This window comes from Pseudomonas sp. 21LCFQ010 (assembly GCF_024129905.1).
Lineage (GTDB): Bacteria > Pseudomonadota > Gammaproteobacteria > Pseudomonadales > Pseudomonadaceae > Aquipseudomonas.
This window is the reverse complement of record NZ_JAMYDZ010000002.1, coordinates 115344-172764: the sequence shown is the minus strand read 5'-3', so window position 1 is coordinate 172764 and position 57421 is coordinate 115344. Positions and strand designations below refer to the sequence as shown.

General features: G+C 61.3%; 53 protein-coding genes (2 of these 53 only partly in view). 24 read left to right on the top strand and 29 right to left on the bottom strand.

The features are described from left to right. Nucleotides 1-610, top strand: the 3' portion of a protein-coding gene (locus NJC38_RS03600; protein ID WP_253111661.1) for a LysR substrate-binding domain-containing protein. Its footprint begins 344 nt before the window's first position; 610 of the gene's 954 nt are visible here — the last part of the coding sequence; its start codon lies beyond the left edge, outside the window; it ends in the stop codon at nucleotides 608-610. A 21-nt stretch (nucleotides 611-631) separates the two neighbouring features. On the opposite strand, the gene NJC38_RS03595 is transcribed toward NJC38_RS03600, so the two are convergent. Then, the gene (locus NJC38_RS03595) at nucleotides 632-1447 is read right to left on the bottom strand and encodes a protein phosphatase 2C domain-containing protein (RefSeq protein ID WP_253111660.1); all 816 of its coding nucleotides are present in this window, start codon (nucleotides 1445-1447) and stop codon (nucleotides 632-634) included. Between the two features lie 66 nt (nucleotides 1448-1513). Beyond that, nucleotides 1514-2338: an isocitrate lyase/phosphoenolpyruvate mutase family protein gene (locus tag NJC38_RS03590; protein ID WP_253111655.1), complete on the bottom strand. Its 825-nt coding sequence runs from the start codon at nucleotides 2336-2338 to the stop codon at nucleotides 1514-1516. 297 nt (nucleotides 2339-2635) lie between these two features. Here NJC38_RS03590 and NJC38_RS03585 point away from each other — a divergent pair, with 297 nt between their 5' ends. From NJC38_RS03585 to NJC38_RS03575, 3 genes are all read left to right on the top strand, one after another. Then, nucleotides 2636-3331 carry a hypothetical protein gene (locus NJC38_RS03585; protein WP_253111653.1) on the top strand — a complete coding sequence of 232 codons (696 nt, stop codon included), beginning with the start codon at nucleotides 2636-2638 and terminating at the stop codon, nucleotides 3329-3331. Between the two features lie 203 nt (nucleotides 3332-3534). After that, entirely contained in the window at nucleotides 3535-3963 is a 429-nt protein-coding gene (locus tag NJC38_RS03580; protein ID WP_045492549.1) for a DUF2231 domain-containing protein, read from the top strand. Next, nucleotides 3960-5252, top strand: coding sequence for a sorbosone dehydrogenase family protein (locus tag NJC38_RS03575; RefSeq protein ID WP_253111651.1), 1293 nt, complete (start codon nucleotides 3960-3962; stop codon nucleotides 5250-5252). Before NJC38_RS03580 ends, NJC38_RS03575 begins: the two co-directional genes overlap by 4 nt. Nucleotides 5253-5620: 368 nt before the next feature. Here NJC38_RS03575 and NJC38_RS03570 read toward each other — a convergent pair whose 3' ends face one another. The 6 genes from NJC38_RS03570 to NJC38_RS03545 form a co-directional block, all read right to left on the bottom strand. Next, nucleotides 5621-6370 carry a CerR family C-terminal domain-containing protein gene (locus NJC38_RS03570; protein WP_253111649.1) on the bottom strand — a complete coding sequence of 250 codons (750 nt, stop codon included), beginning with the start codon at nucleotides 6368-6370 and terminating at the stop codon, nucleotides 5621-5623. Nucleotides 6371-6657: 287 nt separating this feature from the next. After that, nucleotides 6658-8496 carry a hypothetical protein gene (locus NJC38_RS03565; protein WP_253111647.1) on the bottom strand — a complete coding sequence of 613 codons (1839 nt, stop codon included), beginning with the start codon at nucleotides 8494-8496 and terminating at the stop codon, nucleotides 6658-6660. A gap of 118 nt (nucleotides 8497-8614) precedes the next feature. Continuing rightward, a complete protein-coding gene (lhpI, locus tag NJC38_RS03560) occupies nucleotides 8615-9565 on the bottom strand; it encodes a bifunctional Delta(1)-pyrroline-2-carboxylate/Delta(1)-piperideine-2-carboxylate reductase (protein ID WP_253111645.1) in 951 nt (316 codons plus the stop codon). 51 nt (nucleotides 9566-9616) lie between these two features. Further along, nucleotides 9617-10177: a pyridoxamine 5'-phosphate oxidase family protein gene (locus tag NJC38_RS03555; protein WP_052483541.1), complete on the bottom strand. Its 561-nt coding sequence runs from the start codon at nucleotides 10175-10177 to the stop codon at nucleotides 9617-9619. A gap of 46 nt (nucleotides 10178-10223) precedes the next feature. Continuing rightward, nucleotides 10224-10928: an SDR family oxidoreductase gene (locus NJC38_RS03550; protein ID WP_045492563.1), complete on the bottom strand. Its 705-nt coding sequence runs from the start codon at nucleotides 10926-10928 to the stop codon at nucleotides 10224-10226. Nucleotides 10929-11027: 99 nt separating this feature from the next. After that, entirely contained in the window at nucleotides 11028-11927 is a 900-nt protein-coding gene (locus NJC38_RS03545) for a LysR substrate-binding domain-containing protein (protein ID WP_253111636.1), read from the bottom strand. Here NJC38_RS03545 and NJC38_RS03540 point away from each other — a divergent pair. The 6 genes from NJC38_RS03540 to NJC38_RS03515 all read left to right on the top strand — a co-directional run bounded on the left by NJC38_RS03540 (nucleotide 11926) and on the right by NJC38_RS03515 (nucleotide 18400). Next, a complete protein-coding gene (locus NJC38_RS03540) occupies nucleotides 11926-12303 on the top strand; it encodes a hypothetical protein (RefSeq protein ID WP_253111634.1) in 378 nt (125 codons plus the stop codon). The genes NJC38_RS03545 and NJC38_RS03540 overlap by 2 nt on opposite strands. 70 nt (nucleotides 12304-12373) lie before the next feature. Further along, nucleotides 12374-12991 carry a glutathione S-transferase family protein gene (locus NJC38_RS03535; RefSeq protein ID WP_253111633.1) on the top strand — a complete coding sequence of 206 codons (618 nt, stop codon included), beginning with the start codon at nucleotides 12374-12376 and terminating at the stop codon, nucleotides 12989-12991. A 32-nt stretch (nucleotides 12992-13023) separates the two neighbouring features. Then, nucleotides 13024-15075 (top strand): pyridoxamine 5'-phosphate oxidase family protein, encoded by a 2052-nt coding sequence (locus tag NJC38_RS03530; RefSeq protein WP_253111631.1) that lies wholly within the window; start codon nucleotides 13024-13026, stop codon nucleotides 15073-15075. Between the two features lie 28 nt (nucleotides 15076-15103). Next, nucleotides 15104-15568 (top strand): DUF1348 family protein, encoded by a 465-nt coding sequence (locus NJC38_RS03525; protein WP_253111629.1) that lies wholly within the window; start codon nucleotides 15104-15106, stop codon nucleotides 15566-15568. Nucleotides 15569-15605: 37 nt separating this feature from the next. Beyond that, complete coding sequence (locus tag NJC38_RS03520; protein WP_045492580.1) at nucleotides 15606-16496, top strand: LysR family transcriptional regulator; 891 nt, start codon at nucleotides 15606-15608, stop codon at nucleotides 16494-16496. 602 nt (nucleotides 16497-17098) lie between these two features. Continuing rightward, nucleotides 17099-18400 carry a hypothetical protein gene (locus NJC38_RS03515; protein WP_253111627.1) on the top strand — a complete coding sequence of 434 codons (1302 nt, stop codon included), beginning with the start codon at nucleotides 17099-17101 and terminating at the stop codon, nucleotides 18398-18400. Between the two features lie 114 nt (nucleotides 18401-18514). Here the strand turns inward: NJC38_RS03515 and NJC38_RS03510 are convergent, their stop codons facing one another. The 4 genes from NJC38_RS03510 to folE2 all read right to left on the bottom strand — a co-directional run bounded on the left by NJC38_RS03510 (nucleotide 18515) and on the right by folE2 (nucleotide 21676). Further along, nucleotides 18515-19675 (bottom strand): DUF1624 domain-containing protein, encoded by a 1161-nt coding sequence (locus NJC38_RS03510; protein ID WP_253111620.1) that lies wholly within the window; start codon nucleotides 19673-19675, stop codon nucleotides 18515-18517. A gap of 97 nt (nucleotides 19676-19772) precedes the next feature. Further along, a complete protein-coding gene (gene dksA, locus NJC38_RS03505) occupies nucleotides 19773-20180 on the bottom strand; it encodes an RNA polymerase-binding protein DksA (protein WP_045492589.1) in 408 nt (135 codons plus the stop codon). Nucleotides 20181-20199: 19 nt separating this feature from the next. Beyond that, nucleotides 20200-20760, bottom strand: a complete 561-nt coding sequence (locus tag NJC38_RS03500; protein ID WP_253111617.1) for a carbonate dehydratase — start codon at nucleotides 20758-20760, stop codon at nucleotides 20200-20202. Nucleotides 20761-20770: 10 nt separating this feature from the next. After that, the gene (gene folE2 / locus NJC38_RS03495) at nucleotides 20771-21676 is read right to left on the bottom strand and encodes a GTP cyclohydrolase FolE2 (RefSeq protein ID WP_253111615.1); all 906 of its coding nucleotides are present in this window, start codon (nucleotides 21674-21676) and stop codon (nucleotides 20771-20773) included. 224 nt (nucleotides 21677-21900) lie between these two features. Here folE2 and NJC38_RS03490 point away from each other — a divergent pair, with 224 nt between their 5' ends. After that, nucleotides 21901-22800 (top strand): AEC family transporter, encoded by a 900-nt coding sequence (locus NJC38_RS03490; protein ID WP_253111613.1) that lies wholly within the window; start codon nucleotides 21901-21903, stop codon nucleotides 22798-22800. 213 nt (nucleotides 22801-23013) lie between these two features. After that, on the top strand, nucleotides 23014-23676 hold the full coding sequence (locus NJC38_RS03485) for a hypothetical protein (protein ID WP_253111611.1): 663 nt from the start codon (nucleotides 23014-23016) through the stop codon (nucleotides 23674-23676). Here NJC38_RS03485 and phnN read toward each other — a convergent pair. From phnN to NJC38_RS03470, 3 genes are all read right to left on the bottom strand, one after another. Next, nucleotides 23670-24233, bottom strand: coding sequence for a phosphonate metabolism protein/1,5-bisphosphokinase (PRPP-forming) PhnN (gene phnN, locus NJC38_RS03480; RefSeq protein WP_253111609.1), 564 nt, complete (start codon nucleotides 24231-24233; stop codon nucleotides 23670-23672). The genes NJC38_RS03485 and phnN overlap by 7 nt on opposite strands. 83 nt (nucleotides 24234-24316) lie before the next feature. Then, a complete protein-coding gene (gene phnD, locus NJC38_RS03475) occupies nucleotides 24317-25309 on the bottom strand; it encodes a phosphonate ABC transporter substrate-binding protein (RefSeq protein ID WP_253111607.1) in 993 nt (330 codons plus the stop codon). Nucleotides 25310-25474: 165 nt separating this feature from the next. Further along, nucleotides 25475-27364 (bottom strand): methyl-accepting chemotaxis protein, encoded by a 1890-nt coding sequence (locus NJC38_RS03470; RefSeq protein ID WP_290447132.1) that lies wholly within the window; start codon nucleotides 27362-27364, stop codon nucleotides 25475-25477. A 346-nt stretch (nucleotides 27365-27710) separates the two neighbouring features. Here NJC38_RS03470 and NJC38_RS03465 point away from each other — a divergent pair, with 346 nt between their 5' ends. The 3 genes from NJC38_RS03465 to NJC38_RS03455 all read left to right on the top strand — a co-directional run bounded on the left by NJC38_RS03465 (nucleotide 27711) and on the right by NJC38_RS03455 (nucleotide 30975). After that, nucleotides 27711-28535 carry an HDOD domain-containing protein gene (locus NJC38_RS03465; protein ID WP_253111603.1) on the top strand — a complete coding sequence of 275 codons (825 nt, stop codon included), beginning with the start codon at nucleotides 27711-27713 and terminating at the stop codon, nucleotides 28533-28535. Between the two features lie 175 nt (nucleotides 28536-28710). Beyond that, nucleotides 28711-29643, top strand: a complete 933-nt coding sequence (locus tag NJC38_RS03460) for an aldo/keto reductase (RefSeq protein WP_045492610.1) — start codon at nucleotides 28711-28713, stop codon at nucleotides 29641-29643. Nucleotides 29644-29646: 3 nt separating this feature from the next. Beyond that, a complete protein-coding gene (locus NJC38_RS03455; RefSeq protein ID WP_253111601.1) occupies nucleotides 29647-30975 on the top strand; it encodes an MFS transporter in 1329 nt (442 codons plus the stop codon). Here the strand turns inward: NJC38_RS03455 and NJC38_RS03450 are convergent. Beyond that, nucleotides 30926-32083 carry an HPP family protein gene (locus tag NJC38_RS03450; protein ID WP_084710143.1) on the bottom strand — a complete coding sequence of 386 codons (1158 nt, stop codon included), beginning with the start codon at nucleotides 32081-32083 and terminating at the stop codon, nucleotides 30926-30928. The two genes, NJC38_RS03455 and NJC38_RS03450, sit on opposite strands and share 50 nt — an antisense overlap. Nucleotides 32084-32270: 187 nt before the next feature. Then, nucleotides 32271-33275: an alpha/beta hydrolase gene (locus NJC38_RS03445; protein WP_253111599.1), complete on the bottom strand. Its 1005-nt coding sequence runs from the start codon at nucleotides 33273-33275 to the stop codon at nucleotides 32271-32273. Between the two features lie 242 nt (nucleotides 33276-33517). Between NJC38_RS03445 and NJC38_RS03440 the strand changes: the two genes are divergently transcribed. Next, on the top strand, nucleotides 33518-34426 hold the full coding sequence (locus NJC38_RS03440; RefSeq protein ID WP_253111597.1) for a LysR substrate-binding domain-containing protein: 909 nt from the start codon (nucleotides 33518-33520) through the stop codon (nucleotides 34424-34426). 105 nt (nucleotides 34427-34531) lie between these two features. Here the strand turns inward: NJC38_RS03440 and pstB are convergent, their stop codons facing one another. The 4 genes from pstB to pstS form a co-directional block, all read right to left on the bottom strand. Continuing rightward, the gene (pstB, locus tag NJC38_RS03435) at nucleotides 34532-35311 is read right to left on the bottom strand and encodes a phosphate ABC transporter ATP-binding protein PstB (protein WP_045492623.1); all 780 of its coding nucleotides are present in this window, start codon (nucleotides 35309-35311) and stop codon (nucleotides 34532-34534) included. After that, a complete protein-coding gene (gene pstA / locus NJC38_RS03430) occupies nucleotides 35311-36192 on the bottom strand; it encodes a phosphate ABC transporter permease PstA (protein WP_045492626.1) in 882 nt (293 codons plus the stop codon). Before pstA ends, pstB begins: the two co-directional genes overlap by 1 nt. Then, nucleotides 36189-37184 carry a phosphate ABC transporter permease subunit PstC gene (pstC, locus tag NJC38_RS03425; protein ID WP_045492629.1) on the bottom strand — a complete coding sequence of 332 codons (996 nt, stop codon included), beginning with the start codon at nucleotides 37182-37184 and terminating at the stop codon, nucleotides 36189-36191. Before pstC ends, pstA begins: the two co-directional genes overlap by 4 nt. Nucleotides 37185-37265: 81 nt before the next feature. Then, on the bottom strand, nucleotides 37266-38282 hold the full coding sequence (gene pstS / locus NJC38_RS03420; protein ID WP_045492632.1) for a phosphate ABC transporter substrate-binding protein PstS: 1017 nt from the start codon (nucleotides 38280-38282) through the stop codon (nucleotides 37266-37268). A 453-nt stretch (nucleotides 38283-38735) separates the two neighbouring features. Here pstS and NJC38_RS03415 point away from each other — a divergent pair, with 453 nt between their 5' ends. Next, on the top strand, nucleotides 38736-39050 hold the full coding sequence (locus NJC38_RS03415; RefSeq protein WP_253111595.1) for a hypothetical protein: 315 nt from the start codon (nucleotides 38736-38738) through the stop codon (nucleotides 39048-39050). Nucleotides 39051-39151: 101 nt separating this feature from the next. Here the strand turns inward: NJC38_RS03415 and NJC38_RS03410 are convergent, their stop codons facing one another. Further along, entirely contained in the window at nucleotides 39152-40870 is a 1719-nt protein-coding gene (locus tag NJC38_RS03410) for a VRR-NUC domain-containing protein (RefSeq protein ID WP_253111587.1), read from the bottom strand. Between the two features lie 146 nt (nucleotides 40871-41016). On the opposite strand from NJC38_RS03410, the gene NJC38_RS03405 reads away from it, so the two are divergent. Then, complete coding sequence (locus NJC38_RS03405) at nucleotides 41017-41526, top strand: nucleoside 2-deoxyribosyltransferase (RefSeq protein ID WP_253111584.1); 510 nt, start codon at nucleotides 41017-41019, stop codon at nucleotides 41524-41526. On the opposite strand, the gene NJC38_RS03400 is transcribed toward NJC38_RS03405, so the two are convergent. Together NJC38_RS03400 and NJC38_RS03395 are read right to left on the bottom strand one after the other, a co-directional pair. Continuing rightward, on the bottom strand, nucleotides 41519-41749 hold the full coding sequence (locus NJC38_RS03400) for a hypothetical protein (protein WP_253111582.1): 231 nt from the start codon (nucleotides 41747-41749) through the stop codon (nucleotides 41519-41521). The two genes, NJC38_RS03405 and NJC38_RS03400, sit on opposite strands and share 8 nt — an antisense overlap. 115 nt (nucleotides 41750-41864) lie before the next feature. Beyond that, nucleotides 41865-42767 carry a LysR substrate-binding domain-containing protein gene (locus NJC38_RS03395; protein WP_045492644.1) on the bottom strand — a complete coding sequence of 301 codons (903 nt, stop codon included), beginning with the start codon at nucleotides 42765-42767 and terminating at the stop codon, nucleotides 41865-41867. A 120-nt stretch (nucleotides 42768-42887) separates the two neighbouring features. Between NJC38_RS03395 and NJC38_RS03390 the strand changes: the two genes are divergently transcribed. Beyond that, nucleotides 42888-43964 (top strand): AbrB family transcriptional regulator, encoded by a 1077-nt coding sequence (locus tag NJC38_RS03390; protein WP_253111580.1) that lies wholly within the window; start codon nucleotides 42888-42890, stop codon nucleotides 43962-43964. 104 nt (nucleotides 43965-44068) lie between these two features. Here the strand turns inward: NJC38_RS03390 and NJC38_RS03385 are convergent, their stop codons facing one another. The 4 genes from NJC38_RS03385 to NJC38_RS03370 form a co-directional block, all read right to left on the bottom strand. Further along, nucleotides 44069-45325: an AGE family epimerase/isomerase gene (locus NJC38_RS03385; protein WP_253111854.1), complete on the bottom strand. Its 1257-nt coding sequence runs from the start codon at nucleotides 45323-45325 to the stop codon at nucleotides 44069-44071. Nucleotides 45326-45426: 101 nt separating this feature from the next. Further along, a complete protein-coding gene (locus NJC38_RS03380) occupies nucleotides 45427-47052 on the bottom strand; it encodes a methyl-accepting chemotaxis protein (protein ID WP_253111578.1) in 1626 nt (541 codons plus the stop codon). 280 nt (nucleotides 47053-47332) lie between these two features. Further along, on the bottom strand, nucleotides 47333-48469 hold the full coding sequence (locus tag NJC38_RS03375; RefSeq protein WP_253111576.1) for a glycerate kinase: 1137 nt from the start codon (nucleotides 48467-48469) through the stop codon (nucleotides 47333-47335). Nucleotides 48470-48559: 90 nt separating this feature from the next. Further along, on the bottom strand, nucleotides 48560-49639 hold the full coding sequence (locus tag NJC38_RS03370) for a sugar diacid recognition domain-containing protein (protein ID WP_253111561.1): 1080 nt from the start codon (nucleotides 49637-49639) through the stop codon (nucleotides 48560-48562). Between the two features lie 156 nt (nucleotides 49640-49795). Between NJC38_RS03370 and NJC38_RS03365 the strand changes: the two genes are divergently transcribed. Beyond that, nucleotides 49796-50938, top strand: coding sequence for an alpha/beta fold hydrolase (locus NJC38_RS03365; protein WP_253111559.1), 1143 nt, complete (start codon nucleotides 49796-49798; stop codon nucleotides 50936-50938). 5 nt (nucleotides 50939-50943) lie between these two features. On the opposite strand, the gene NJC38_RS03360 is transcribed toward NJC38_RS03365, so the two are convergent. Further along, nucleotides 50944-51657: a FadR/GntR family transcriptional regulator gene (locus NJC38_RS03360; RefSeq protein ID WP_045492662.1), complete on the bottom strand. Its 714-nt coding sequence runs from the start codon at nucleotides 51655-51657 to the stop codon at nucleotides 50944-50946. Between the two features lie 435 nt (nucleotides 51658-52092). Here NJC38_RS03360 and NJC38_RS03355 point away from each other — a divergent pair, with 435 nt between their 5' ends. From NJC38_RS03355 to NJC38_RS03340, 4 genes are all read left to right on the top strand, one after another. Beyond that, entirely contained in the window at nucleotides 52093-53439 is a 1347-nt protein-coding gene (locus tag NJC38_RS03355; RefSeq protein WP_253111550.1) for an MFS transporter, read from the top strand. A 47-nt stretch (nucleotides 53440-53486) separates the two neighbouring features. Next, the gene (gene gudD, locus NJC38_RS03350; RefSeq protein WP_045492666.1) at nucleotides 53487-54830 is read left to right on the top strand and encodes a glucarate dehydratase; all 1344 of its coding nucleotides are present in this window, start codon (nucleotides 53487-53489) and stop codon (nucleotides 54828-54830) included. Between the two features lie 468 nt (nucleotides 54831-55298). Next, nucleotides 55299-56270: a DUF1852 domain-containing protein gene (locus NJC38_RS03345; RefSeq protein ID WP_253111549.1), complete on the top strand. Its 972-nt coding sequence runs from the start codon at nucleotides 55299-55301 to the stop codon at nucleotides 56268-56270. 192 nt (nucleotides 56271-56462) lie between these two features. Further along, nucleotides 56463-57421, top strand: partial view of a methionine synthase gene (locus NJC38_RS03340; RefSeq protein WP_253111547.1) — the 5' portion only. 76 nt of this gene lie beyond the right edge of the window; 959 of the gene's 1035 nt are visible here — the first part of the coding sequence; its start codon is at nucleotides 56463-56465; the stop codon falls past the right edge of the window.

Genomic DNA, 57421 nt, shown 5'->3' with positions numbered 1-57421 from the left:
ATCGATGTTTTTGGCACACCGGCTCACGGATTTCCTCGCCAGCAATAACGACGTCGGCCTGAACGTCATCACCACCGAACGCTTCCAGGATATCGAGCCTGGGATCGAACCCGATGTTTTCGTCACCCAGGCGCTGGATGAGCGGCCGGGCTATCTGCGCGTGCCGCTGTTTCATGTCGTCGTTTACCCGGTCTGCAGCCCGGCCTACCTTGAAGCTCAACCGCAATTACCGACCTTGCAAGGCATGCGTGACAGTGCGTTGCTGGACCTTGACCCTTATGGCCGTTCGCAGCTGACCGAGCAGTTCGACTGGAACGCCTGGTTTGCCTGGTTCGCGCAGGACCTGGCGGGTGCTGCGACGCCTCGGCCAGCGGCGTTCAGCAGCAATGACTACAACCTGCTGATCCAGATGGCCCTGAACGGCCACGGGATTGCGCTGGGCTGGGATCACCTGGTCAAACCGCTGATTGCCCAAGGCCGCCTGGTCCGTCCGGTGAGCGAGCAAGTGGTGTTGCGCGATGAAGTCCACTATCTGGTGATCAACGAAAACAAAGCCCAGGTGCCAGCCTGTCAGCGGCTGACTGAGTGGTTGCTCGAGCAATTCAAATGAGCGCGGTCATCCTCACCGGTTTCAGCCCACTCGTAACCATAGCCCGGTAGCGTCATCGCTGGCCTTGAAACGCGGATAGCGCAGGCAAGCCGCGTCTTGGCGTTCAATGTCGCGCAGTTGCCGGGCCAGAGGCGCCAGCCCGTGCTGCAGAACCTGAGCGACGAAGCCGGCAGGGTCATAAGCCTGGTAGGTATCGAACAATGCCGCGAAGCCGTCGCTGAGCAGCAGCAGGTCGTCGCCCTGCGCCACCGGCACCCGTACATATTCAGTGTTGATCCGGGCATGCCCGGCATCGATACCCAGCACCGCCTTGGGCCGCTCGCGGGCCGCACGGCGGTCGGCCAGGACTTCGGGACTGCGCACCGCTGCGGCTCCGGTGCCCGGCCCCAGTGCTGCGGCCTCGGCGCGCTCGCGCTCGCGGTCGGGTTGCGGGGTCAGAAAGGCGATACCCGCAGCGCTGCGGTGCAGCACGATGCAGTCGGCCATGAAGCCACACACCAGCGAGTCGCCCTCGATGGCCACGGCGGCAAACGCTGCACGCGGCAGTTCCCAGCCGGCCAGCGGCTCGCGCCGCCGCTCACCTTCATAGGCGCCCGCCACGGTGTCGAACACCTGGGCGCAGATGTCGGTTAACGAGCCATTCGCCGCTGCGAACGCCCGATGCGCAGTATCCGCCAGCCAGGCGGCCCCGCCGCGCGCGCCCAGCAACCCGGCAGGACCAAGGTCGGTGGCACCGTCGATGACCCAGGCATGGCGCTCGGCGCTGCCGGCGCGGTCATCATTGGCGACGTTCAGCCTGCCAGCCAGGCTGATGGATTCGATCAGGTCCAGATGCATCGGGATGGGTCTCCGGAAAAACAAGGCGCGAGTCTAGACCACGCGATGGCCGGGATGTTCGAGGCGCTAGCCCTTCATCAAGTCATTCATGGCCTTGAACGCGATCGCGTCGCGGGCGAAGTTGAAGGTGCCTTGCTCTCTGACTTCTTGGGCCGCACGCAGCAGGCCGCCCAGCGCGGCTCTGGCAAAGGAGCTGCCCAGACTGATGCGGCGTACCCCCACCTCGGCCAACTGCGCCACGCTGTAGGCGGCGCCAGACAGGCCCATCACGACATTGACCGGTTTATTGACTGACTCGCAGAGGGTTTTGATCGATTGCAGATCAGGCAGGCACGGTGCATACAGCACATCGGCGCCGGCCTTTTCGAAGGCCTGTAGCCGGCGAATGGTGTCGTCCAGGTCCTGGATGCCGAAGCTGTAGTTCTCGGCGCGGGCCACCAGGGTGAACGGGAATGCCAATGCCCTGGCGGCTTCGGCGGCGGCGCTGATGCGCTCTACCGCGTGGTTGAAGTCGTACACGGTTTGGCCCTTGCGCCCTGCGCCGTCTTCGATCGAGCCGCCCACCAGTCCGGCCTCGGCCGCCAGGCCGATGGTGCGCGCGACCGCGTCGGGCGAGTCAGCGAAGCCGTTTTCAAGGTCGGCGCTGACCGGCAGTTCAGTGGCCTGCACAATGGCCTTGGCGTTTTCCAGAATCTGCTCGCGCGACAACAAGCCCTCGGTATCGCGCACGCCCAGGCTGAAGGCAAGACCGGCGCTGCTGGTCGCCAGCGCCTCAAAGCCCAGCGAGGCCAGCAACCGTGCGCTGCCGGCGTCCCAGGGGTTGGCCAGAATCAGCGGCTCATTACGCTCGTGCAACCCCTTGAACACCTGGGCTTTGGTTGATTGACACATGTTTGCCTCCTCCACTGATGAGCCGTCCCAGGGCGCAGGATAGCGCAGTGCCCAGCCGCGCTGGCTGACACTACGGCACTGATCGCCTTGGCGGTGGTCGAAACCGGGTTATTTGTTCCTGATCTGCCAACAGATCGGCCAGGCACCCCGGAGAATTTCGTGTCCAAACAGTCCAAAACACTCCTGTCCTTGTTGCTCGCCGTCAGCGTTCTGAGTGGCTGCGCACACTCTTCTAACGCGCCAAACGCCAGCGCGTTGCCAAGCAGCGATAAACATGCGCTTGTCGGAATCTGGGCCATGCAGCCGTTGAACAACGGCATCGCCAACGTCACCGAATTCCGGGCTGACGGCAAAGCGCTGCTGTATCCGTTCAACTGCAGTGACAGGCAGGCGCAGCAGCCCGAGGTGTCCACTTACACGGTGGCGGACAACGGCCAGTCGATTCATATCGCATCTGCGCAAGAAAGCTTTGACCTTAAAGTTCTGGCCTTCGCCCCCAAAGCCATGCAGCTCGCCATGCAGGTTGCCGATCAGCAGTTGACGTTCGATTACGTCAAGGTCGACAAGGTCGCGCCACTGTGCGCGCTGCCGTCCGGGGCCGCCGCCGAACAGGCACGCCAGTCGCCCTACCAGGCCAGCGACTTTGTCGCCGCGCCGCAGTTGCCGGCGCACCCACGCATGCAGCGCTACCTGGGCACGTGGGCAATCGGCGATGTCGTGGAGCTGGAGATCCGCCGCGACCCGCAAGGCAAGGCTTATCTGTATCACGCCAGCAACCCCAACTGGCACTACCTGTACAACGATGTGCGCTGGATCGGCGATGCCCTGCATTTTCAGAGCTACAGCTACTCGGACAAACCCGAGCTGTTCAGCCACCCCAGCCACAAGTCACCGACCCAGGTGATTCTGCAGCCAACGCCTGACGGCAAGCTGCGTTACCTGTTGACGATCGAAGGGCGGGTGTTCGAAGAGACGCTGACCCGGGCCAAGTGAGCAACCGATGAGCCGACCGGCCATGCCATGCTGGCGGGCATGGCCGGCCACACGATCCACAGCCGGCAGCTGGCTAAACTGGCTGTTACCGAATGTGTAATAGCGCCCATTGGGCTGAACTAAAGCAGCGCCCCGACGATCCATTCCCATGCCCGACGCTATCGAGCCCCGCCCTGGAATGTGAACGATAAGGAGCGCCACCCGTGACCGTACCCGACCATCCCCCGTACCACGCAACCCCCGGCCCGCTTCACGGCATCCTGCTGGGCGGCAGCGTTGCGCTGTTTCTCGGCGCCTTGCTCAACGATATCGCCTATTACAACACCACGCAGATCCAGTGGAGCAATTTCGCCGCCTGGCTGATTGCCGGTGGCTTGCTGTTTGCAGGTCTTGCCGGCCTGTTTGCCATTACCAACCTGCTACGCGCCCCGCACAAGGGCGGCCGCCCGCTGGCGTACCTGCTGGTGCTGCTGGCCACTTGGCTGCTGGGCCTGCTCAATGCCTTCGAACACGCCAAGGATGCCTGGGCGGTCATGCCGACCGGGCTGGTACTGTCCGTGATTGTCACCCTGCTGGCCGTGGTATCGGCCTGGATTGCCTTCAGTAACCTGCGCACGGAGGTGGCACGATGAAACCGATGCCTGTCCTGACTATTCTCGGCATGACCGTGCTGCTCAGTGCCTGTGGCGGCGAAGCTGACAGCACCCAGGCCCGCGGCCCGGACCCGAAGCTGCCGGAGCCGCAGCGCGGCCTGCTGCCGAGCATGAAAATCGCCGAGCCAGCCGAATGGGGCAGCGAGAAGCCCACGGTGCCGGAAGGCTTCAGCATCACCGCGATTGCCACGGACCTGAAGATTCCGCGCCAGACGCTGGTACTGCCCAACGGCGATATCCTGATCGCCGAGGGCCGTGGCGGCAACGCCGCCAAACTCAAGCCCAAAGACGTGATCGCCGGCTACATCAAGGCCCAGGGCAATACCAAGGTCAAAGGCGGCAACCGGTTGACCCTGCTGCGCGATGCCGACGGTGACGGCCAGTTTGAGGTGCAGACGGTGTTTGCCGACAACCTCAACGCGCCCTACGGCCTGGCCTTTGCCGATGGCAAGCTGTACGTCGCCAACCAGGACGCGCTGGTGCGTTTCGACTATCAGGATGGCCAGACCAAAGCCAGCGGGGCGCCGGTCAAGCTCACCGACCTGCCCTCGGCGATCAACCATCACTGGACCAAAGCGATGACCATCAGCCCTGACGGGCGCTATCTGTACGTGGGCATCGGCTCGAACAGCAACGTGACCGAGCGCGGCATGGAAGTGGAGATCGACCGCGCCATGGTCTGGCAGATCGATGCTGAAACCGGCGCGCACAAACCCTACGCCACCGGCCTGCGCAACCCCACAGCCCTGGCCGTCCAGCCAGGCACCGGTAAACTCTGGACGGTGGTCAATGAGCGCGACGAACTTGGCCCGGACCTGGTTCCCGACTACCTGACCTCGGTACAGCAAGGCGGTTTCTACGGCTGGCCATGGAGCTACTGGGGCCAGAACGTCGACACCCGCGCCCAGCCACAGAACCCGGAAAAAGTCGCTGCGGCGATCAAACCCGACTACAGCCTGGGCTCACACGTCGCCGCGCTGGGCCTGGATTTTTCCATTGCAGCGATGGGCGAACGCTTTGCCAACGGCGTGTTCGTGGGCGAGCACGGCAGTTGGAACCGCGACAACCCGGTGGGCTACAAAGTGATCTTCGTGCCATTCAAGGACGGTCGTCCGGCCGGTGAACCGATAGACTTTGCCACCGGTTTCCGGGGTAACGACGGCAAGACCCGCGGCCGCCCGGTAGGTGTAACGGTAGACCCGCGCGGCGCACTGATCATTGCCGATGACCTGGCCAATACCGTGTGGCGGGTGACGCGTAATCAGTAGGGCCGACCGGGCTGCGATCCGCTTTAGCCGCAATACTGTCCACTTAGACCGGTGGGAGCAGCCGGCCGGCGCTCCGGTTGCTGTGGTCCGGCATCCCGGCGAAGGCAGCGGTACATTCGCAGCAGATGCTGTGACTTTACTGGCCTCTTCGCGAGCAGAGCTCGCTCCCACCGGGGGCATACAGTACCTAAGTGACCAGTATTGGCTTTAGCCGCAATACTGTTCAGATAAGCACTGCATGCCTTTGTGGGAGCGACCTTGGTCTGAGCGGCACTCCGACGAAGAGGCTGGTAAAGCCACAGCAACTGCTGCGAACGCGCTGCCGTCTTCGCGAGCAAGCTCGCTCCTACAACTGACACGCCTCGGGCCTACGGACACAATGGCACCTCTTGCATGGATCGGCTGGCACCCAGCCTGCCCGCTTCGCGCTCCGAAACCCAGGATCGCAAGGTCAGGCGCATCTGCCCGAGCAATATTTCCCGCACCCGCTGCATACGCTCAGAATCGACGCTGTCCCACTCCATGATGCCCAGCATCTGGCGACGCAGGGTACGCATGGCCATGCTCTGACTGTTGAGCGCAAACGCGCGCATCCGGGTGCGCTCGTCGTCAACCGGCAAGCCGGTCAGACGCCCCACCAAACCAGTGGTGACGGCGTTCAGAGGCGCGTACAGCTTTTTGTGCATGATTGCATCGGTGTCGAACATGCCCAAGCCGACCACCTCTCTGGCCATGAACAGATACCAGGCTTCAGCTTGCGGGCTGTCCTGGACAAAGCCGATAAAGCCGCCCAACAGTTGCAGATAAGCCTCGATCAACTGCCCGTCACTGCTGGCACGATTGTGCAGTACAGCTTCGGCATGCTGCACCGCCCCTGCAAGCTGCTCGCGAATCTTCGTGATGATGTCCTCGATACAGGCGTGATACAGCCCTTCCTTGTTGTCGAAGTAATACTTCAGGGCCGGCGCATTGAGCCCGGCCTCACTGGCGATATCGCGGGTGGAGGCGCCTTCGAAGCCACGTTCGCCAAACAGCCGCAAGCCGGTTTCGATCAATCGGGCGCGAGTGTCCGTACCGCGTTGATAGCCACCTCCAGCAGTGCTTTTGTGTCGGGGCATGAGCAATCCTTGTCTGAAAACCTCTTGGAAACATATCGACTGATATGAATGTGCTTGCCGATCATCCTGTCGACCGACCCAGCGCTTGGACTGCCTCGATTGCGCAAAGGTCCATCTGCGGCAAGCCCGGTCGACCGATCCGGCCGCAGAGCCCGATACTATGCGCGAATCATTACACCTCAGGCATGCTACAGGTCACTTCGACCTGCAGCAGTCGGCAAGTCTGACCGGCCTTCAACGGCTGCTGGCATTGCAGCGCGGGTTCCTTTTAGCAAGCCGGGCATGAATCAGTGCAGCTGCGCTTCAACCGCACTGACGTTCTTTCTCTGCAGCAAAATCCTCATCATGCGCCGCGCCCAGTGGGTTCCGGCGGCACGCCAGCGCAGCAACGAAAGCCCCAGCGCCAGCAGGTAGATCTGCGGCAACAGGTACAGGGCGTTGGTCACGGCGTGCAGAGTACCCTGGCGGTTGAACGCGAACTTCAGCCAGCGCCAGTCCGGCCACATTTCGGCCGTCGGATACAAGGCCATGAATACTGCCAGCCACAGCATGCCAGGCACGCCCAGCGTCAGAATGCGCGCCCAGCGCCCCGCCGCCCAGGCCCATAACCGCGGGAACAACAGCGGCAGGCTAAAGCGGTTGAACACGATTGCAGCGCCGAACCACAGCAGCATCCCCACGCCCAATCCCTGATTGGCAGCCTGCACGAGTTGCATGTAGACCCGCTTGCCGACTGTTTGCGGCTCACCGAGCAGCGCCAGGATCCCCAGCTTGCCGGTGCCGGGCTCCGGCAGGCCGGTGAGATAGAAGCTCATCACCAGATACACAACAAACAGCACCGCCGTCAGCGGCAGCGACAGGCCCAGCACGGCAGCAGGCCGCAAGCGGTGGCGGGTGGCGACGATGTGCCGGAAGGTCTCGGCACGCTTGTGCAGAAACTCCAGCCCATCCTCCGGATCAATGATGCCTTGCAGCACCGGGGTGGTCTGGTCGATAGGCCGCTGTTGCTCGTTCTCGGCAATCAACTGGCGGGCGATCTTCGAACTGGAGGCCCGCTGGATGGCCTGGATGTCCGTCGTGTCCTGCATCGAGGCCAGCAGTTTCTTGAAATTGCCATTGAGCACGCCGTCGAGGTACAGCGGGATCGGCGGCAGCCCCACAAAGCGGCAGGTCCCGGTGCTGCCCTCATGGGACACCTCGGCCTCGGCGGCCGGTACGTGACCGGTCGCGGTGAATAGCCGTGGGTCCGGGTGATCCGCCTGGGCCTGGTCGACGACAAACACTGCCGCGTTGTTGGGGCCATTGACCGACTCGCCAATCACCGGCTCCAGCCAGTCGGCGCTGAGGTTGCGCCAAGCGTAATGGACCTGCAGATCGACATGCACCTCAAGGCGGTACTCGTGAATCAGTTCACCGGCCCCCTCGCACGGCGCGCAGCGCACCTGGCCCTGGTCGCACGCCGTGCAGCGCACCACGCCCCGGGCATTGCAGTCCGGGCATGGCGTGGTGCGCTGGCCCTGGCATTTGTGGCAGCGATCGGCAGGCAGCAGCCCGCCCTGACAACTGCAACGGTGATTGCCGTACTGGCCGGTCCCGCCACAGTAACCACAGCGACGCCGCTCGGGCTCATGGCCGGTGCCGGAGCAATAGTGGCAATGCAGATGACAGCCGCCCCGGCAACGAGCGCAACGCACTTCGGCATGCCCGGCGCAGGCGCTGCAGTGCACCACGCCGTGGCCGTTGCAGTCAGTGCACTGCTCACGGGTGCAGAAACGCTCGGTATCGACCGTCAACAGGACTTGGCCTGGCCTGCGGTAGTGGTCGACGTCGTTGCTCAGATGCTGGTAGATCAGCGGCCGGAAATGGCCCGGGTTAGCCAGCAACCGTTCACGCCGGGCCTGCAGCACCTGGTCCAGATAATCACGGTTGCAGTGTTCGCCCGTCAGTTGCCGAACCCGCCGCGAGGCCACCTGGCAACTGAGGGTCGAGGTGACGGTGTAGGTGACATCGGCCCTGTGTGGCCGGACCGCTGCGACCGTGAAAGGGGCCGCTGGCGCGACCCCGAAAGCATCCTGCGCCCTGGCGCGCAGCGCTGCGGCAATGGCATTGTCCGTGATGACCTGCATATTCATCCTTGATCCCGGTTGACGGCCGCACACCTTCGGTACGCAATCCGGACGCTTTGTCACTTGGGCGTAGAAAAAATTCCTCGCAAGAGTGCCGACTGCTTCACATAACTGCCGGTCAGCCAGGCTTGCGCTCGCTCTGTTCAGTGTTCAGTGCCGCCAGCGCGACCCGGCCTGCGGCCAGATCCCAGGCACCGGTTCCGACACTCTTGAACACCGCCGGGCGGGTAACGGCTTGCGGGCTGCGCAACGCCGCAGCCAATGAAATGACGGCTGACCAATCGACCCCCGCGCGCAGCAAATCACCTGCCTCGACATGCGCCCCTGCCGGCTCATCAACATAGATCGCACTGCCATCGAGCGTGAGCTTGCCGATTTCGGCCATTTCCGGCTTGAACGCCCCCACGCCAATGACCAACCGGCCAGCGCGGGCCACCTGGTTATAGATCGGCTCCAGGCTGGTGGTCAGCGTAATCACGACCTGCACCTGGTCCGGTACATCGGCCGGGCAAGGCTCAAGGTTGGCGCCCTCACTGCAGAAGGCCAGGACCTGCCGGGCGTCACGCCCTTTAACCCGGATTCGCGCATCGGGATATACGGCATTGAGGGCTTGAACGTGATAGCGCGCCTGCACACCGGTGCCGTACAGCAGAATATCGGTGGGCGGATCAGGCAACAGGGTACGGATCGCCAACAGGCTGACTGCCGCCGTGCGCCGCCCGGTGACCTCCGGGCCGTCGAGCAGGCAGCGGATACGCCCGGTCGCGGCGTCACACACACTCACCGTGCCATGAATCGACGGCAGTTGCTGCTGCGCGTTATTGGGGTGCACATTAACCAGTTTGTGAATACCGATATCGGCCGCCGTGGCCGGCATGCTCAGCATCACCCCGCAGCCCATCGGCACCACCAGACGTTCGGGGCTGAGAATCTGACCGACCTCCAGCTGCTGCGCAGCCTGCGCGATGGCCTGGACCAATGCCGGGAAGGCCAGCAGTTGCGCCGTGCGCTCGCGGTCACAAACGATGACGGCGTTGCCATCGTCAGTTGCAGTTGCCGGGTTGCTCATCGAAATCCTCGTCGTCTGTGCCAATGGGGTGCCGATTACCGAAACCGGCCTTCAGGGTGCCAGCCACTCCTTGCGCCAGCCCCGCGCCAGCCGGCTGAACCGGGCGCGCTGGTGGTAGCTGCCGGAAAGATCCAGCCACTCTACCCGGTCCACACTCACCGTCACGATACAGAAATGCTCGTCGCTGTCAGACTCTGGCTCTTCGCTCCAGGCTTCGGCGGGATCGTCCAGCACCGTGCCCGGCGGGCAAAAACGATTGAACAACTGTTTGCTCTGCGGCTTGAGGGTGTTCCAGATTTCGCGTTTGCGTTGCGGGTCAAACTGCACGCTGGCCCGGCCTTCCAGACGCAATTGCACATTGCGCTGGCCGTCGAAGGCCGATAACGCCACGAACGGATTGCGTAACAGCTCCTGGAATTTGTTCGAGCGGCGATCAATCCAGAACACCAGGGTTGCATTTTGACCGTCGGCTTCACGCAAGATGATGCTGCGCGAGCGGGGGCAGCCATCCACCCCCAGGGTCGCCAGTTGCAACAGCCGAAACGGCTGAGCACCCGCCTCCATGGGGGTGCTCAGTTCGCCCCAGATGCGATGTAGCAGGTCATAGAGCATCCATGGCCTCCACTGCGGGGGGTGGGCAGCCGCCACCCCGAGAAATTCAAATGCTGCGCATCAGCCCGCCATCCACGCGCAGGCTTTGTGCGGTGATATAGGCTGCACCCTCACTGGCCAGAAATGCAACGGTTGCCGCCACTTCTTCGCTTTTGCCGTAGCGTTGAAGGGGGACAGCGTCACGGCGTTCGTCGGTTTGCGGCAGGCTGTCGATCCAGCCCGGCAACACGTTGTTGATGCGAATATTGTCTTTGGCGTAAGTGTCGGCAAACAGCTTGGTGAACGCCGCAAGCCCTGCGCGCGCCACCGCCGATGTCGGGAACATCAACGCCGGCTCATCGACCCAGGCCGTGGAGATATTGATGATCGCGCCGTTGTGCTGTTGCTGCATGATCGGCGTCACCAGGCGAATGGCCCGCACGGCGTTGAGCAGATACACATCGACCCCCTTGTGCCAGTCCTCGTCGCTGATTTCCAGCAGCGGCGCGCGTGGGCCGTGGCCAGCGCTGTTAACCAGCACATCGATACGCCCCCACTGCTGCATCACCCGATCCACCAGGCGCTGCATGTCGGCGCTGGACTGGTTGCTGCCGGTCACGCCAACCCCGCCCAGCTCTTGCGCCAGCGCCTCGCCCTTGCCGGACGACGAGAGAATGCCGACCTTGAAACCATCGGCCGCCAGACGTCTGGCCGATGCCGCTCCCATACCGCTGCCGCCGGCCATGATGATTGCCACTTTCTGTTCAGTCATGCTGTCGCTCTCCGGATAGTCATCAAACTCTGAGCGTCAGCCTAGCACCGCGCCTTGCCGGCAGAGAGTCAGCAGAACACGCACAAGCCGATAGTTTATCTACTGCCTTATCGCCCTGGCCTGCTCGCGCAACCAGGCCAGTACGGTCAGCAAGGTAGCGGGCTCACGCGCATGGCGCGGCCAGACCAGATAGAAACCGGTGTCCATCGGCAGGCTCTGTTCGAGCACCTGCACCAGCCTCCCGGCCTCCAGATCATCCTGAATGAACGCCCGGGTCACCAATGCCAGGCCCTGCCCGGCCAGCGCAGCATCCACTGCCAGCGAAGTGCTATTGAAGCGCAGGTTCTTCGCCGCGCCTTGCAGCGGCTGGGCAAACACATGGGCAATAAACTGCGGCCACAGGTTATGGCCGTCGTGCAGCCACAGGTAACGCTGCAACTGCGCCAGGTCTGCCGGCTGGCCCAGTTTGTCGAGCAACGCCGGGCTGCCGACCACAATAATGCTCTGTGCCACCAGCAATTCGGTATTGAGCCCTGGCCCGAACGGTGGGCGTCCGTAACGCACCGCCACATCGACGCCATCAGTGTGAAAGCGCGACAACCGCTCGGTGGCCAGCACCCGCAGGTCGATATCCGGATACGCTTCGGTAAACAACGCAATGCGCGGGATCAGCCAGCGCGAAGCAAAGCTCGGTGGCACGCTGACGGTGAGGTGGGCGGTGTCCGGGCGCAGCGCGTGCGTGGCTTCGACAATCAGTTCCAGGGCGCGGCGAATACTGGCGCCATAGCGCAGTCCGCCATCGGTCAACGCCAGGCCACGCGGCAACCGGTCGAACAGTTTCACGCCCAGGCTGGTTTCCAGACCACGAATCTGCTGCGCCACCGCCGCCTGGGTTACCCCCAGCTCATCGGCGGCCAGACGAAAATTCAAGTGCCGCGCCGCCACTTCGAAGGCACGCAGGGCATTGAGCGACGGTAGCGAGGACAAAGCATCCGACATGGTAGAAAAACGTTCTGCAGGGCGACTGCTGACACGCTACCACAACAGCCCGCCAGCGGAGTCTCTGGCCTTTGATTACATCCGTATAGCCAAAGGCTTACACGCGCTGGCGAATAATTGCTATTTGCCTGCCAGCGTGATGAGCCTATATTTGGATCCAACCACTGGCGAACAGGATGCTCGCCAGGATCAGGGAGGATCGACCGTGAAAGGATACTGCCGACAGGGAGTTGGAATGGTCTGGGACAAAAAACCCGCTTCGGCGGGTTTTTTATTGCCCGCAGAAAAGTGCCTGAAACAATCTGGCACTCCACCGCCATCGTTAATTATTCCACCTGACGCAATAAAGAACTGCCCACAACGCCTATTCCGCTAAAAACCCCGGTATTCCAAACTGACCACACGGCTCGGGACTCTCCCCGCCCCGCTCACTCAGGAACCGGACCATGAAACTCTATCACCACCCGCTGTCAGGCCATGCGCACCGCGCCGTATTGTTCGCCGCGCTGCTGGGCGTGCCCCACGAACTGGTCGAGGTCGATATCAAGGCTGGCGGCCTGCAGCATCCCGACTTCCTCGCCTTGAACCCGTTCGGCCAGATCCCGGTGCTGGTGGATGGCGAACGGGTGATTGCCGACTCCAATGCCATTCTGGTTTATCTCGCCAAGAAGGCCGGGCGCAGCGACTGGCTGCCGGAAGATGCGCTGGGCGCGGCGCGGGTGCAGCGCTGGCTGTCGGTGGCCGCCGGCGAGCTGGCCTACGGACCCTGTGCAGCGCGGCTGATCACGGTATTTGGCGCCGCCTTCAATGCCGAAGAGGTCATCAACCGCGCCCATGTGTTGCTCAAGCGCCTGGAACAGCATCTGGCGACCCGCGACTGGCTGGCCGCCGAGCATCCGACCATTGCTGACGTTGCGATCTACAGTTATCTGGCCGGCGCACCGGAAGGCAACGTCGACCTGTCGGGCTACCCCGCCGTTGGTCGTCTGTTGCAGCGTATCGAAGCGTTGCCGGGCTTCGTGCCATTCACGCAAAGCCCGATCGGGCTGCGCGCCAACGTTTGACCCTGCCTGCTGCGCCTATCGGAGACGCGATCATGACCACCACACCCACCTTGCCGACCTGGCACGCGGGCGAAAAACTCATCCAGCAGCAGCTGGGTGTCGCTGAACGCATGGAAGAAGTGGGACGTCGTGTGGTGCGCGACTTCATGCCGGACCAGCATCGCGCCTTCTATGCGCAGTTGCCCTTCGTGGTGCTGGGCAGCGTGGATGCTCAGGGCAATGCCTGGGCCACGATGCTGGAAGGTCAGCCGGGCTTCATGGGCTCACCGTCCGCCAGCACACTGAACATCGCCGCACAACCCGCCGCCGCCGACCCGGCCGGCCAGGGCATGACCGACGGCGCAGCGGTGGGCCTGCTGGGCATTGAGCTGCACACGCGGCGGCGCAACCGGCTCAATGGCGTGCTCGGCACCACTGCTGCCGGCTTTCAACTGACGGTCGGCCAGAGCTTTGGTAACTGCCCGCGCTACATCCAGCTGCGCGATTTCAGCTTTGACCGTGATCCGGCAGCCGCCGATAGCGCTCAGGCCCAGCGGCTGACCGAACTGGACGTGGCGGCGCGCGCATTGATCGAGAATGCCGATACTTTTTTTGTCGCCTCCTACGCCGACCAGGACGGTCAACGCCAGGTCGATGTCTCGCACCGGGGTGGCAAGCCAGGCTTCGTGCACCTGGACGCTGACGGGAAGCTGACCATCCCGGACTTCAACGGCAACCTGTTTTTCTCCACCCTCGGTAACCTGTTGCTCAACCGCCAGGCCGGGCTGTTGTTCGTCGACTTTGCCAGCGGTGATGTGTTGCAAATGACCGGCGAGGCCGAGGTGATCTTCGACTCACCCCGGATTGCGGCCTTTCAGGGCGCCGAGCGGTTATGGACCTTTCGCCCCCGGCAGATCGTGCGCAGGGCCGCGGGCCTGGCGCTGCGCTGGAGGTTGCAGGATGACGCCTGGGCTGAGAGTTCGTTGCTGACCGGCGATTGGCAACAGACCGAACAACGCCTGCGCGCCGCCGAATACGCGACCCGCTGGCGAGCGCTGCGGGTGACGCGGGTGACTGACGAGAGCGCGTCGATCCGCTCGTTCGAGTTGCAACCGCTGGACGGTGGCGGGCTGTTGCCGCACCTGGCCGGCCAGTACCTGCCGATCCGGGTGCAGATACCGGGCACTGAAGCACCGTTGATCCGCACCTATACCCTGTCGGTCGCGCCGTCGGACGGCCATTATCGGATCAGCGTCAAGCGCGATGGCCGGGTGTCGGGCTACCTGCATGATCATCTGCGCGAGGGCGACACCCTTGAAGCCCGCGCACCGGCTGGCGACTTCACGCTTGATCCAGCCAGCGAACAACCGCTGGTGCTGCTGGCCGCCGGGGTCGGTATCACGCCGATGCTGGCCATGCTCCGCCACCTGGTCTATGACGGGCTGCGTCGCCAGCGATTGCGCCCGGTCACGCTGCTCTATGCGGCGCGCAGCAAACACGATCGCGCCTTTGACCGCGAGCTGGCCGAATTGACCCACGCCGCGAAAGGCTCGGTAAAGCTGATCCGGGTGCTGAGCGATACCGGTGCTGCCCAAGCCGGCATCGACTATGAAGCCCATGGACGCATCGACATGGCGCTGCTCAGCCAGGTGCTGCCGTTTGGCGATTACCAGTTCTACCTGTGCGGCCCTGCCGGCTTTAGCCAGGCGCTGTATGACGGGCTGCGCGGCTATGGCATCGAGGATGAGCGCATCCATGCCGAAGCGTTCGGCCCCGGCTCGCTGCAGCGCAGCACACAGCAGTCTGCCAACGTCCCTGCCCGGCTGCCGCCGGCGACCACGCCGGTCAAGGTGATGTTCATGAACTCACAAAAAGAAGCGCGCTGGCAGCCCGACTCCGGGACCTTGCTGGAGTTGGCCGAGGCACGTGGCCTGGCACCCGAGTTCAGTTGCCGTGAGGGGCATTGCGGGACCTGCCGCACCCGTGTGCTCAAGGGCGATGTCACGTACCTCAAGGAGCCTCAAGCAACACTCAAGGACGATGAAGTACTGATCTGCTGTGCGGTTCCGGCAGATCAACACACCCCCATCCAGCTTGCGCTATGACCTGTTCCATCCCATCAGGAGTTCAACCATGTCCCGTCCACCGCTGCCACCGTTCAACGAACAGACCGCCATCGAGAAAGTCCGCCTGGCCGAAGATGGCTGGAACAGCCGCGACGCCGCCAAGGTCGCGCAGGCCTATACCCTCGACACCCGCTGGCGCAACCGCGTCGAGTTCGTCAGCAACCGCAGCGACGCCGAAGCCTTTCTGACCCGCAAGTGGAATCGCGAGCTGGAGTACCGGCTGATCAAGGAACTCTGGGCCTTCAGCGGCAACCGCATCGCGATGCGCTATGCCTATGAGTACCGCGACGACAGCGGCCAATGGTTCCGCGCCTACGGCAACGAAAACTGGGAATTTGCCGAAGACGGTCTGATGCGCGAGCGCCATGCGAGCATCAACGAACAACCGATCAGCGAAGCCGAACGCAAATTCCGCTGGCCACTGGGACGCCGCCCGGACGATCATCAAGGTTTGAGCAGCTTTGGTTTCTGAGCCTGCTCGCCCCCCTGAGCTGCGATAAGGAAGACCGATGGACCGTTGGCAAGCGATGCGCGTTTTTGTCAAAGTGGCGGAAACTCAAAGCTTCGCCAAGGCCGCCCGCCTGGTGCACATGAGTGCACCGGCGGTGACCCGCAGTGTTGCGGCGCTGGAAGAACTGATCGGCGCCCGGCTGTTCGTGCGCACCACCCGCTCGGTGAAAACCACCGAAGCGGGTCAGCGCTACCTGGACGATTGCCGCAGGATTCTCAGCGAGATTGCCGAAGCCGAGGCATCGGCCGCCGGGCACTACGCCGAGCCTTCCGGCACCCTGGCGATCACTGCACCGGTGATGTTCGGCCAGATGCACGTATTGCCCATCGTGACCGCCTACCTCGATACCTATCCCGGCATGCGCGCCAGAACCTTCTTCATCGACCGCCCGGTCAACATCGTCGATGAGGGCATGGACGTGGCGATCCGCATCGGCCACTTGCCCGATTCAGGCTTCACCGCGATCCAGGTCGGCACCATGCGCCGGGTCATCTGCGCGTCGCCCGCTTATCTGCAGCGCCACGGCACCCCGCTGACGCCTGCCGATCTGAAGGAGCACCGAATCGTCGTCTCCGACAGTGCCTGGTCGTCACCGGAATGGCGCTTCGCATCCGCACAGCGTCTGCTAGTCACGCCCGCCTTGCAATGCAACACCAACGAAGCAGCGATTGCCACGGCCAGGGCCGGCTGGGGCCTGACCAAGATCCTGCACTACCAGATCGGCCCGGCGCTGCGCGAAGGCAGCCTGGAGATCGTGCTGAGCGACTTCGAAGAACCGCCAGTGCCGGTCTATGTCCTTTACGCACAAGGCCGCCACGCACCGGCCAAGGTGCGGGCGTTCGTGGACATGGCGGTGGCGCAGTTGCGAGGTCATCCACTGTTCAACTGACTCTGCCAGGATCGCAAGACCGTGGCTGACAAACGGATAGCCAAAGGCTTACACGCGGCAGAGAACAATTGCCATTTGCTCCGCCCGACGACAAGCCTATATTTGGATCCAACCACTGGTGAACAGGGAGCTCACCAGGATCAAGGACGATCGACCGTGAAAGGATACTGCCGACAGGGAGTTGGAATGGTCTGGGACAAAGAACCCGCTTCGGCGGGTTTTTTATTGCCTGCAAGATGGCGCGCAAGGCCATCCAAGAGGATCATCGGGCGCTGCGAGCAATAGGCTCGTCCGTCCGAATTGAAGTTGCCGGCCAGCCGATGTCCTCTAATGAGAGCCAGCAAGAAACTTGCTCATGTCCTGCGTCCCTTGTGCGATGTTCAGTCACGGCCTGCTAACTCTTCAGCAACTCAGACAGTGTTTTTAAATCACTGCATGTTTATCGATGTACGAAATTTCATACACATCGCTCAAAAAGCCCCTACATCACAGCGCGTCTCGCCCCCCTTTGCAGCGGCGTCGCTACCCAAAAAAATCGAACGTGCAGCACACCGCTGCCCAATGGAGGAAAACCACATACTTTCTATCCGGGAGGGTACGTCATGAACTACAGTGCATTCGCAGCGACCTCTCTGCCGTCTTTTGTGATTACCCGTGCGTTCCCTTTGCTCGGTATTTCCACACTTTTCTCGCTGATTGCTTATACCGCCCCCGACGCGCTGGCGATCGTTTCTTACACGATTGCATTTTTTTCTATTATTGCTGCGACGATACCGGTGCTGCTATCCACAGTCAGCAACACCGTAGCAAGGATCAAAATAGACGCTGAAAAAATGGATGAGTTTTTCTCAGGCGGTTTTACCCTTTCGCTGGCGTTGGGCTTCATCGCTTGTTTGCTGTGCACCATTGCCTTGGCGATCGTTCTTCAGCTGCCGAGCGCCGAGATTCTAGGCAGTGCAACCCTGGTAAATCTATCGATCATTTATATTCCGGCCGCCACGCTTCTGCCAATCAACATCTTCTTACAGTCATTTTCCGAGGCGACCGGCAAAGCTCAACAATCGGCCAAATTGAAAACCCTGATCACGATAACCGGCATCATTTATCTGACCGCATCATTTTCTTGCTGCCCGCCAGAGCATTTTAAATACTACGCACTCGCTTACTTTCCGGTTACAGAAACGCTGTCACTCATCAGCTTTTTGAGCATCAACAAGGGCTATCGTCGCTTTTCAGTAAGCAACGCAGCCTGTGTGGCCTCTCCATTACTAAAAAAAGGGGCGGCCATTGCCGGAGGAATGATCGGGCAAAAAATATATTTCTTTCTAGTCGTGGAGCGGCTTGCAGCTACAAACTTAAGCCTCAACAAAGAGCTATCCGTCACGATGAGCATCATCACTCTGCTGACCATTCCGTCTCTGGCATTCAGTCAGGTGCATAGCATTTACACAAGCTCAGAGCTTTCAAAGAAAAAAAGCAACTACCGTCACGGACTGATCTGGACCGCCGCGCTTAGCACGACAATCACAGTCATAATCATTTTTACCGGCGAAAAAATCTTCAGCCTCTACAGTAACAACTCCGTCATCTATGATAAAAGCCTTGCATGGAGCCTCATAACCTTCACGAGCTGCAGCGCTTTCCTGGCACTTGCAACAGGACACTTAAGAGCATTGAACCGCACCACCGCTCCACAATTAATAATCAACGCTCTTATGCTGGGAATGTTGATACCCATCGTCTACGCCATTAACTGGGATTATGAAAAAATAACATTACTTCTTCACCTACAGGCCTCAACGCTGGCACTGGCTTTTTTCATCCTGCACAGCCGAATCATTTCATTACAGAAGGCTAAACCTGTCATTGCTCCAGTTCGCCCCCCTCAACGGACAGTCCCGTGATGCTCCCAACCATCCAGGCAAGAAGGCATTGGCTGGCGTGTTTTCATTGATTGCCCTGACATCTCTCCCGCCCGAATCCATGGGGCGGGAAAGACTCAAGGTGATAGTGCAATGTCAGAGGTACTTCAACCAGGCAATATCCCGGCGCCGCGCCTTTAGCGTCGCGAACCAGCGCACCGCCGGGAACAGCGCCACGGCCAGCAGCACTGAGGCCAGCCACACCGCGCCCATGCCGTCGAAACCGAAGTACTTGCCCTGATTGGTGCCCCATAGCGCCACGGCCATCAGGTAGAGGACTTTCAGCACGTACAGGTGCAGCAGGTAGAAGAACATGGGTGCCGCGCCAAAGATCACCAACGGTTTGAGCCAGGCGCGCTGCTGCCAGCGTTCGAAGGCGATCAGGATCAGCAGGCCGATGCCCAGGGTCAGGCTGATGAACAGCAGCGACGGCGGGTATTTGGTGATGTTGAAGAAGCTCATCAGCGTCTGCACGCCGGTTTCGCCAACGCTCCAGGGTTTCTCGCCATAACCGTTGAGCAGACGCAGCAGGACAAACAACGTCAGCAGGCCCAGGCCTGAGAACAGCAGCTTGCTGCGCCGGCTGGCGGCGTCTGCCTGGCTGGCAAACCACGGGCCGGCGGCGTAGCCCAGCGCGATAACGCCAATCCACGGCAACACCGGATACGAGGTCCGCAGGCGCAGGTCTTGGGCGACCTCGATCCAGCCACGGTCATGCAGGATTGCCCACGGTACATGCAGGGCCGACTCGATACCGAAGTGCAGGCCGTCGAGCAGGTTGTGACCCGCGACGATCAGTACCCCGAGGCCGATCAGCGCGGCACGCGGCAGGTAGACCAGCGCTGACAGGGCAATCATGCTCAGGCCGATGGCCCAGATCACCTGCAGGTAGATAACCGAAAACGGGAACTGGAAGGTCCAGGCGAAGTTGACCAGGGTGAACTCCAGCACCACCAGAAACAGACCGCGCTTGAACAGAAACGCCGACACATCACCGCGCCCGCTGTATTTTTCACCGAACAGAAACGCTGACAGGCCGGTCAGAAACACAAACAACGGCGCACACAGGTGCGCCAGAGTCCGGCTGAAGAACAGCTCCGGAGCGGTGTTGGCGACGTCCATCGGGTCGCCGACCTGGCGATGCAGAAAGAAGGTTTCGCGCACGTGGTCCAGAAGCATGAAAAGAATGATCAACCCGCGCAGGGCGTCGATCGAGCGCAGTCTTGAAGCTGGCTTGGGGGCAACAACGGTGGTCATGAAGCGGTGATGTCCGTGGTAAGGGGTGGTGTGTGATGCCGTGTGGTTTACCCAGGAGCAGCCGGGCGGCGTGAAGTTCTCGCGGCTCAAGCCGCAGCTACAAATGATCGCGCTGATGCCGCTCGCGCAGCTCCTGGCGCTCTTTGGCCTCAATGCACAAACTGGCCGTGGGACGCAGCAGCAGGCGTTTCAGACCGATCGGTTCGCCGGTCTCGGCGCACCAGCCGAACTCGCCACGGACCAGCCGCTCCAGTGCCTCGTCGATCTTGTCGAGCAGTTTCTTCTCGCGTTCCAGCACCCGCAGTTGCCACTGGCGCTGCTCTTCGGCGGCGCCAATGTCAGCCAGGTCGCTGGCGGGTTGGTATTCTCGCAGGTCGATGAACTCGCTGGAAATCCGTGTTTGCAGTTCAGTGCGCTGGCTCATCAACAGTTCACGAAAGAACGCCTGCTGAGTGCCATCCATGTAGCGCTCGGCCGGCTGGGCCAGCAGTTCCTGTTCAGTCATGGCAATGCCCCCCGAGTCATCAGAATTCGTTTTGCAGCGCCTTGTAGCCGCGCACCAGATCGATATTGGTCCGCGCGACGTCCTCCGAGAACTCCGAGGCCGACACGCTGACCGGCGGAAATTGACGGAGGTCGGTGGCCGGGCCGATGCGCGTGGTGGACGGCACGTAGAAACTGGCCGGCAGGTCGCGGCCATCGACCACCGAGTTGTGGCGCACCACACTGCCGTCGCCGACCTTGCAGTTAAACAGCACGCTGTTGAAGCCAATGAACACCCGGTCGCCGACTTCACAGGGGCCGTGAACAATCGAGCGATGGGCGATGGAGCTGTATTGGCCGATGGTCACCGCCGCCCCGGACTTGGAGTGGATCACCACGCCGTCCTGAATATTGGAATTGGCACCGATGACGATCGGCTCCATATCGCCGCTGGCATCCACCTCGTCGGCGCGGATGACCGCGTAAGGACCGACGAACACGTTGTCGTGGATGATGACCTTGCCGCAGATGATCGCGGTCTTGTCGATGTAGGCTGACTCGGCAATGACCGGCAGGTGGCCGGACGGGTTCTTGCGGATCACACGGTTATCCTCAGCTCAGGTAGTTGGAGGTCTGGGCCACCGCATCGTGGGGATGCAGGCTTTCCAGGTGGCGCACGCTGACGCTGGAGGCGGCAAAGCGCCCTTCCAGGGCCTGCTGGATCTTGCGCGCGGCGTCTTCGACATACATCAGGTTCTGCCCGTTGAGGCGCGCAAAGGCCTGCTCGTCGGCCCGTTTGACCGCGGTCTGCACCGGGGTACCGAGGGCACGCTCGGTGGTGTCGATCAGTTCCATCAGGCGCAGGCCGTCAGCCTGCTCGGGAATACGCACCTGCACCCGCGCCACACTGCGCTGGCTGTGCGGGGTGGCGTGGGAGCCGTTCTCGCGCAGCCATACCGCCACCTCGCCCGGGTCCAGCGCGGCCTGGCCGGCAAAGCGGGTGCGAAACGCCTCTTCGAGCAACTGCCGCGACAGCGCCGCCGAGCACGGGCAGGTCGATGAATAGGTCACCTCTACGGTCACGTCCAATTGCAGACGGCCTTTGCTCCAGACCGCTTCGAGCGTGGCCGGATAGGACTTCCAGCCGCTCAGGCCCGCTGTCACCAGCGCCGGGCGACGGCACAGCAGGCTGAAGGCCAGACGCAACCGGGCGCGGCTGGAGCGACAGTCGGCATGACTCTCGACCATCGCTTCGAGCAGCGCGTACACGCTTTGCACCGTCAGGGTCTGATGCTCGGCAAAGCCATCGAGCAAGCGATACAAGCGCGACATGTGAATGCCTTTGACGCTCGGATCGGCAAGCTCGACCTGCACGTCGGCACTGGCATGCAGTGGGTACTTCTGGCCGGGTTCATCCAGGCGCAGGGGCAGTTCGATGCCCTGCATGCCCACCCAGTCCAGAGGCATCAGAGCGGCGGAGATTTCAGTGAGGGCTACGTCGGGGAGGGAGCTGGTCATGATGGCGTACGTCTCGTTCAGGCCAGAGTTTACTCGGGCATCGGCCTGGGCCTGGCAAATTTGAAACAATATAACATCAAATTTAACAACCAAGTCACGCACTATCTTTTTCGCCTTTTCCTGCTCTCGTTCGCAAACGACCGGGTTAGACAGGTGCGCTGCGAATCACAGCCCGGCATACTGCCCGCCCTCAGTGCCTGAAACTCATCAGAAGGAACCGTGCCGTGGCCGTTATCCAGGCGATCCTGCCCATTTTCCTGTTGATCGTACTCGGCTACGGGCTGGGCCTGCGCAAGGTGATCGCCGGTGAAAATGCCAAGGCGCTGAGCACCCTGGCGTTCAAGCTGTTCATGCCCATGGTGCTGTTTACCGGGATGATCAAGGCACCGCTGCACGAGGGGCTGGACCTCAGCGTGCTGGCTGCGTATTTCGTACCGGCGCTGCTGATCTTCATCCTGATCAATCTGCTGAGCCACCGCTGGAGCCAGCGCCCCACGCCATTCGGCCTGACCGCGAGCTTTTCCAACAACATCCTGATCGGCATTCCGTTGGTAGGCTCGCTGTTCGGCCCGCCGGGGCTGTTGCTGCTGTTCACGGTAATCTCGATCCACAGCCTGCTGCTGTTCAGCTTCCACAGCCTCTACGAAACCGTTACCGGCTCGGCGGCGTTCAACGCACGCTCGCTAATTGCCAGCCTGGCCAACCCGATCATCATCGGCCTGTTGGCCGGCATGGCGGTCAATCTGTCGGGTTTGCATCTGCCGCTGTGGGCCGATCAGTTGAGCAACTGGCTGGCCCAGGCCGCCCTGCCCTGCTCGTTGCTGGTGCTGGGCGCCAACCTGTCCGGCTACCGCCTGACCCCGACCCGTGAGGCGCTGAGCATCACCTTCGCCAAACTGGTGCTGATGCCGCTGCTGGTGCTGTTGGCCTGCGTAGTGCTGGGTATCACGGGCATGCCGCGTGCGGTGCTGGTGCTGATGGCCGCAGGACCCAGCGGGGTGAATGTGCTGGCCTTCGCCACGACCCAGCAAGACCGCCAGAAGACCAGCTCGGCGATTGCCCTGACCACACTGCTGTCGGTGGTGACCTTACCGCTGTGGATGGGGCTGGCGCACGCGCTGTAAGGAGCCGTTGCCCGGCCTTTGTATCGCATTCCCCATGCAGTGCGTTACTCCGAAGAGCGTGGCGGTATGCCCAAAGCCCCATCAACTGATGAACTGGCAGTTCTGATAGCGGTGTTAGCGTCAGCCACTGACGATAATCACTCAGGGCATCGCGACCTGTGCCAATGACCTGCATGCCTCATGACGACTCACCTGATCTCAAGGACCGATATCATGACCCTGTTTCGCACGATCTCTGCCAGCCTCCTGCTTTCAGCAGCGACCACCCTGGCCTCTGTTTCTGCATTCGCAGGAGAGGCTGCGCCAGCCCTTAAAAAGCCAACCGCAAACGAATGTATTCATGAGTTGAAAAAATGGCCGTCAAAAAAAACCGGCGAAAAGATCAATATCTCTGGCAACTACCCTGAGTACGAGCTCACTCAGATCCCAAGCCTTGAAGCCTCCCGGAACTTCACGACCTGCATTGATTTAGCGATCGGCCCGCCGCTCACCGAGTCGGAAGCCAGACGGCTCGAACATCCATATACCAATGATGGCAACGGCTTTCTGCGTATTACCAACCCGTCGGGGCACACCCTATACCAAGACTTCGTCCGAACATCATTCCAGGGCGTGAAGTTCTTCTACACCGACAACTATCAGCGCAAATATTTATTTGATCTTGATAATGCAATCGCCTACGAAATGAAGCGCATAGCCCTGGACGGAAGCATCGAAAGTCAGGGCCGCTGGAACGGCAATTACATCGAAGACCCGCGCATTCGTGGCTGCCGGAACTCATATGGAGACCCTTGCGGCACCCAGTATCAACTGTCCATAGGCGAAGGCAACGTCCCCTTCTATCAGCCAAAGCAAGATGTCGAGATAGGTCAATAAGGCGTAGCGCCTCCAATGTATGCCAAAAGCTGCCCCACGCTGCCCTGCAACGCCCCGGAGTTATCCAGCAGTCGTACATCCGGCGCTTCGGCCAACAGTTCACTGGCAAAGCGCGCATTGCGCTGCAAGCGCGCTTCGATTTCGGCCAGCGGCTCGCGGCCTCGGGCCAGCAGGCGCTGGCGCAGGATGTCAGGATCGACGGTAAGCAGGATCGCCAACAGATCGGGGTAGCGTTGCCGGGTGGCGTGCAGGTGGCCGCGTGAGCCATTGACCAGTACATCGTTGCCGGCCGCCAGCCACTGGTCTATTTCGATGGGGATGCCGTAATGCAGCCCATTGGCTTGCCAATCCAGGGCAAACGCGCCTTGGGCCTTGAGGTGCTGGAACTGCTCGACACTGACTGCCTCGGCGGCCTCGCCCACCGCTTCGGCAGAACGGGTGATGACCCGGCGTACTACCTTACAGCCGCGTGCTGCCAGGCTATCGCGGGCGGCATCGAGCAAACTGTCCTTGCCGGAGCCGGACGGCCCGATGAGATAGATCAACCTGCCCGGCATGCCCTGTCCTCTTGTACGATGATTCGAACGCGGCGAATGATAATCGCTGCGCAGCAGAATCCATAGTGCCCTGCTACTGAAGGTCACGGCCCGCTTTGCTTGCCAGGCACACTGATACGATCCTGCAAACGGGCCAGCTCAGCGTCGATGGCGCGCAATCGGGCTTTTTTCTGATCAACGCTCAGCGTGCTGGCCGCCACTTCAGTGCGCTGCTTGAACAACAGCAACTGGCGGATCGGTAGCAACTGATCGTTGTCCGAGGCAATGAACGAGGTTTGCTGCAGCCCTTTGAGCACCGCTTTTTCATGCTCGTTAGCGCCATAGCTCAGCAGGAAGCTGCGAATTTTTGCTCGGCTCTGCTGGCTCAGCGACGTGCGCCACAGGACCGGGTCCGAAGGGATCAACCGGGATTTCCAGATGATCTTCAACTGGCTCAATTGCTCGGGATGGGTCAGTTGCAGGCGGTCCCAGTTTTCGCTGTTGAAGCTTGCGGCATCAAGTTTACCGTTGGCAACATCCAGCGCATTGGCTTCGTGGCTCTGATTGACGGTGCGCTTGAACGCCTTGGCCGGGTCAACCTGCTGGCGAGCGAAAACGTAATAACCGGGCACCAGATAACCTGAAGTCGAATTCAGGTCGCCGTTACCAAAGGTCAGTTGCGGTGCAAGGCGCAGCAAGTCGCCGACGTTATTGACCGGGCTGTCTTTACGCGCGATCAGCAGACCGTAATAACCAGGCATACCGTGTTCCATGGCGGTCTGGGCGAAAACCTCGGCACCGGAATGATCCACCGCCTCCACCGCAGCCATGTTCCCCAACCAGGCAACATCGATGCGCTGCGCCCGCATGCCTTCGATCAAGTGGGCGTAGTCACTGGCAAACACCGCCTCCACCGGCAAGCCCGTCTGGCGCGTCATGTCGTCGAGCAACGGCTGCCAGATGGCGTGCAGGTTTTCTCTGGACTCGGTGGACAGCAGGCCGAAGCGGATGGCTTGCTCCTGGCCGTGAGCGCTGGTCAGCAGACACAATGCCAGGCTAACGACAGACACCAGCAGACGCACTAGGCGGTGCAACATGCAGAGGCTCCCAAAATGACCAGCAGACTTGATGCCGAGCAGCCTGGCGGATGACAGGCTGCGGCCGCGCGGTGCAACGCAGTGTACCGCCCCGCGCTTGTATCACAATTTGTTGCCAATTCAATGACATGCGCCTGCGATCAGCAATCGTTCAGGCGCTGCGGTTCAGATGCGGAACGAGCCTACCAACTGCTGCAAACGACGGGTCTGCTGCTCCAGCGAGTTGCAGGCCTGCAAGGTCAGCTTGAGGTTATCAACGCCTTGCTGGTTGAGGCTGTTGATCTGGCTGATGTCCATGTTGATCGACTCGACCACCGCCGTCTGTTGTTCTGTGGCGGCGGCCACCGACTGGTTCATCTCATTGATCTCGTCGATTCGCTGAGTCACGCTGCCCAGACGTTCACCGGCGCGGTTGGTGATGTCGACACTGGACTCGCTGTGACGCTGGCTCGCCAGCATGGTCGTTACCGCGTCCCGGGCACCGGTCTGCAGTTCTTCGATCATGCCCTGCACTTGCTGCGCCGAGTCCTGGGTGCGGTGCGCCAGGTTGCGCACTTCATCGGCGACCACAGCAAAACCACGCCCGGCTTCACCGGCCCGCGCCGCTTCGATGGCGGCGTTGAGCGCCAGCAGGTTGGTCTGCTGGGAAATACCAGTGATCACTTCGAGAATCTGACCGATATTGGCGGTCTTGCCGTTAAGCGCCTCGATACGCGCGCAGGACTCACTGATCTTGGCTGATAGCTCGTTCATCGCGCCAATCGATTGCTGCACCACCTGACGGCCGTCACCGGCCAGTTGGCTGGCGTCGCCAGACTTCTGCGAGGTCTGCGCCGCATTGCGGGCGATTTCCTGGGCGGCAGCCCCCAGTTCATTGATTGCCGCCGCCACGCTTTCGGTACGGTGCGCCTGCTCGTCGGAACTGCCAATCGATGAGTTGGAAGCCTGGACCACCTGATTGGCCACATCGCCCAGTTGCGCGGCGGTCGACGCCACTTCCCGGATCGAGGTGTGGATCCGCTCGACGAACTGGTTGAACGAACGCGCCAGCTCGCCGAATTCATCCTGGGAGGTGATATTCAGGCGCTTGGTCAGGTCGCCCTCGCCCGCCGCAATGTCACGCATCGCACTGCCCATCTGGTGCAACGGCTGCATCAGCACGCGGATCAGCAGCCCCAGAATCAAGATCACCGCCAGCACCACCACCAGCATCGCAGTGATGGCTGAGCTGCGGAATTCGCCGAGCATCGCATAGGCCGCGTCACGCTCCAGCACCAAGGCCACATACCAGCGGCTCGATGTCGGCCCTTCGACCGGGGTAAAAGCAATGATCTCGGCCTTGTCGGCCGACTCGATTTCGCTGACACCTGCCGCGACCTTCGGGGTGTTGTCCGGGTAGACCTCGCTGAGCGGCTTGAGCACCCGATTGGCGTCCGGGTGAATCAGGATCTTGCCGTCGGCGCTGACAATAAACGCATAACCATGACCGCCAAAGTTCAGCGAATTGATGGTCTTGCTGATGCTCTCCAGGCTGATGTCGGCCGCTGCAACACCGATCATTTGCCCTTGCTGGCTGACCGGGGTCGCAACGGTGACTACCAGTTTTCCGCTGGAGCTGGCGATGTAGGGTTCGGTCACGATGGTCTTGCCCGCGCCTTGCGCCGCCTTGTACCAACCCCGCGCACGTGGGTCATAGTCGGCCGGGCGGTTACCGGCGGGGATGGAGAACATCACGCCATCAGCGCCACCGAAGTAGCTCAACAGGAAGTTCTCGGTGTAGGCCGGCAGGTTGATTGCCCGGCGCAACTGCGCTTGTTCCTTGCCGTCAGCAGCGATCTGCTGGCCCATCGACTGCACCAGTTGGCCACGCCCCTCCAGCCAGGTCTGGATATTCTGAGTGGTCAATGTCCCCAACTGCTGCAATTCGCCCAGCACGTTGGTCTTCAATGTCTGCCGTTGCCGGTAGTCATTGACCACGATAAATACGGTAAACGCCACGCCCACGGTCAGTGCCGCCGCCAGCAGGATCTTCTTGCTGAAACCCAGACTTCTCATCATGTTGACTCTTTCCACAGGGCTGCATCAGGGAGGCAGGCACTTTTTTAAACAGGGGTGTTACCCGGCCAATCCTGCGGCACACAAGGTATAGGTATAACCGGTATAGAGCCCATAACGGCCTCTTGATATCACAGCAACGGCTGTATTTCATGACAAAACGTCCATCGGTCATGAAAAAGCCGCATGGCCTGCCAGCGCGTATGTTGCCTACCGGATGTTATCGGCATTGAAGCCGGGTTCTGCACCCGCGTGTGGATTGTTTCTCAACCTGACGCACGACCCGTGCAAGCCTGGAAATACTGACTATCGTTGCAATCATCCCGACGTGATGAGGATGCGCCCCATGGAGATTGAAAAACTGTTTGCCGACCTGCAGAGCCTGCCCAGCATCCCCAAGGTTGCCCAGGATCTGTTGCTGCAATTCGACAATCCTTCGTCCAACCTGGAAAGTGTTTCACGCAATATCGAAAAAGACCCGGTGATCTCCGCGAAGATCCTGCGGCTGGCCAACTCGGCACGGTTTCGCGGGTCGCGAGAATCGTCGAGCATCGAAGATGCTGCGATGCGCCTGGGCTTCAATACCCTGCGCACACTGGTGCTGGCTTCAGCGGTAACCGGCGCGTTCAAGGCGGTGCCCAACTTCGATCTCAAAGGCTTCTGGCTGACCAGCTTTCAGGTCGCGGGCGTGGCCCGGCTGCTGGCCAAGCAAAGCGGCGCCGACGCCGAAATTGCCTTCACGTGCGGGGTGATGCACAACATCGGCGAACTGTTGATCCAGACCGGCGCCCCAGCGGTGGCTGAACGTCTGAACAGCGCTGCAAGATCCGGATCGTCCGGCCGGGTGGCCAACGAGACCCTGCAACTGGGCTTCGGCTATCCGGAGGTGGGCGCAGAGTTGGCCAAGCGCTGGAACCTGCCCAAGGTGATTCAACAAGCCATCGCTTTTCAGGCCCGGCCCATGCAGGCACCCGACAACGCCCCGCTGCCACGGATCATCGCCCAGTCCATCGTGATTTCCGATGCCCTGAACGAACATGGCGGCCCGACCCCGCAAGCCCGCGAAGCGATCAGCGGCCCACTGTTCGAAGGCGTCGATCTGGACCGGTTGTTCGACAGCCTGCCGGCTGTGCTGGAGGCAGACAAGGCATTCGAGCAGTTGTTGAGCTGAGGCGCCGCTGTAGGAGCAGCCGGGCGGCGATCCGCGGAAGGGTTCCCGGCTGAAGCCGGTCCTACAGGGCTATCAGCATTCAGCCCCTGCGGTCGGAACATTGCCATCAATCGATGCACCAACGTATAGACTGCAACGAATGTAGTGAGCAGTTCTCATTCGCAGGAGGCTATGGATGGCGACTCGCAGAGCGGTATTGGGTGGCATGGCGGTGTTAGGGGCCGGGTTTCTGGTCAGCGGTGCCGGGCGCTTTGCGACGCCGCTCAATCCACCGTTGAGCGGTGCCCCGCCGCAGACCCGCGCTGTCCCGTCCAGCGCCGAGCCGTTGCCGGTGATCGGCATGGGCACCTCGGGCAGTTTCGATGTCGGCACCAGCCAGGCTGAACGCGATCCGCTGCGTGAAGTGTTGAAGACCTTTTTCTCCGGCGGCTCGACCCTGATCGACACGGCGCCCGGCTATGGCCGCGCCGAAACAGTGCTGGGTGACCTGCTCGCCGAGCTGGGCCTGCGTGACAAGGCGTTTCTGGCCACCAAACTGGCCGCGCACGGCCGCCAGGCCGGGCTGGCGCAATTTCAGCGTTCACTGGACGCGCTGCGCACCGACAAGGTTGAGCTACTGCAGGTGCACACCCTGCAGGACTGGCAGACCCAACTGGCGCTGATCAATGACCTCAAGGCCGAGGGCAAGACCCGCTACAGCGGAGTGACCCACTATCTGGAACACGGCCATGCAGAACTGGCAGCCGTGTTGCGCCAGAGCCGTCCGGATTTTGTTCAGGTCAATTATTCAGTGTCGACTCGCGGCGCGGAAAAAACCGTATTTCCGGTCGCCCGCGAGCTGGGCGTCGCGGTGCTGGTCAATCGGGCCTTCGATGACGGCAAGTTGTTCGCCCGCGTGCAGAACAAACCGCTGCCAGGCTGGGCCGCCGATGTCGGCATCATGTCCTGGGCCCAGGCGTTTCTGCGCTTTGCCCTGAGCGACCCGGCAGTCACTGCGGTGATTCCCGCCACTGGCCGACCGACTCGCCAGCGCGACAATTTGCTCGCCGGGTTTGGCGAGCCACTCAATGCTGCGCAGCGCCAGTCGCTCATTGACCTGATCGGCTGACCCATGCCCATTGCATTCGCTGCCCGCCTGCGCCGGCTATTGAATGTCAGCCCCGGTGAAGAACGAGTCGTCAGCCTGGGCCTGGCCATGTTCATGCTGCTGTTCACCGGCTATTTCATGTTGCGCCCAGTGCGCGAAGTGATGGGGCTGGCCGGCGGGGTCGATAACCTGCAATGGCTGTTTACCGCCACCTTCATCGCCACCCTGGCCGCCCTGCCGCTGTTCGGCCTGCTGGCTTCACGACTGAGCCGCAGAGCGCTGCTCAGTGCGGTATTCGGGTTTTTCGTCCTCAACCTGTTGGTCTTTGCCCTGCTCATCCAACGCGATCCAGATAACGTCTGGACCGGGCGAACGTTCTATGTATGGCTGTCGGTGTTCAACCTGCTGAGCATCTCGCTGGCCTGGAGCGTGCTGGCCGATGTGTTCAGCAGCGCGCAGGCCCGGCGGGTATTTGCCCTGATGGCCGGTGGCGCCAGTTTCGGCGGCCTGCTCGGCCCGCTGTTGGGCACTGTGCTGGTGGCGCCGCTGGGGCATGCCGGGTTATTGCTGCTGGCCGCCCTGTTCCTGGCTGGTAGCCTGCTGGCGGCCTTGAGCCTGCTGCGCTGGCGTGAGCGTGAGCCGCTGGAAGAAGATCGCGCTGAGCAACGCGACAAACCGCTGGGCGGCAATCCGTTTGCCGGTGCCACGGCGGTGCTTCGCTCGCCGTTTCTGCTCGGCATTGCCCTGTTCGTGATCCTGCTGGCCAGCGCCAGCACCTTTCTGTACTTCGAGCAGGCGCGTATCGTTGCCAGCCATTTTCCTGACCGCACTACCCAGACCCAGGTGTTCGGCCTGCTCGACACGCTGGTGCAAAGCCTGGCGATCTTTACCCAGCTGTTTGTCACCGGGCGTATCGCCCAGAAGCTGGGGGTGACCGTACTGCTGGTGGCGGTACCACTGCTGATCGCTGGCGGGTTCGTGCTGTTGGCGCTGTCGCCGGTGTTTGCGGTGTTCGCAGTGGTGATGGTGGTACGCCGCGCCGGCGAGTACGCGCTGGTCCGGCCGGGCCGGGAAATGCTCTACACCGTGGTGTCCGCCGAGCAGAAGTACAAGGCCAAGAACTTCATCGACACCGTGGTCTACCGCGGCGGCGACGCGCTCAGTGGCTGGCTCAAGCGCGGCCTGGATCTGCTCGGTGAGCATCCGGCGCTGGCGATGTACATCGGCGCCGGGCTGGCATTGCTCTGGGCGTGGGTCGGGCTGCGCCTGGGTCAGGCCCAGCGTCAGCGCGAAGGCAGCAGCATCAGCTACGCACCGCGCGATACAAAGCCCGAATCAGATCCGACTGGGTGATGATGCCTACCAGGCGTTGCTTGTCGTCGATGATCGGAATGTGCCGGTGACCGTTGTCGGAGAACACCGGCACCAGGTCGAGCAGCAGCCGGTCGCTGCTCGACACCCGCACGGTGCGGGTCATGATCTGCCCCACGGTACGGACCTCATCGTGCTTTTTCGGCCGCACCAGGGTGCGCAGGCGCCAGGCGATGCCATCGTGCACGTCCAGGTCGATCTGGCCCATGAAATCGGCAACCGTGACAATGCCCAGCAAATGCTGCTGACGGTCGATGACCGGCAAGGCCTTGATACGTCGTTCACGCATCAACGCCCAGGCTTCGCGAAGCGAGGTTTCCTGGCCGACGCTCAGCGGGTTCTGGGTCATGACATCGCGGCACCGCAGATCACCGACCGAGCGCTGGAAGTTCAGCGCCTCGACCTGCTCAAGGAGCACTTCCAGATCGTCGCGGCTGACGTCGAGGATCTGGTTGTAGCGGTCCAGCACCGCATCCAGGTCAGCGCGATGCAAATGGGTCGGCGCCGCCTTGGCCGGCAGCGGCAGATGCGGCCAACTGCGCCCGGTGAGGTTGTTGTAGACCAGCCCGGCCAGCACCATCAGCAACGAGTCGATCAGCACCGGGCTGAAGGCGAACTCGAAGCGGTCGCACCCCATCAGCACCATCAGCAAGGCCGAGGCGCCACCGGGCGGGTGCAGGCAGCGCATCAACAACATCACGGCGATTGCCAGCCCCACAGCCAGCGCCGCGGCCAGGCTGGCATCGGGAATCCACTTGCAGCAGGCAATGCCGACCAGCGCCGACAGGGTATTGCCGCCCACCACCGACCAAGGCTGCGCCAACGGGCTGGCGGGCACGGCAAACACCAGCACCGCACTGGCGCCCAACGGCGCGACCAGCGCCAGAGCCAGCAGGCCGTGTTCATGGGCGGCGTTGCCGTTGAGCCAGAACGCGGCACACACAGCAGCCAGCAGGATACCCAGCGCCGCACCGGTGCTGGCGCGCAGTCGTTCAAGGGCATCAATGGCATGGGGCGCAGGCCAGAATGCACGCAAAAAAGCGCTCAGACGGGCACGCAAACGGGGCTCGGAGGGTGTGGTTTCGGACATTGGGCTCGGCAGTCTGCAAAGTCGGAAAACAGCCGCCAGTGGACTTGACGGTCAGAATTTGAGCGTCCGATGGTAACGCGGATTGCCTGCGAGGGCGAATGGCAAGGGTAAATTCAATTCAAGTTGTGTACCCAGCACATTCGCTGGCAACCGGAGCGCCGGTTGCCGACGAATGCAGCACAGGCAGTTATTTCAACTGCAGCCCGGTCAGCAAGGCCTTGTGAAAGCGCTCTGGCTCTTCCATCTGCGGGGCATGGCCCAGGCCCTTGAATTCGACCAGTTCGGCGCCGGGAATCAGTTTGGCCACATCCTTGCCCAGCTGCTCATACTTGCCAATCTTCGCCTTGACCTCAGGCGGTGCGATATCGCTGCCGATGGCGGTGGTGTCGCGGTCGCCAATCATCAGCACGGTCGGCACCTTGAGATTGGCAAACTCGTGGTACACCGGCTGGGTGTAGATCATGTCGTAGATCAGTGCCGAGTTCCACGCCACGGCCTGCTTGCCAGGGCCGTTGAACAGCCCGGCGAGCATGTCTACCCACTTGTCGTACTCTGGCTTCCAGCGCCCGTCGTAGTAGGTTTTCTGCTCGTACTGGCGAATGCCTTCGGCACTGACTTTCAATTCCCGCTCATACCACTGGTCTACGCTGCGGTACGGCACGCCGACGGCCTTCCAGTCTTCCAGGCCGATGGGGTTGACCATCACCAGTTTGTCGGTCTGCGCTGGATACATCAGGGCAAAGCGGGTGGCGAGCATGCCGCCGGTGGAGTGGCCGACCAGCGCCACCTTGTCGATGCCCAACTGATCGAGCAAGGCGCGGGTGTTGAGCGCCAGTTGCTGAAAGCTGTACTGATAATGGCCAGGCTTGCTGGAGGTGCAGAAACCGATCTGGTCCGGGGCGATGACCCGATAACCGGCCTCGCTCAGGGTTTTGATGGTCGCCTCCCAGGTCGCGCCGCAGAAATTCTTGCCATGCATCAGCACTGCCGTGCGGCCATTGGCCTTGGCGCTCGGTGCGACGTCCATGTAGCCCATTTCCAGTTTCTGGTTCTGCGACTCAAAGGCAAACTGCTTGAGCGGGTACGGGTAGCTGAAGCCTTCCAGACGTTCGCCGTAGCTTGGGGTGGCGGCCTGCACCACGCCGGGCAAGATGATGGCGGCCGCCAGGGCGGCGATCTTTGCAACCTGCATCGGACAACTCCTTTTTCTGGGCCTGGCGTTTGAGCGAAACCCGCACGCCAGACAGGTAGGTGAACCCGGCAATGTACCGGAGCAGGTCCGCACTGCGGCGGCAAAATGCCCTGCCATGCCGAAAAGTCCATTACAAAAGATTAATGCCCGATGCGGGCAGCCGCTGGACGTCAGCGCTTGAGTCTTCTTAGACTTGGCGGCGACTGACCGGCGTGTTGGGTCCGGCTGAAGGAATCCTCTCGATGAATCGTAATGAACTGCGCAAGGCGGATATCAACCTGATGGTGGTATTCGAAACCCTGATGCAGGAACGCAATGTGACCCGTGCCGCCGAGAAGCTGTTTCTCGGCCAGCCGACGATCAGTGCCGCGCTCAACCGGCTGCGTAATCTGTTGGGCGACCCGCTGTTTGTCAGGATCGGCCACCGCATGGAACCCACCGCCCGTGCCCACGAGATCCTCCGCCACCTGACCCCGGCACTGGACGCGATGTCCATGGCCTTGAGCCTGACCCGTGAGTTCGAGCCGGCGCAAAGCACCATGACCTTTCGTATCGGCCTGTCGGACGATGTGGAGTTCGGTCTGCTGCCTGCCCTGCTCCGCGCCCTGCGCCAGGAAGCGCCAAACGTCGTGCTGGTGGTCAAGCACGCTGACTACTGGAATATCTCCGAGCTGTTGATGTCCGGCGAAATCACCGTAGGCGTCTGCCTGACCCGCGATCTGCCGGCCAATGCCAAACGCAAGCGCCTGCGCAACTGTCAGCCAAGGGTGGTGCGCGCCGACTACTCGACCACGCCGATGAGCCTGGACGAGTACTGTTCACGGCCACACGTGGTGGTTTCGCATGTAGCCAGCGTCAGCAGCTTCGCCGATGAGTGGCTGGAAGCCATCGGCCGCAAGCGTCGGGTGGTGATGTCGGTGCCACGTTTTACCAGCCTGCCCGCACTGCTGGCCGGCACTGACCTGATTGCCAACCTGTCGGACTTTACCGCCACGGCGATGAGTGAGCTGGGCTTGCTGCGGGATGAGGCGCTGCCCTTCGAGACACCAGGGCTGGACCTGTCGATGAGCTGGCTGAGCGTGATGGACAACGACCCGGCCGAGCGCTGGCTGCGCGAGCGGATCGAGGCGTTTATGGGGGAGCGGGGATAAAAGCTTCGCGTAGAAATGCTTCGCGGCTGAAGCCGCTCCTACGGGGTCAACCCGTGTAGGAGCGGCTTCAGCCGCGAATGGGTACAGCGCTAATGACGCGATGAATCAGCCGAAGCGACCGGTGATGTAGTCTTCAGTCTGACTCTTGCTCGGCTTGGTGAACATGGTGTCGGTGTCGCCATGCTCGATCAGTTCACCCAGGAACATGAACGCGGTGTAGTCCGAGCAACGTGCTGCCTGTTGCATGTTGTGAGTCACGATGATCACGGTGAACTGCTCTTTGAGTTCGGTGATCAACTGCTCGATACGACCGGTAGAGATCGGGTCCAGCGCCGAGGTCGGTTCGTCCAGCAACAGCACCTGCGGACGCAGGGCGATGGTCCGGGCGATGCACAGACGCTGCTGCTGACCGCCGGACAAACCGGTGGCGCTCTGCTTGAGCTTGTCCTTGACCTCATCCCACAGCGCGGCGCCGCGCAGTGCCTGTTCCACCCGCTCTTCCATCTCGCGACGCGAGAGTTTCTCGTGGTGGCGGATGGCGTAGGCGATGTTGTCAAAGATCGACATCGGGAACGGCACCGGCTTCTGGAACACCATGCCGACGTGGCTGCGCAGGCGGTTCATCGAGTAGCCAGGGTCGAGGATGTTCTCACCGTTGAGCAAGACTTCGCCACGCGCTTCCTGCTTGGGGTACATCGAGTAGATACGGTTGAACACGCGCAACAGGGTCGACTTGCCGCAGCCGGACGGGCCGATGATCGAGGTGATGCGCTTCTCGGGGATCACCATGTCGATGGACTTGAGCGACTTGTGATCGTTGTAGAAGAATTCCAGGCCACGTACCTGAATCTTGGTTTTTTCGTTCGCAAGAGAAAGAGTGTTCATCAGGACGCCTTATTGCGCAGAAGAATTAAGCGAGAAGCGAGGCTCAGCAGCAGCACGAACAGGGTCATGATCAGTGCGCCAGCCCAGGCCAGGGAGTGCCAGTCGTCGTACGGGCTCATCGCGTACTGGAAGACCACCACCGGAACGCTGGCGATCGGTTTGAGCAGGTCGCTGCTCCAGAACTGGTTACCGAACGCGGTGAACAGCAGCGGCGCGGTTTCACCGGTGATCCGCGCCAGCGCCAGCAGCACACCGGTGACCACACCGGCCTTGGCGGCACGCAGCACGATCTGCAGGGTCAGCTTCCATTGCGGCACACCCAGCGCCAGCGCGGCTTCACGCATGGTGGTCGGTTGCAGTTGCATCATTTCGTCGGTGGTCCGTACCACCACCGGGATCACCAGCAGCGCCAGGGCAATAGCACCGGCGATGGCCGAGAAACCGACGGTGTGGCCGCTGAATTTGTTGAGCGGCAGGATCACCACGGTGTAGACGAACAGGCCCAGAACGATCGACGGCGCCGACAACAGAATGTCGTTGATAAAGCGCACCGCGTTGCCCAGTTTGGAGTAACGGGCGAACTCGGCCAGCCAGACACCGGCCATCAGACCGATCGGAGTACCAATGACCAGGCCGATCAGCGACATCAGGATGCTGCCGTAGAAGGCGTTGGCCAGACCGCCTTCGACACCCGGCGGCGGGGTCATGCTGGTGAACAGTTGCAGGTTCAGAGCACTGACACCTTCAACGATGGTGGTAATCAGGATCCATACCAGCCACAGCAGGCCGAAGCCGGTCGCGGCGCAGCTGAGCACCATGGCGATGTTGTTCTTGAGCGCGCGAACCCGGTACAGGTTCTCGTTGGCTTTCTTGTCGCTCATAGGCCCTCCTTGCGCGACAGGCGAGACAGCATCAAGCGGGCCAGAGCCAGCACGATAAAGGTCACAACGAAGAGCAAAAAGCCCAGCGCGATCAGCGCCGAACGGTGCAGGTCGGTGTAGGACTCGTTGAATTCGTTGGCGATGACCGAAGCAATCGAGCTGCTTGGCATCATCAGCGATGGGGAGAACTGGATCGCGTTACCCAGTACAAAGGTTACCGCCATGGTTTCACCCAATGCGCGGCCCAGACCGAGGAACACGCCGCCGACCACCGCCGAACGGGTGTAAGGCAGGACGATGTCCCAGACCACTTCCCAGGTGGTTCCGCCCAACGCATAAGCCGACTCCTTGAGGGTGGTCGGTACGGTGCGGAACACTTCCTGCATTACCGAGGTAATGAACGGAATGATCATGATCGCCAGGACGATACCGGCGGTCAGCATGCCGATACCCAGTGGCGGCCCCTGGAACAGCACCCCTACCAGTGGCAGCGAGCCCAGTACGTCGTTGATCCAGGGAGAAATATGTGCGGCCATGAACGGGCCGAAAACGAACAGGCCCCACATGCCGTAGATGATCGAAGGAATACCGGCCAGCAGCTCGATGGCCGAGGCGATTGGCATGCGCAACCATGGCGGTGCAACTTCGGTCAGGAAGATGGCGATACCGAAACTTACCGGTACAGCGATCAACAAGGCCAGAAACGAGGTCACCAGGGTGCCGTAGATCGGTACCAGGGCGCCAAACTTGCCTTCGTTGACGTTCCATTCAGTGCTGGTCAGGAAACCGAAACCAAAGGTTTCGAAAGCCAGCTTTCCACCCCATAGAGTAGATGCCGCGATACAGCCCAGCAGTATCAGTACCAGCATCCCCGAAGCCTGCAGGGTACGCCGGAACCATACGTCATGGCGATGATCGCGCTGGGCGCGCTTTTCGCTGTCGGACTCGGCAGCGGTAAGCTCGGCGGACAGGTATTGGGTGTTTTCAGTCATTTCGATCCACTCGCAAGGGAAAGCCCCCGTCACCAGCTTGCATGGCTGATGACAGGGGTGAGCTACAAACTTGAAGCGCTGTTACTTGAACTCGGCTTTCCAGTAGTTCTCTACACGCTCAACCAGCGACTTCGGCAGAGCGACGTATTCCAGCTCTTCGGCTTGCTTCTGGCCGTTTTCCAGGGACCATTTGAAGAAGTCAAAAGCAGCTTTGCTCTTCTCTTCGTTCTTGGCCTGCTTGTACATGATGATCCAGGTGGTGGCAGTGATCGGCCATGCCGCTTCGCCCGGTGCGTTGGTCATGATCAGACCGAAGTCCTTGGCGCTCGCCCAGTCAGCGGTGTCAGCAGCGGCAGCGAAAGCCTTGGCGTCTGGCGTGATGAACTTGCCAGCGGCGTTTTTCAGCTGGGTGTAGGCCAGCTTGTTGGTGGTGGCGTAGGAGTGCTCTACGTAACCGATCGAACCTTTGATCTGCTTGACGTAAGCAGAAACACCTTCGTTACCCTTGCCGCCCACGCCCACTGGCCATTGAACGGTAGAGCCGAACTTCAGCTTCTCGTTGAATTCCGGGCTGACTTTGCTCAGGTAGTTGGTGAAGTTGTAAGTGGTGCCCGAGCCGTCGGAGCGACGAACAACGGTGATGGCGGTGTCTGGCAGGGTCAGGCCAGGGTTCAGCGCGACCAGCGCCGGGTCGTTCCACTTCTTGATTTCACCCAGGAAGATCTTGGCCAGCGACGGGCCGTCGAGCTTGAGCTTGCCGCTCTCAACGCCTTCAACGTTGACGATTGGCACGATACCGCCGATCACGCTAGGGAACTGGCCCAGGCCGGCAGCAGCCAGGTCTTCAGCCGACATAGGGGCATCGGAAGCACCGAAGTCAACGGTCGCAGCCTTGATCTGAGCGATACCGCCGCCCGAACCGATCGACTGATAGTTGATGCGGTTCTCGGAGTTCTTGCTGTAGTCCTGGGACCACTTGGAAATCACCGGAAAAACGAAACTCGAACCTGCGCCCGTTACGTCGACCGCGTGAGCCATGCCACTCAGGCAAAGCGAAGCGAGCAGGACAGACAAGCGTGTTTTAGTCAGCAGTGTCACGGGAATACCTCGATCCAGGAGAAAGTTTGGTGGTTACCAAGAAGGCCCGATGCGGATTTAAAACCTGAAATGTTTCTGTTTAATGACAAACAGTCGACATCGCGTGCCGCGCCCCGCTTTTTACTGCTTTCAAAGGCTGAAAAAACCTGCTGAAAAGCGCATATCGCCCCGTGTTTACGGGAGGTTCATGAGCAGCAGTCAATTTAGTGGCAAACCGCCAACACTCAGCGATAGCCGATAGCCATCTCTGTAGCAGAACTGTCAAAAACCTGTTTTCCGAGCATTTTCAGGACGGCTGCGGAGAGAGAAAAAACAACGCTACACGCAGTCTTTTATGGGGTGGTATTAATGCAGGTGCGGAGATTGGTCTACCGTTTGTCGGCTGGCATGGCACCTGGACACGACTGCCCATGCCCAACACATGTACGCCCTACCCCTACAGGAGTTAACACCATGACCATGCGCACGAACCGCCTGACCGCTCTGGCCCTTGCTGGCTTGTTGACTGCTTTTACCGGAGCCGCCATGGCCGGTTCCACCGGCCCGACCAACCCGGTCAATCCGAACGCCACCAAGCTGCCGGGTACTGATGCGGCACCGACCACTGACCGCAACAGTTCCAACACGCAAGGTGCCAAGACCACCCCACGTGAGTCCGGCACCGATGTGCAACACGGTTCGGATCATGGCAAAACCGGCCATGACAACCATGGCACCAGCACTCCGAAAGCCACCACGACGCCGTCCGGCAAACCTGTCGTGGAATGACCTCTGGCCGGGCGAAGCACTGGCTTCGCCCGCCGCGTTCAAATGCTGCGAACTGACACTCGGGTCGCTTGCCAAGCCTGCGTGATAGCCCTGCGTGATAGCTATGACAAACAGGGCGTTTGCAGCGTCCCTTCCATCACCGGGATGGCGTCTGCCGCTTGTTGCACGTGTTCATCGGCATCGAGTGCCCATTGCACGTAACACACCTGCACCGGCATATCGTGGCCGGCACAGAACTCAAGCCAGCGCAGCTGGTTGTCCTGCAAGCGGTCGCCGGGGCCTTTGACCTCGATCATTCGGTAGCGGCGCTGGTACGGATAAAACTGGATCAGGTCTGGCATGCCGGCACGATTGGCCTTGATATCTTGCAGCAAGCGCTGGAACCACTGGCGCAAATGCTCGGCGGGCAGGCATAGCAAGGCCAGCTCCAGCAGCTCCGGGGTCAGTACGTTCCAGAACACGAAGGGCGACTGCAAGCCAAACTTGCTGCGGTAGTGGTCACGAATGATCGCTTGCCAGGCATCGGAATCAAGCGCCGCCAGGCAGGCATCGAACAAAGGCATGCGACGCGCATGAAAATCCGGGCTGTGCAGGTCGCTAGGGCCAGTATGGAAAGGATGAAAGAATGCGCCCGGCAGCGGCGCGAAGATCGCCGGCCAGCACAGCAGGCCAAACAATGAATTGATCAGGGTGTTCTCGACGTAATGCACCGAGGCGCCCTCCTCGGCCAGATGCCTGCCAGCCAGGTGCTCTACACTCAAACCGGGTTCCGGCGGCAGGTTCAAGTCGATACGCACAGGCTCACGCGCCTTGGTCCGGCGCTCGACGGTCAGCCCGAGCTTGCGCTGCAGGCGCGGCAGCACACGTTGCAGGTGCTGGACCTCGGCGTCACTTTCCGGCGCGCTGCGGGCCAGATCGAGCAGCACCATGGCCTGGCTGTACTCAGCGCTGCGCTCCAGCACCCGGATACGCCGCGAACGCGCACCGGGATAGTCACACCCGGCATATACCGCCAATGCCAGCGGCCAGTCTTGCAGGCGCTCGGCCTGCTGACCGATATGAAACAGCAACTTGTTGCGGCGCATGCGCAACCACGCATTGTCAGTGTCGATGGCCAGCGCGCGCTCAGCCAGATCAGCGAGCACCTCGCCCAGTTCCAGCGCTTCGCGGCAGGCATGCAATTGCAGGCACACGTCGATATCGGCGCGGCAGACAATGCCGCGCGAGTCCTGGGAAAAATCCACCGTCTCGTAGCGATACACGCCCAGGTCGGCGAGTACGAACTCCGACCATTGCTGGTGCAGGTTGCCGAAGTACAGCAGCCGCAGGCGATCGCAGACCGGCATGATGGTCAGGCTCAAAACCTGGTCATCAAGCTGCGGATACCAGCAGGCCAGTGGTTGTGCCTGCGAATGAACCGGCAGCAGTTGCTCGAGCCACTGGCTCTTGCGCTGCGCGCCCTTGATGGCGTGGGCCTTGAAGCAATCCGCCAGTTCATCCTTGCGCAACAGGCCGAACACCTGCTGTAGATCCAGCGCAGGCTCAGCATCGATCCAGCCGAGCTCCAGTAACGGCTGCACGGCCAGAAGCGTGTCACCCAGCTCGACATAATCGAGTTTGCTGGCGCGAAACAACACCCCTTTGCGCATCACCATGCGTACCAACAGCCCCTGAGCACTGACCGGCAAGCGGGCAAAGGCTTCGATGAAACGGCGCTCCTGCTGGTCGAGCAGGTCGTCATAGCGCAGTGCGATCCAACCCAGCACCTGCTGGAAGTTGACCAGGTAATACAGCGGATTATCGAGGGGCGAACTGTTCACAAGCGGTATCAGGCAACGATGGAAATGGCACCAAGGATACTGGCTATTTATACACAATACAGCCCGCTACCACTCGGCCCGATCAGTGGCAAGACGCCCGTCAGCCTGTCATCCTTGAACGACACCCACCGTTGAGGAACGCCATCATGCCTGCACCGCTGATCTATCTGGCCGGCTTCGATGTGTTCCGGCGCAACCCGATTGAACACGGCCGCTACCTCAAGGATCTGTGCGCCGCCCACGGCATGCAGGGCTTGTACCCGTTCGACAACCAGGTCGAACCGGGGCTGGTGCCTCAGCAAACCGCCCAGCTGATCTATCAGCAGAACATCGGCATGCTGCAACGCTGCACCGCGGTGCTGGCCAACCTCAATGCCTTTCGCGGCCTGGAGCCGGACTCCGGAACCGTATTCGAGATCGGCATGGCGGTCGCGCTGGGCAAACCGGTGTGGGCGTACTGCAAGCCGCTGGTGCCCTTGCGCGAACAGGTTGCCCACGATCAACAAGGCTATGACCAGCAAGACCTGCTGGTCGAAGACTTCGGCCTGCCGCGTAACCTGATGCTGGCCTGCAGCTGGGTCGGCGTCAGCACCAGTGTCGAACTGGGTGCTGAAGCGCTGGCCCGCTATCTGAGCCGGACCGGCAGCTTCAGTTGACTGAGGAGGAGCCGATATCGCCCGTGTCCAGCTTGTCAGCGTCAGCAAAATCGTCCAGGCCGAGCAAGTCTGGGTCGAGGTAGATTTCAGCGTCCGGGTCTTCGTCGGCGTCGGCATCGTTCAATGGCGAGCGGTCACCGCCGAAGTGCAGCTCAAAGCGAATCAGGGCCGGATGGGGGAATGGGCAGTCCATGGCGGGGCTGGCGTGGTACATCGTGTTCATGCTCCTGTCTGTAACGTCTCAAGCAATTGTTATATCAGCAAAATCAGGAGCGCGCGCGCGGCGCGGCGGCAAAATTTCGGGCAAATCTGTTCGATGCTCAGGATTCAGGTCCTGATCACGCCCAGCTGAGAAAATCCCGGCCATGGTCGCGCAGCAACGCCAGCATGTCCTGCGCCGCCGGCGTCTGATAAGCGCCGCGCCGCACGGTCACCCCGACGGTACGCTTCATGGTCGCTTCGCTGATCGGCACCACCCGCAAGTGCTGCATGTTATGGCCATATTCGACACTCTCCCGGGCAATGAAGCTGAGCAGGTGGCTCTGGGCAATCAGGCCGGGCAACAGTGAGATGGAATTGGCCTCGATCTGCACCACCGGCAGCGGCAGGTTGTGGGCAGCGAACGTGGCGTCCAGCCATTTGCGCGACGACACGCCAATCGGCGGCAGGACCCAGCGGTAGTCACACAGGTCACGCATCTGCAAGGCACTGTCGAACACCGGATGCTGCGGGCTGGCAATCACCACCAGTTCGTCGTCGAACACCGGAAAACTGATGAGCTGTTCGCTGTCGGGAATCAGCGAGCAGATGATCATGTCCAATTGCCCTTCGTTAAGCGCCTCGCGCTGCAGGTCGTCCTGGCCGATCACCAGCTTGAAGGTCAGGTCCGGGGCGCGCTGTAACAGCGCCTGGGTCAGCTTGGGCAACAGGTGTTCGGCCATGGTCGCCGCGCAACCTACGCGGATAGTGCCAACCAGGCCGCTGGCAAAATCGCGCACTTCCCGTTGCGTCTGGGCGATGCTCAGTTGCAACTCCTTGCCGCGGGCCTTGAGCAGCTCACCGACCGGGGTGAGCTTGATGCGTCGCCCATCACGCTGGAACAACCGGGTACCGAAGGACTCTTCGAGACGCTGGATGCTTTTGGTCAGTGCCGGCTGGCTGCGGTTGAGCTTCTCCGCCGCCCTGCCCAGATGCCCCAGCTCGGCAATGGTTTCGAAATACGTCAGGTCGCGCAGGTCCATAATCGATCAACAATAGTTATAGATTCATGATTATTAGAAAATAGACTTGATGATTTCAAGCCCGGATAATTGCTGCATCTGATCCGCAATGGATCGCGTCATCTGCCTGGGAGAATCCTCTTGCCTCGCGCCGCCTCACTCGCGCTACCCGCCCTTCCCGCCCCGGCCCAATGGGTCGCCCTTATTCTTGCCGCCGGCCTGGCCGGTCAACTGTTAAGCGCCGCTCATGTGCCGGCCGCGTTGTTTCTCGGCCCGATGCTGGTTGCCATCGGCTTTGGCGTTGCCGGCGCCAGCATTCGCCTGCCCAAAGTGCTGTTCCAGCTCGGCCAGGGCACCGTCGGGGTGATGATCGCCCACGCCATGAGCCTCAGCGTGTTGCTCATGGTCTTGCAAGACTGGCACATCATGTTGCTGGGCACCCTGCTGACCGTGTCGCTGAGCGCCGTGGTGGGCCTGGTACTGGTGCGCTATGCCGGGATCCCGAGCCACACCGCCGCGTGGGGGACCTCACCCGGTGCGGCCTCGGTGATGGTTGCCATGTCGGAAGACCACGGGGCTGACCCGCGAGTCGTGGCGACCATGCAGTACGTGCGGGTGGTGCTGGTGGTGATGGTCGGTGCTCTGGTCAGCCACTGGCTGGGCGCTTCGGTGGGCGGTGCGCAACTGCAGGCCAGCGCCAGCCAGGCTCAAGGCCTGAACCTCACCGACATCGCGTTGAGCCTGGCGGTCATCGGTGCGGGGGTCTGGCTGGGCTCACGGCTGCCGGCCGGGGTGTTGCTGGTGCCGCTGCTGCTGGGGACCGCGTTGCAATTGTCCGGGGTGTTACAGATCGCCCTGCCCGGCTGGCTGGTTGCCTTCGGTTATGGCGCGATCGGCTGCTATGTCGGGCTGCGCTTTGACCGGCCAACGGTGCTGTATGTCTGGCGCCATCTGCCGATGATGTTGCTGGCTTCGCTGCTGCTGATTGCACTCTGTGCGCTGTCGGCGTGGCTGATCGCCGTATGGCTGGACAAGGATTATCTGTCGGTGTACCTGGCGACCAGCCCCGGCGGGCTGGATGCCATGGCGATCATCGCCATCGATACCCATGCCGATGTGGGGTTCGTGCTGGCGATGCAGACACTGCGGTTGTTCGGCGTGATTCTGACCGGCAGTTTTCTGGCCAGACAGGTGATTCGCTGGAGTGGCCGGCCGTAGCAGCTGCTTCAGCAGCGAAGGCTTCCCGGCTAAAGCGGATCGCCGCCCGGCCGGTCCTACGGGGTCCGTGTTTGCTGGGTGACAGCGAGGCGGCGGGCGATCTCCTACACCGCTCCCTTCCCTGCCAGCCCACTGGCCAGGCTCGGCGCCAGCGGTAGCAGCGGCAGCAACACCGCCTGATAAGCGTGATACAGATCCGGTTTGCCCTCCCAGATGATCGCTGCCGGCCGGTTGCGCTCATCCAGTTCGTGATACCAGCTGCCGTGTTCATAATCGATGAAACGGGTTTCGTTGAACTCCCAGAACTGCCGGTACCACTGCTCGAATACTTCCTCGCCAGTGTGCTGCAACAGCGCGGCGGCGGCGGCGACCGCTTCACAGTGGGTCCAGTGCAGACGCTGGCGGATCACCGGGCGACGTTGTTCATCCAGGGTGTAAACGATGCCTGGTGCGCCATCGACCTGCCAGCCATGCCGGCAGGCACTGTCGAACAATTCACGGGCATGTTTGGCCAGCCAGCCGGGGGCGTTGCAGCGTTCACGCAGCAATGCCGCCTCAAGGTGCAGCAACAGCCGCGCCCACTCGAAGCCGTGGCCCGGCGTGGTGCCATAGGGGCGAAACGGGTCGGCCGGGTTGTCGCGGTTGTAATCCGGTAACGGCTGCCAGGTGCGGCTGAAATGCTCGATGACCTGAAAGTCATTGGCGCCAGCATGCTGATGGATCAACCGTTCGACAATCCGCAGCGCACGATCAAGCCATTGCGCGTTGCCCGTTACGTCGGCCAGGGCCAGAAACGCTTCAGTGCCGTGCATGTTGCTGTTGGCACCGCGATAGTGCTCTTCGTGCTGCCAGTCACGAGAGAAGGATTCACGCAGCGCGCCCTCTGCTTCGCTCCAGAAGCGCTCAACGATCACCGCCTGCACCTCGTCGAGCAATGCCTGGGCCCCAGGCCGGCCGGCGACAACCGCCGAGCTGCTCGCCAGCGCCACAAAGGCATGCAGGTAAACCTGTTTGTCTGAGTTGCCGCCCTCATCCAGCGGCGCATCGAACCAGCCGCCGTGCAACTCATCGCGCAGCGGCCCCAGCAACGCGGCCAGGCCGTGGTCGATGAGGTCGGCAAATCCGGGAATGCCCTGGATATGCGCCAGCGAAAAACAATGGACTAACCGGGCAGTATTGAGGGTCTGGGCGCGGGCGCCGACCATCAGCCGACCATAGTCGTCCAGATCACCGAAACCGTTTTCGAGCCGGGCGGCCCTGGCAAAGCCCAGCAGGCGCCTGCCTTCCTGGCCGAGCCACTGCTGATGGGTGGGGGTGTGCAGCCAACTGCTGAAGGTGTGCGCGGTGCGATGCTTGTCCATGACGCTGTGGCCCTCCTCAACCTGACGATGGTCAGGCTGGGGATGGATCACCTGACCGACCGGGGCCATCATGCGCGCCCTGGCCGGTCACGAGCAAGCCGTCAGACTTTGAAACGCGCGACCACCTGACTGAGATCACCGGCCAGGCGCGACAGCTCGTTGCTCGACGCGCTGATCTGGTTGGCGCCCTGGGTCGATTGCATCGACAGGTCACGAATGTTGACGATGTTGCGGTCGACTTCGCGCGCCACTTGCGCCTGTTCTTCCGCAGCGCTGGCGATCACCAGGTTACGTTCGGAGATCTGATTGATCGATTGGGTAATCTCGCTCAGCGAGTCACCGGCGCCCTTGGCCATTTCCAGCGTGGTGCCGGCTCGCTCGCGACTGGTGAGCATCGACTCCAGCGCCTGGGCTGAACCATTGCGCATGGCGTTGACCATGGCGTCGATTTCCAGCGTCGACTGCTGGGTGCGATGGGCCAGTGCCCGCACTTCATCGGCAACCACCGCAAAACCACGGCCGGACTCACCGGCCCGCGCAGCTTCGATGGCCGCGTTGAGCGCCAACAGGTTGGTCTGCTCGGCGATCGAACGAATCACGTCCAGTACCTTGCCGATGTCCTGAGACTGATCAGCCAGGTTCTGTACCAGGGTCGAGGTGCTTTGCACGTTATCGGTCAGGGTCTGGATCGACTGCACGGTGTCCAGCACCCGTTGCTGACCGGCCTTGGCCGACGCGCTGGAATGGTTGGACGCATCGGAGGTGGACACCGCATTGCGCGCCACCTCTTCCACCGCCGAGGTCATCTCGTTGACCGCCGTGGCGGCCTGGTCGATCTCGGCATTCTGCTGATGCAGGCCGCGGTAGCTGTCTTCGGTCACCGAGTTCAGTTCGGTGGCCGCTGAAGCCAGTTGGGTGGCGGAGCTGTTGATATGCTGCATCGCCGAACGCAAGTTGTTCTGCATCTGCTGCAAGGCGCGCTGCAGACGAGTGACCTCATCTTCGCCGTCGACCAGAATGTCATGGGTCAGGTCGCCGTCGGCCACGTGTTCGGCGGCGCGCACCGCGCTTTCCAGCGGCCGGACGATGCCACGGGTCAGCCAAAGGGCCAGGGCGATGGTGGCCAGTGCCGCGATGACCACGAAAAGGATGACAATATTGCGCGACCTGTAGTACTGCTCTTCGGCAGCCTGGCCTTCGGCTTCGATCTTTTTGGTGTAGTAGTCGCCAAGGTCGGCCAGTTGCTTGCCGGAACCATCAACGATGGTCTTCATGTCCACCTGCAGCAACTTGTTCAGGCCAGCCAGGTCTTTCTGCGCGGCCAATACAAAGGAGCGGTCAAGCCCTTCGCGGTACTGGTTCTGGGTGGTGCGAAACTGGTCGGCGAGCACCTTTTCTTCAGGGGTGTCGACGAACTTGTTGAGTATCTCGAGCTTGCCGTCCAGATCTTTCAGGCGGGTGTCCATCTGGCCCTTGTAGGTACTGACATTGGCAGGGTCCTGGTCCAGGGCCATGCGCAGGGAGATCGTGCGGATGCGCAGCATGATTTCACGGATGTCAGAGACCGCGCGCATGCTCGGCACCCAATTGGTTTCAACAGCAACTTCGCTTTCACGGATGGTCTGCATCTGCGCCAGGGCAAACCAGCCAAGCAGAGCCACAAGCAGAGAAATCAAGGTAAAACCCAGTCCCGCACGGCGGGCGATGGTCAGATTGCGTAGATTCATGGCTACGGCTCTTTGTTATGGAATGGCAGGTCATTGGCGGTTGTCGGACAACCCCATCTCGCTATCGGCCTGCCGAACCGCATCTTGAGCGCCTTCTGCCATCATTTGTTACATGTGTGCCCTCCGCTGGACGCAATACCGTTATCAGACCGCAGCGCGCGGCCGGCCGGCGATCCGCTGTAGGACCGGCTTTAGCCGCGAAGGCTTCCCGGCTAAAGCGGATCGCCGCCCGGCCGGTCCTACGGGGCTCCGTGTTAGAGGCCAGGCGGCGGGCGATCTCCTACCGGCTGGCCAGGTTCCACAACAGTGCCAGGTCACGTGCCCGATCATGCAGCAGGCCGGGCGCATTGCGGCAGGCTTCGTCCAGGCTCATGGGGCCGCTGGCCAAGGCGAATGCGGCATGAATGCCATGCGCGTACAACTGCTCGTAGCCTTCACCGAGGGTGCCGGCCAGGACAATCACCGGTACATTGTGGCGCGCCGCGAAGCGCGCCACGCCCAGCGGTGTCTTGCCGCGCAGGGTCTGGGCATCGAACCGCCCTTCTCCGGTGATCACCAGGTCAGCGCCTTGCAGCGCCTGCTCCAGACCGGTCAGCTCCGCAACCACCTCGACCCCTGGGCGAAAGCTGGCCTGCAAGAACGCCTTGGCCGCAAACCCCATACCGCCCGCCGCACCACTGCCGGGGCTGTCACGCAGGTCACGACCGAGCACCTGTGCACAGTGATCGGCGTAATGCCCCAGCGCAGCATCAAGTGCCAGCACCTGTTCAGCATCAGCGCCTTTTTGCGGGCCAAAGGTGTGCGACGCACCGTGCGGGCCGCAGAGTGGGTTGTCGACATCAGCGGCAATCTCGAAACGCACCTCGGCCAGCCGTGGGTCCAGGCCGCTCAAGTCGATCCCGGCCAACTGCGCCAGCGCCAGACCGCCTGGCGCCAGCGGTTGCCCGGCCTGATCGACAAATGCCACCCCCAGCGCCGCCAGCATGCCGCTGCCGCCATCGTTGGTCGCGCTACCGCCAATGGCCAGAATCACCCGTTGCGCACCGGCATCCAGCGCCTGGGCGATCAACTGTCCGGTGCCGTAGGTGCTGGTAATGCGCGCATCACGCTGTGTCAGGCTCAGCAATTGCAGACCGCTGGCGGTGGCCATCTCGATGATCGCCGTGCGGCTTTCGGCCAGCCAGCCCCAGTGCGCCACCACCGGCTCACCGAGCGGGCCGCTTACCCGTGCACTCATCAATTGCCCGTTGCACGCCTGCAGCACCGATTCAATGGTGCCCTCGCCACCGTCGGCCATCGGGCAGATACACAACCGGGCCTGCGGCCAGACCTCGCTCAGGCCAGTAGCGATGGACTGGGCGACGGCCTGGGCGCTGAGGCTGTCTTTGAACGAGTCGGGGGCAATGACGATTTTCATGAGGCAACTCCTGTTCTTGTGCACGCATCTTGGCATCCGGGCCGCGGCTTTACCCCGGTCCGGCGCACAACGCTGCGGGCGCCCGGCCAGTCATTTGCACAACACCTGCACCTGACGGCCCAGATACAGGCGCAACAGGTCGTGGGTGCGATACGGGTCACAGCCGGTCAGTTCAGCAATCTTGTCCAGCCGATAACGCAGGCTGTTGCGATGAATGCCCAGCGCTTCGGCACACACCTGGCTTTCTCCGCTGTGCTCGAACCAGCGATCCAGGGTGTCGAGCAACGCCGGTTGTTCGTGCAAGGGCGCGACCGTCTCTGCAATGCCCTGCGCCAGCCAGTCCTGCCGATGACGCCAGAACAGCAACGGCAAGCGCAGACTCTGCAACGGTAACAGCCGCTGGGTCGGACGAATCTGGCTGGCATAATCGAGCGACTCGTGCAGCGCGGCGCAGGCCTGGCGCAAGTCGGCCAGGTCCGGCGACAGCTCGGCATAGGCCAGGCGCCGGATCGGCCAATCCTGCTCCAGCCAGTGGCCAACCCCAGGATCACGCTCAGCCGGATGGCAGCAGTACAACAAGGTTGGCTCGCGCAGGCAGCACCAGCTGTGTGGGTAGCGGGCATGGAGCCGGGCGATCAACGGGTGGTGCAGCTCCAGCGGCTCACTCAGTTGCAGCAGCAGCGCCTGACGCGGCAGTTGCGGCTGCAGGCCCAACTGGCGGGCTTCGTCCACCAGGCTGTCAGGGCAATCGCCCCATAACAGCCGGGCCAGCAATTGCTCGCTGCGTTGTTGACGCCATTGCCGGTCGGTCTGCTGGCGGCGCTGCTCCATCAGCATTTCGGCGGTCATTTTCACCAACTCGCCGTACACCCGAACCCGCTCCGGGTCGCCCGTGATGCCCAGTACCCCGACCAATTGATGGTCGAGCATCAGCGGCAGATTGACGCCCGGCTTCACCCCACCCAGGCGGCTGGCCGCGTCGCTGTCGATTTCCACCGTCTGGCGGCTGGCCAGAACTTGTTGCGCGCCTTCATGGCGGGTGCTGATGCGCTCGGGGTCACCACTGCCAATGATGATGCCCAGATAATCCATGACATTGACGTTATGCGGCAAAATCGCCATGGCCCGGTCGACAATGTCTTGGGCCAGGGCGCGATCAAGGGCGAACATGGCAGACTCCAGAATGGCACCTACCAGAACGGCACCAAGGGGTAGATACATTTTGTTGAATTTATTTCTACCAATGAGTGTGCCTGAAACTGGAGCCCTGCGCGAAGGGCGTGGCACAGTCGCGGTTGCACACCGCCCTGTTGAAGGTTGCCTGCCTTGATCCACTCTCACCTGCCCATTGTGCTTTGCGCCCTGGCGCTGCAGGCTTGCGCCTCCCGGCTCGACGAGCCGCCGGCGACCGGCTTCGACAGCTACCGCCAGCAGACCCTGCAACTGATCGAAAACCACCGGGTGTTCCAGACCGCCGACCGCACCGCCGAGCTGAACTGGAACGCTCCGCAACAGTGGCGCCCGAACGGCACACCCAAAGGCGGTGTGCTGCTGGTGCATGGCCTGGGCGATTCACCCTGGTCGTTCCACGACATTGGCCGCACCCTGGCCGATCAGGGCTACATCGTGCGCACGGTGCTGCTACCCGGCCACGGCACCCGCCCGCAAGACATGCTGGACGTCACCCTGGAGCAATGGCAGCAGGTGGTCCGCGAGCAGGCCGCGCAATTGTCGCGGGAGGTGCCCAAGGTGTACCTGGGCGGCTTCTCCACCGGCGCCAACCTGGTCCTGGACTACGCCTACCAACACGACGACATCGCAGGGCTGTTGCTGTTTTCTCCGGCGTTTCGCTCTGACAGCGCCTATGTGTGGGTGACGCCGTGGATCAGTTGGGTACGGCCGTGGCTGGCAGAACCCAACGACGGGGTACGACCGATGCAGACCCCGGTGCGTTACCTGAATGTGCCCACCAATGGCTTTGCCCAGTTCCATTACAGCAGCGTGCTGGCCCGCCAGCGTCTGGAGCAAAAGCCGTACGGCAAGCCGGTGTTCATGGTCATCACCGAACACGACTCAGTGCTCGACACCCGGTATGTGCTCGACAGTTTCAACCAGCGCTTCACCCATCCGGGCAGTCGCCTGGTGTGGTACGGGACAAGCCCGCAAGCCGCGCCGCAAAACCCGCGGGTACTGGCGCGCAACGACTATTTGCCGGAACTGCACATCAGCCAGTTTTCTCACATGGGCCTGCTGTTTTCCCCCGACAACCCGCTCTACGGCCCGCAGGGCAGCCAGCGCATCTGCTGGAATGGCCAGCCACTGCCGGACATGGCCCGCTGTATGGCGGGCGAGCCGGTGTGGTATTCGGACTGGGGCTATCAAGAGCCAGGCAAGGTCCACGCACGTTTGACGTTCAACCCGTACTACCAGTGGCAGTCGCAGGTGATGCTCGATGTGCTCGGCCAATAGGCTCGCTACTCCAGCGGCACCAGCCGCTCACGACTGTTGCTCAGGTGGGTCCACATCGCTGCACGGGCGGCATCCGGATCCTTGCGGCGAATCGCACTGAGCAACGCTTCGTGCTCCAGGTTGGCCAGATAACCGTGGGGCACCAGCTTGTTGCCGGCGCGCTCACTGCTGGCAATCCGGGTGCGCGGAATGATCGCACTGCCCAGATGCTGCATGATTTCGATGAAGTAAGGGTTGCCGGTGGCCTCGGCAATCAGCATATGAAAGCGCTTGTCGGCCTCGACGCAACTGTCGTCCTTGGCCAGCAGGTCCTGATAATCATCCAGCGCCTGGCGCATCGCCGCCAGTTGCTCATCGGTACGGCGCAATGCCGCCAGCGCCACGGCCTGGGTCTCAAGGCCAATGCGCAGCTCGATGATGTCACGCACCCGTGAGGCGGTTTCGACCTTCAGGCGCAGCCCGGTCTGGTCTTCACGCTCCAGCACAAAGGTGCCCTTGCCCTGATGGGTAACCACCAGGCCTGAGGCCTGCAGCTTGGAAATCGCCTCGCGGACCACGGTGCGACTGACCCCGTGTTCGCGGACGATTTCGTTCTCCGATGGCAGCTTGTGCCCCGGCGGGATCTTGCCGAGCAGGATGCGCTGGCTCAACTCGGTGACCAGATCGGTGGCCAGACTGTGTTGCCGGCGCTTGGGCGCGGTCGCGTGGTTTTCTTGCATTAAGCCATCCAGACACGGGTTGTACTTTTTCCGGCGTAAGCGACCGGGCGAACACGTCGATTACTTCAGTTTTGCACGCAGTAATCGGGCGGATGATACCACCGGGCCGTGGTCGCTGGTCGCCAACACGCCAAACTGAACTTGTTCAACTTGTTAGACAAGTTACCGGTAACGTATTTTTCCGGAATTCCACAGCCTGAATTTTTTGTTCTCCGACGAAATTTTTATCAGCACCTAAAAACCGTGAAAACATCTACATAAACCAATAAAACACCTGTAAAAACCAGAAAAATACCTACACCCCACTCATCACGATCAACAGATTCCGCTCACGACAGTGCTTGCGCGGCAAATTTCAGCTTGTATGATGACCGACAAAGCAGGCGACGACTTGCTCCAAACCCGCATAAAAATAACGAGTGGGAGAAAACTCAAGTGAGTACATCCAATCCCGGTGTGACCAGTGGCCTGGATCCGGTTCTGCAATCGGCCATATCCAAAGTCAAACGCCACGTGCTGCCGCTTTTCGTGATCATGTTCATCGTCAATTACATTGACCGGGTGAACATTGGCTTCGTGCGTTCGCACATGGAAACCGACCTGGGCATCGGCGCTGCCGCCTACGGTTTTGGTGCTGGCTTGTTCTTCATCGGCTACGCGCTGTTCGAAGTACCCTCTAACATGCTTCTGCAAAAAGTCGGCGCCCGTGTGTGGCTGACCCGCATCATGCTCACCTGGGGCATCATTGCAGCGTGCATGGCCTTCATCCAGAACGAAACCCACTTCTACATCCTGCGTTTCTTGCTGGGCGTGGCCGAGGCCGGCTTTTTCCCCGGCGTGATTTATTACTTCACCCGCTGGCTGCCGGGCGCCGAACGTGGCAAGGCGATTGCCATTTTCCTTAGCGGTTCGGCCATTGCATCACTGATTTCCGGCCCGCTGGCCGGCCTGCTGTTGCAGATCAACGGCCTTGGCATGAAAGGCTGGCAGTGGATGTATTTCATCGAGGGCATGTTCTCGGTGGTGCTGTGCTTCTTCGTCTGGTTCTGGCTGGACTCCAAACCACACGACGCCAAATGGCTGAGCCGTGAAGAACAGGATGCACTGGTGGGTGCCATTGACGCCGAGCAGAAAGCCCGCGAAGCCGCCACGCCCATCAAGCCGTCGCTGGGCCAGTTGCTCAAAGACAGCCAGATCGTGCTGTTCTGCCTGATCTACTTCCTGATCCAGCTGACCATCTACGCCGCGACCTTCTGGCTGCCGAGCATCATCAAGAAGATGGGCAGCCTCACCGACTTCGAGGTCGGGATGTTCAACTCGCTGCCATGGCTGCTGTCGATCGTCGGCATGTACGTCTTCGCCACCCTGGCCGGTAAATGGAAACGCCAGCAGGCCTGGGTGGCGGCCGCACTGCTGATCGCGGCAGCCGGCATGTTCATGTCCACCACCGGCGGGCCGATCTTCGCCTTCGTCGCCATCTGTTTTGCGGCACTGGGCTTCAAGTCCGCGTCGTCGCTGTTCTGGCCGATTCCGCAGGCGTATCTGGATGCCCGTATCGCCGCTGCGGTGATCGCGCTGATCAACTCGGTGGGCAACCTGGGCGGTTTCGTGGCACCGACCACCTTCGGCATTCTGGAACAGCAAACCGGCTCGATCCAGGGCGGGCTGTACGCCCTGACCTTCACCTCGATCCTGGCTGCCGTGATCGTATTCGCCGCCCGCAGCACACCCAAGCCCGGCGCCACGCCAGTGGCTGAAATCAAGACCTCGGCCAGTCACTGACTGGCCTGCGCCCCCCCGCACACCGACAAGAAACAGAGGACCCGACCATGACCCAGCAGACCTCCGGCAAAACCCCTGTCATCACCAGCCTGCAAGTGGTGCCCGTGGCCGGCCATGACGACATGCTGCTCAACCTGAGCGGTGCCCATGGCCCGTACTTCACCCGCAACATCCTGATTCTCAAGGACAGCGCCGGCAACACCGGCGTGGGTGAAGTGCCCGGTGGTGAAGCCATTCGCCAGACCCTGGAAGATGCCCGCAGCCTGCTGGTGGGCAATGGCATCGGCACCTATCAGAAGATGCTCAACGACGTGCGCAAGGCCTTCGCCGAACGCGACGCTGGCGGCCGCGGCCTGCAGACCTTCGACCTGCGCATCACCATCCATGCCGTGACGGCACTAGAAGCCGCGCTGCTCGACCTGCTCGGCCAGCACCTGGAAGTGCCGGTCGCCGCCCTGTTGGGTGAAGGCCAGCAACGCGATGCGGTGGAAATGCTCGGTTATCTGTTCTATGTCGGTGATCAGGATCAGACCAACCTGCCCTACCGCCGTGAGCAGGACGCCGACAACGAGTGGTTTCGCGTGCGTCACGAAAAGGCCCTGACCCCCGAAGCGGTGGTGCGCCTGGCCGAAGCCGCCCACGCCCGCTATGGCTTCAAGGACTTCAAGCTCAAGGGCGGCGTATTGCGCGGCGACGAGGAAATCGAAGCCGTCACCGCGCTGGCCGAACGCTTCCCTGATGCGCGCATCACTCTGGACCCGAACGGCGCCTGGTCACTCAAAGAAGCCATCCGCCTGTGCCGCGACCAGCACCATGTACTGGCCTACGCCGAAGACCCATGCGGCGCGGAAAACGGCTACTCCGGCCGCGAAGTGATGGCCGAGTTCCGCCGTGCCACGGGCCTGCGCACCGCCACCAACATGATCGCCACTGACTGGCGCCAGATGGGCCACACCATCCAGTTGCAATCGGTGGACATTCCGCTGGCCGACCCGCATTTCTGGACCATGCAAGGCTCGGTACGGGTCGCGCAGATGTGCCACGAATGGGGCCTGACCTGGGGCTCGCATTCCAACAACCACTTCGACATCTCGCTGGCCATGTTCACCCATGTCGGCGCGGCGGCCCCTGGCGAAATCACCGCGTTGGACACTCACTGGATCTGGCAGGACGGCCAGCGCCTGACCAAAGAGCCGTTCAAGATCGAAGGCGGCAAGGTCGCGGTACCGAACAAACCGGGCCTGGGCGTCGAGCTGGACATGGACCAACTGCAAAAAGCCCATGAGCTGTACAAAAACATGGGCCTGGGCGCCCGCGACGACGCGGCCGCCATGCAGTTCCTGATTCCGGGCTGGACGTTCAACAACAAACAGCCTTGCCTGGTGCGTTGATCGACATCGTTATCCTGTAAAACCCCTGGCCACACCGCTGGCAACCGGCGCACAACCCCCTTGTGCGCCGTTTTTTATTGCTCGGCAGGCCGGGCTGTTAATCCAATACTGTTCGGTTAGGCGCGATATACCTCTAGGGGAGCTACCTTGGTATGGGCGGCACTCCGACGAAGAGGCCTTTAAAGTCACAGTAACTGCTGCGAATGTACCGCCGTCTTCGCGAGCAAGCTCGCTCCCACCCTCGCTCCCACCGGGGGCATAAAACACCTGATTGAACCGCCGTCTCCTTAAATCCCATCATGAAGATGGCTAAAGATTTTGTGAAATCAATTCACTGTCTTCCCCCGGCCGACCGCCCTAGAATAATTATCGATTATTTATTCTTATATCGCCCCTGCAAAACGGCTAGTCCCTGAACATCAGGAACCGGATTCAGGTTTGCGTCAGGCATCAGGGCACCCGATCAAAATGAGTAACGCGCTGACATTTGCCATTAAAAGCACGTGTTTCGACGAGCATTATCAACCGTCGGACAACACCCGCATCACCACTAACTTTGCCAACCTGGCGAGAGGCAACAGCCGCCAGGAGAACTTGCGCAACACCCTGCAGATGATCGACAACCGTTTCAATGCGCTGGCGCAACGAGATAATCCTGGCGGCGATCGTTATGCTGTGGGGCTTGAGATCATTTCCGTTGAATTGAACCTCGGCATTGAAGTCAGCCCGCCTCTGCCGCTGATTGAAGTACTGAAAACAACCATCGTAGATCGGCATACTGGCGAGCGCATTGCAGGCATTACCGGCAATAACTTCTCCTCTTATGTTCGGGACTATGACTTCAGTGTCGTGCTACCGGAGCACAACAAACATCATCCCACCGCCAGCACACCCGATAACTTCGGCACGTTGCACGGGCAGTTATTCAAGTGTTTCATCAACTCGGACGCTTATAAGGAAAACTTCAACAAGCCACCGGTCATCTGCCTGAGTGTATCAAGCAGCAGAACCTATCACCGAACTGAACACCAGCACCCGGTACTGGGTATTGAATATCAACAAGATGCCTATTCGTTGACGGATGAATACTTCAACAAAATGGGCTTGCAGGTGCGCTATTTCATGCCACCGAACAGCGCCGCGCCGTTGGCGTTCTATTTCACCGGTGACTTGCTGGGCGACTACACCGATCTGGAACTGATCAGCACCATCAGCACCATGGATACCTTCCAGAAAATCTACCGGCCTGAAATCTACAACGCCAACTCGGCCGCCGGTCAACACTACCAGCCAAGCCTCAAGCATCAGGATTACTCGCTGACCCGCATCGTGTATGACCGCGAAGAACGCAGCCGGCTGGCGATCGAGCAAGGACGGTTTGCCGAGGAGCACTTCATCAGGCCCTACCAGGCCGTGCTTGAGAGGGTGTTTACAAAATAGGCGAACGAAAGCAAGACAAGGCGAAATCGGGCGAAAAAGCGCAGTGTACATAAGTACATGAGCATTTTGAGGTCGATTTCAACGCAGTATTGCCGAGTGCAGCCATTTTGTAGACACCCTCTGAGCAGTGGTGCTCCCAGTACACGCTTTGACTCGCCCCCCCTGCCGTTGAATAAAACAAGGTCATCCATCATGAAAAAGCTGCTCCCAACCTCAACCGCCGGCAGCCTGCCCAAACCCTCCTGGCTGGCCCAGCCCGAGACACTTTGGTCACCCTGGAAACTCCAGGGTGATGAACTGAGCGAGGCCAAGCAGGATGCGTTGCGCTTGTCGCTGCATGAGCAACAGCAGGCCGGTATCGATATCGTCAGCGATGGCGAGCAAACCCGCCAACACTTCGTCACCACTTTTATCGAGCACCTCAGCGGTGTTGATTTCGAGAAGCGCGAGACGGTCAGAATTCGTGACCGTTATGACGCCAGCGTCCCCACGGTGATCGGTGCAGTGGAGCGGCAAAAGCCGGTGTTTGTCGAAGACGCCAGGTTCCTGCGCCAGCAAACCCGCCAGCCGATCAAATGGGCGCTGCCAGGCCCGATGACCATGATCGATACGCTTTATGACAACCACTATAGAAGCCGGGAAAAGCTGGCCTGGGAATTCGCCAAAATTCTCAACAAGGAAGCCCGGGAACTGGAAGCGGCGGGGGTGGATATCATCCAGTTCGATGAACCTGCCTTTAATGTGTTCTTTGACGAAGTCAATGACTGGGGCGTGGCCACTCTGGAGCGGGCCATTGAGGGCCTCAAGTGTGAAACAGCGGTGCATATCTGCTATGGCTACGGCATCAAAGCCAATACCGACTGGAAAAAGACCCTGGGCTCGGAATGGCGCCAATACGAAGAGGCCTTCCCCAAGCTGCAAAAGTCCGCTATCGATATCGTCTCGCTTGAATGCCACAACTCCAGGGTTCCCATGGATCTGATTGAACTGATTCGTGGCAAGAAGGTGATGGTCGGTGCCATCGATGTGGCCAACCATGCGATCGAAACCCCCGAAGCAGTCGCCGACACCCTGCGCAAGGCCCTGCAGTTTGTGGACCCCGACAAACTCTACCCGTGCACCAACTGCGGCATGGCTCCGCTGCCCCGCCA

Coding starts and splice junctions, on each gene's coding strand:
- NJC38_RS03595 (WP_253111660.1), bottom strand. CDS start 1,447: ATGCATCTGGACCTGATCGAATCCATCAGCCTGGCTGGCAGGCTGAAC.
- NJC38_RS03590 (WP_253111655.1), bottom strand. CDS start 2,338: ATGTGTCAATCAACCAAAGCCCAGGTGTTCAAGGGGTTGCACGAGCGT.
- NJC38_RS03585 (WP_253111653.1), top strand. CDS start 2,636: ATGCAGCCGTTGAACAACGGCATCGCCAACGTCACCGAATTCCGGGCT.
- NJC38_RS03575 (WP_253111651.1), top strand. CDS start 3,960: ATGAAACCGATGCCTGTCCTGACTATTCTCGGCATGACCGTGCTGCTC.
- NJC38_RS03570 (WP_253111649.1), bottom strand. CDS start 6,370: ATGCCCCGACACAAAAGCACTGCTGGAGGTGGCTATCAACGCGGTACG.
- NJC38_RS03565 (WP_253111647.1), bottom strand. CDS start 8,496: ATGCAGGTCATCACGGACAATGCCATTGCCGCAGCGCTGCGCGCCAGG.
- lhpI (WP_253111645.1), bottom strand. CDS start 9,565: ATGAGCAACCCGGCAACTGCAACTGACGATGGCAACGCCGTCATCGTT.
- NJC38_RS03555 (WP_052483541.1), bottom strand. CDS start 10,177: ATGCTCTATGACCTGCTACATCGCATCTGGGGCGAACTGAGCACCCCC.
- NJC38_RS03550 (WP_045492563.1), bottom strand. CDS start 10,928: ATGACTGAACAGAAAGTGGCAATCATCATGGCCGGCGGCAGCGGTATG.
- NJC38_RS03540 (WP_253111634.1), top strand. CDS start 11,926: ATGGTAGAAAAACGTTCTGCAGGGCGACTGCTGACACGCTACCACAAC.
- NJC38_RS03545 (WP_253111636.1), bottom strand. CDS start 11,927: ATGTCGGATGCTTTGTCCTCGCTACCGTCGCTCAATGCCCTGCGTGCC.
- NJC38_RS03535 (WP_253111633.1), top strand. CDS start 12,374: ATGAAACTCTATCACCACCCGCTGTCAGGCCATGCGCACCGCGCCGTA.
- NJC38_RS03530 (WP_253111631.1), top strand. CDS start 13,024: ATGACCACCACACCCACCTTGCCGACCTGGCACGCGGGCGAAAAACTC.
- NJC38_RS03525 (WP_253111629.1), top strand. CDS start 15,104: ATGTCCCGTCCACCGCTGCCACCGTTCAACGAACAGACCGCCATCGAG.
- NJC38_RS03520 (WP_045492580.1), top strand. CDS start 15,606: ATGGACCGTTGGCAAGCGATGCGCGTTTTTGTCAAAGTGGCGGAAACT.
- NJC38_RS03515 (WP_253111627.1), top strand. CDS start 17,099: ATGAACTACAGTGCATTCGCAGCGACCTCTCTGCCGTCTTTTGTGATT.
- NJC38_RS03510 (WP_253111620.1), bottom strand. CDS start 19,675: ATGACCACCGTTGTTGCCCCCAAGCCAGCTTCAAGACTGCGCTCGATC.
- dksA (WP_045492589.1), bottom strand. CDS start 20,180: ATGACTGAACAGGAACTGCTGGCCCAGCCGGCCGAGCGCTACATGGAT.
- folE2 (WP_253111615.1), bottom strand. CDS start 21,676: ATGACCAGCTCCCTCCCCGACGTAGCCCTCACTGAAATCTCCGCCGCT.
- NJC38_RS03485 (WP_253111611.1), top strand. CDS start 23,014: ATGACCCTGTTTCGCACGATCTCTGCCAGCCTCCTGCTTTCAGCAGCG.
- phnN (WP_253111609.1), bottom strand. CDS start 24,233: ATGCCGGGCAGGTTGATCTATCTCATCGGGCCGTCCGGCTCCGGCAAG.
- phnD (WP_253111607.1), bottom strand. CDS start 25,309: ATGTTGCACCGCCTAGTGCGTCTGCTGGTGTCTGTCGTTAGCCTGGCA.
- NJC38_RS03470 (WP_290447132.1), bottom strand. CDS start 27,364: ATGAGAAGTCTGGGTTTCAGCAAGAAGATCCTGCTGGCGGCGGCACTG.
- NJC38_RS03465 (WP_253111603.1), top strand. CDS start 27,711: ATGGAGATTGAAAAACTGTTTGCCGACCTGCAGAGCCTGCCCAGCATC.
- NJC38_RS03460 (WP_045492610.1), top strand. CDS start 28,711: ATGGCGACTCGCAGAGCGGTATTGGGTGGCATGGCGGTGTTAGGGGCC.
- NJC38_RS03455 (WP_253111601.1), top strand. CDS start 29,647: ATGCCCATTGCATTCGCTGCCCGCCTGCGCCGGCTATTGAATGTCAGC.
- NJC38_RS03450 (WP_084710143.1), bottom strand. CDS start 32,083: ATGTCCGAAACCACACCCTCCGAGCCCCGTTTGCGTGCCCGTCTGAGC.
- NJC38_RS03445 (WP_253111599.1), bottom strand. CDS start 33,275: ATGCAGGTTGCAAAGATCGCCGCCCTGGCGGCCGCCATCATCTTGCCC.
- NJC38_RS03440 (WP_253111597.1), top strand. CDS start 33,518: ATGAATCGTAATGAACTGCGCAAGGCGGATATCAACCTGATGGTGGTA.
- pstB (WP_045492623.1), bottom strand. CDS start 35,311: ATGAACACTCTTTCTCTTGCGAACGAAAAAACCAAGATTCAGGTACGT.
- pstA (WP_045492626.1), bottom strand. CDS start 36,192: ATGAGCGACAAGAAAGCCAACGAGAACCTGTACCGGGTTCGCGCGCTC.
- pstC (WP_045492629.1), bottom strand. CDS start 37,184: ATGACTGAAAACACCCAATACCTGTCCGCCGAGCTTACCGCTGCCGAG.
- NJC38_RS03415 (WP_253111595.1), top strand. CDS start 38,736: ATGACCATGCGCACGAACCGCCTGACCGCTCTGGCCCTTGCTGGCTTG.
- NJC38_RS03405 (WP_253111584.1), top strand. CDS start 41,017: ATGCCTGCACCGCTGATCTATCTGGCCGGCTTCGATGTGTTCCGGCGC.
- NJC38_RS03400 (WP_253111582.1), bottom strand. CDS start 41,749: ATGAACACGATGTACCACGCCAGCCCCGCCATGGACTGCCCATTCCCC.
- NJC38_RS03395 (WP_045492644.1), bottom strand. CDS start 42,767: ATGGACCTGCGCGACCTGACGTATTTCGAAACCATTGCCGAGCTGGGG.
- NJC38_RS03385 (WP_253111854.1), bottom strand. CDS start 45,325: ATGGACAAGCATCGCACCGCGCACACCTTCAGCAGTTGGCTGCACACC.
- NJC38_RS03380 (WP_253111578.1), bottom strand. CDS start 47,052: ATGAATCTACGCAATCTGACCATCGCCCGCCGTGCGGGACTGGGTTTT.
- NJC38_RS03375 (WP_253111576.1), bottom strand. CDS start 48,469: ATGAAAATCGTCATTGCCCCCGACTCGTTCAAAGACAGCCTCAGCGCC.
- NJC38_RS03370 (WP_253111561.1), bottom strand. CDS start 49,639: ATGTTCGCCCTTGATCGCGCCCTGGCCCAAGACATTGTCGACCGGGCC.
- NJC38_RS03360 (WP_045492662.1), bottom strand. CDS start 51,657: ATGCAAGAAAACCACGCGACCGCGCCCAAGCGCCGGCAACACAGTCTG.
- gudD (WP_045492666.1), top strand. CDS start 53,487: ATGACCCAGCAGACCTCCGGCAAAACCCCTGTCATCACCAGCCTGCAA.
- NJC38_RS03345 (WP_253111549.1), top strand. CDS start 55,299: ATGAGTAACGCGCTGACATTTGCCATTAAAAGCACGTGTTTCGACGAG.